Genomic DNA, 56,896 nt, shown 5'->3' on the forward strand with positions numbered 1-56,896 from the left:
CCAGCGCGTCCCGGGGCAAGCGCATGGCGACGATTACTGAACGGCTGCGCGCCACGCTGGCGCACCTCGGACGACGCGGGCACACGCGCGCCGTCGTCCGTCCTATCGCCGATCTGCGCGAGTCCGACATTCAGGCGTTCGGCTGGCGACAGGACCTCGGCATCACGCTCGCAGGCGCGGAGCATGGCGCGCTGGTGCTCGTTGCGATGAAACCCCGTCTGTACCTCGTGCTGCTGGAGAGCAATACGTTCGTGCGCATGCAGGGCTCCGATCTGCTCGAACGCTTCGATCGTGCCGTGCGCTCGAAACACCGGCTGGACCTCGAAGGCATCTACGTCGGCACGACAGAAGAAATCTTGCTGATGCAGTCGCGCCTTCAGCAGCAGGGAGACGACGGCAGCCAGATCGGCGAGCGGCGGACCGGTGCGTATCGCAATTTCGATCTGATCATCGAGCGCGCGGTGGAAGCCGGGGCGTCGGATATTCACTTCGAGTTTCGTGACGGACGTCATGTTCAGGTGCGCATGCGCATCCACGGCAAACTGCGCATGTCGGCGGAGAGCGATCGTCTCGCCCGCGACTATCACGCCATGCTCGACGCCGTCTCGGCCGCGTATAACTCGCGCGCCGATCCGAGTAGCCGCAGCCACAATCACTTCGACGACGCGCAGCACCAAAGCTGCTCGATTCCGCTGACGATCCGCCAGCGCAAGTACCAACTGCGTTTCCAGAGCGTGAAGGAGAATCGCGGTGTGGACGTGGTGCTGCGTCTGCTGATCAACGAAGCCACGGACGGCGACGTCCTCACGCTCACCCAACTCGGCTATGCAGACGATCAGGTCGAGATTCTGGAAGACGCCGTGCACCGCAGCCCGGGCCTCACGATCATCGCGGGCGAGACCGGCTCCGGCAAGTCCACGACGCTGCGTACGCTGATGACCTACGAGCGCGATTCGGGCAAGAAGTTCTTCTCCATCGAAGATCCCGTCGAGTACATCCAGCCGCATATGACGCAGATCCCGATTCAGCGCCGCGCGGAAGACGGCCCGGGAGAATCGCCCTTCGGCGCGGCGGCCAAGGTCTTGCTGCGTGGCGATCCCGATAAATTGATGCCGGGCGAGATTCGCGATGCAGAGACCGGCTCGTTCGCCAAGTCGATGACGGAGACGGGCCACCAGGTGTTGTCGACGGTGCACGCGTCGAGCGCGTTCGGCATTGTGTCGCGGTTGGTGAGCGACGAAATCGGCATGCCGCTCTCGGCCGTCGCCTCGCCCAACTTCCTCACGGCCATCGTCTATCAGAAGCTAATCCCGGTCCTATGTGCGCACTGCAAGCGTGCCGCGCTGGATGCGCCGGACGTCATCGACGCCGCCACGTTGTCGGTGATCGGCGCACTCGGCATCGACACGTCGAAGGTTTGCGTCGAGGGGCCGGGCTGCGAGCGTTGTTCCGGTCGCGGCACGAGCGGACAGACGGTCGTGGCCGAAGTGTGCGAACTGACCGACGAGTTGCTGGACCTGCTGCGCGAGGGGCACTACTGGGACGCCGAGCGTCACTGGCGCGTCTGCCACGATGGTGACCTGACCAGCCCGCACATGACCGGCAAGTCCGCGATGGAGCACGCCATGTACAAGATGTCGCAGGGACTGGTCGACCCGCACGATATCGAAGCCGCCTTCTGCAAACTCAAGAAATTCCATTTCCGTCAGTCGACGTCCTTGAGCGCCGCTTCGACACGCCGTCTCGCCAGTGTGTGACGACACGCTGCACGCGTCGATGTCGGCGTAATTCCCCCTCCGATGTTCAGCACCGAATGCCATGATCGAAGCCGCTAACCGTCTGCTCGCCAAACTCTCTCCCGCACGCGATCCGTATCCTGGCCTGACGAAGGCCAAGCGCCAGTTTCGCAAGTCCCGCGCCAAGTTCTACAGCGACTTCGCCGACGCCATCGAAGACGGTGCGAACCCGTTCGAACTGTTCTCGCGCCGCTATGCGCGGGCGAAGGAGCGTCGCAATCCGATGGCGCCGTTGTACGCCGTGTGGCGAGACCGGGCCAGTTCGAAGAACCTGCAAAAGTCGTGGGCGGGCACGATTCCCGAGGAAGACCTCGTCGTGATTGCGGCAGGCGAGAAGGGTGATTTGCCCGGCACGTTGCGCTTTCTCGCGCGCGTCGTTACGCTCCAGCAGCAAACGCGCGCGGTCATCGCGGGTGCGGTGGCGTTGCCGATCTTCATGTCGGTACTACTCGCGGCGATTCAGTTGGGCGTGGCCTACGGCATGATGCCGATCATGACGGAGATCATGCCGCCGGAGAAATTTCCGCTGGTCGGCGCGGGCCTCTATGCGATGTCCAGCTTTGTCGCGAACTGGTGGCCGCTCCTGTACGGCCTGCCGTTCGCGCTTGTCGTGCTGATGTCGTACTCGTTCAGCCGGTGGACGGGACCGCTTCGCCGTCGCCTGGACAACTTCGGCCCTTACGCCGTGTATCGCGACGTGCGCGCGGGCGAGTTTCTCGTGGCGCTCGCCGCGCTCACAGGTGCGAAGACCTCTGTGTTCGACGCCGTCTCGCTGCTGCTTACGCGGGCGTCGCCTTGGTTACGGTGGCATCTGCTGCGTATGCGGGCGTCGCTCAAGAGCGAGCGCAGCATGATCAAGGCGATGGACACGGGCATCTTCAACGAGGAGGTGTTCGATCGGCTTGTCGAGTACTCCGGGCGGACCAACTTCGACGCGGGCATTCGCAAGATCGGGTTGATGACCATCGAAGAGGTCGCGGAACGTATCCAGGCCCGCTCGGCCACGTTACGCTCCGTGCTTCTCGCGCTCGTCGGCCTGACGATCATCTTCACCGTGGGCGGCATGTTGCAGATTGGCCATGCGGCGGGCGAGTACGCGCAATCGATGTTCTGACGATGGTCTCTCTTTTCGAATTCCTGTGGTGCGAATTTCAGGCGCTGCCGCGTGAAGCGGTCGCTGCGGCGATGGCCGTGCTGGGACTGTTTGCGGGCAGCTTTCTGAACGTTGTCGTCTACCGGTTGCCGCGCATGCTGGAGACGCAGTGGGCGGGCGAAGTCGCCGCGTGGTCGGGACAGATTCCGCCGGTGACGCCGGTCTTTAATCTCGCATGGCCGCCGTCGCGCTGCCCGCATTGCGAATTGCGCATTGCGGCGCGTCACAACTTCCCGGTCTTCAGCTATCTCTGGCTGCGCGGGCGATGCGCCGCTTGTGGCGCACGGATTGCGCTGCGTTATCCCCTTGTCGAAATCGCCGTTGGCGTGCTGTTCGCTGCGATGGCGTGGACATTCGTGCCGTCGAAGCAATACGCTGCGATGCTCGTATGGTGCGGCTTCGGCGCGACATCGCTGGCGCTTGCCCTCATCGACATCGATACGCGATTGTTGCCGGACTTGCTCACGTTGCCGTTGCTTTGGGCGGGACTGTTATGCAGCGTGATGGGCGTGACGCTGCCCGTCGACGAAGCGGTGTTGGGGGCCGCGCTCGGGTACGTCGTGATGTGGACGATCGGATCGGCGTACCGCGCGCTGACGCACCACGAAGGTCTCGGCGGCGGCGACGCCAAGCTCGTCGCCGCCTGTGGTGCGTGGCTCGGATGGATCGGCGTGCCGCTTACGCTCGCCTTCGGCGCCGTGGCTGCGACGCTGGCGTTCGCCGCCTATGGGTTGGTGCGTGGCCGCGTGCTGCGCGAGCCGATGCCGTTCGGCCCATGGCTCGTGCTTGGTGCGTTGGCGAGCGCGCTGTGGGGCGAGCCGTTCCTAGACCTGTGGCTGCGCACGAGCGGCTAATGGGGTGGAAGCGGTCATCGTTTCGACGCCGGATGCGCCGTCGGGCGAAAAATCGGCAACGGCGCGTGCCTCGCCACGCGCGCTGAGGTTCTTCCCTGCGTCCTGATTCGATGCCCGCGCACTCGCGAGCATCATGTCCGCCGCCTTCTCTCCGATCATCATCGACGGGGCGTTGGTGTTGCCCCCGATGAGCGTCGGCATGATGGACGCATCGACTACGCGCAAACCTTCCACGCCGCGCACCCGCAGTTCCGTGTCGACGACCGACGCCGCATCGCTGCCCATCCGGCAAGTGCCGACCGGGTGATAGATGGTGTCGGCACGCGCACGGATCAAAGCCGTCAGCGCTTCGTCCGATTCCACGCCCCGGCTGTGTAGTTCTTCGCCACCGAACTTCGCGAGCGACGGCGCCGCGAGAATGCGCCGAATCACGCGCGCACCGCGCAGCAGCGTGTCGACATCTTCCTGTGCTTGCAGAAACGCCGGGTCGATGTGCGGCGCGTCGCGCATGTCGGCGGACGCCAGCGTGACGCGTCCGCGACTCTTCGGCCGAAGCACGCACGCGTGCAACGACAAACCGCGCCGCAAATGCAGACGCCGGTTGTGGTTGTCGCAAATGCCCACGAGAAAGTGCATCTGCAAGTCGGGCCGCGCGAGCGACGGTTCGCTTTTCAGAAAGCCACCGGCTTCCGCCACGTTGCTCGCGAACAGACCGCGCCGGTCGCGCAGGTATTCCATCCCTTGCGTGAGCAGATGCCACAGCCCTGCGGGCGTGTAGCCCACGAGATCACGATGCGCGATGTACTTGTTGACGATGAAATCGATGTGATCCTGCAAGTTTTCGCCCACGCCCGGTGCGTCCACCCGAACGTCCAGGCCGTGCGCGCGCAGCTGATCGGCCGGGCCGATGCCCGAGCACATCAGCAACTGCGGCGAGTTGAACGCGCCTGCGCTCAGCACGACTTCGGCGCGCGCATGAATCGTTTGCACGGTGCCTTGCCGTTGCAGCTTGATGCCCGTCGCGCGCTTGCCGTCGAACACGATGCGCTGCACCAGCGCGTCGGTGATCACATGCAGGTTGTTGCGCGTCTTGCCGTGCAGATAGGCGCGCGCCGCGTTCCATCGCTGACCGTCTTTCTGCGTCACCTGATAGATGCCCGCGCCTTCGTAATGCTCGCCGTTGAAGTCGTCGCTGACGGGGAATCCCGCTTCGCGCGCGGCGTCGACATAGTGTTGGGAGAACGGATTGACGGTGCGCAGATCGGCGACGTTGAGCGGGCCGCCTGCGCCATGCCATGCGTTCGCGCCGCGCTCGTTGTTCTCGTTGCGACGGAAGTACGGCAGCACGTCGTCCCATGCCCAGCCGGTGCAGCCCGCCTGTGCCCAGTCGTTGTAGTCGTCCGGATGCCCACGCGTGTAGATCATCGCGTTGATCGAGCTGGAACCGCCGAGACCGCGTCCGCGTGGCTGATAACCCTGACGTCCCGCCAGTCCCGCCTGCGGTGTCGTGCGATAGCCATAGTTGCGGCGCGATGCGAACGGCACGAGTGCTGCGAGGCCGAGCGGCAGACGCACGAGAAAGCTGTTATCCGGCGGACCGGCTTCGACGAGTGCGATGGTGCGATCGGGCAACCCGTCCGCCAGACGCGCCGCGAGTGCGCAACCGGCTGAGCCGCCGCCGACAATGACGTAGTCATAGTCCATGCTGTCATCCTCCCTTGGATGGCACTGCTTCAACTTTGTTGTTGAATGCGTTCGCTGCTTCGTGTGCTGCTCGTTTTTATGATGCTTGGCGATACCTGTGCGGCATGTGTGCGTCGATCTCTGAGGCGTCTCGTCGACGTCACTTTGCAGCGGCACTCATTGTAGGCAGACAATGCGTGTGCCCGGGGGGGAAGTGAAGCATTCCTCTAATTTGTGCGAGCACGAGGGCTTAGCCGCTATGATGAAATGATCGACTTGAAGTGACCGTCCCATGTATGGCATTCGGGATGACGCGCAAGGGAGACACGGATGACTGAAGCCTGGCAGACGCATGACGTCACCAATCAGGTGCCGCCGCTCACGGACTACAACCTCTACGCGACTGACGCCGCGCTGCAAGCCGCTGTGGCGGCGTTCGATGCGGACTGGCATGCGAAGGAGTTGCATCGTCAGGGCGCACGTGTGGGCGAGGCCGAAGTGCAGCAGTGGGCGCAGGACGCCAATCGTCACGAGCCGGAACTGGAATCCTTCGATTCGCAAGGTAATCGTATCGACCGCGTCGCGTTTCATCCCGCGTGGCATTCGCTCATGGGGCTTTTGCGCGGTGCACAACTGCAATCGCTGCCGTGGGCGCATCCGCGCGGCGGGGTGATGGCGGCGCGCACGGCGTCGTACTTTCTGCATGCGCAGAACGAAGCCGGTTCGCTGTGCCCTACGACGATGACGTTCGCGAGCATTCCGGTGCTGGCGAAGGAACCGGCGCTCTTCGCCACGATCAAGGACAAACTGCTCGCGCCGCAGCACGATTCGCGCGACGTGCCGCTCGCGCAGAAGCACACCATGCTCATCGGCATGGGGATGACGGAGAAGCAGGGCGGCTCCGACGTGCGCACGAACACCACCGTCGCGACTGAAGTGGGCAATGGCGAATTCTCGCTCGTCGGTCATAAGTGGTTCTTCTCCGCGCCGCAGTGCGACGCGCATCTGGTGCTCGCGCGCGATAGCGACAGCGACGCGTTGTCGTGCTTCTTCGTGCCGCGCTACCGGCCTGACGGCCACAAGAACGCAGTCCAGATTCAGCGTCTCAAGGACAAACTCGGCAATCGCTCGAACGCGAGCAGCGAAGTGGAATTTCAGGGCGCGTATGGCACGCGTGTGGGAGCGCCCGGCCGCGGTGTGCCCACGATTATCGAAATGGCGACTTACACGCGCCTCGACTGCGTGCTAGGTAGCGCGGCGATGATGCGCGCGGGCGTCGTGCAAGCGATTCATCATGCGCGGCATCGCACCGCGTTCGGCGCAAAACTCGTCGATCAGGACCTGATGACGGCGGTGCTTGCCGATCTCGCGTTGGAGTCGGAGGCGGCGACATGGCTGGCGATGCGACTCGCGCGTGCTTTCGACGCGAGCCTGTCGGACGACGACTCACCCGTCGAGCGGGCATGGCGACGCATCGTGCTGCCCGCCGCGAAGTTTTGGGTGTGCAAGCGCGCGCTCGAACTCGCGGGCGAATGCATGGAAGTGTGGGGTGGCAACGGGTATGTCGAGACGGGGCCGCTGGCGCGTCTGTATCGCGAAGCGCCCGTCAATTCGATCTGGGAAGGTTCGGGCAACGTGATGTGTCTGGACGTGCTGCGTGCCATGAGCCGCGAACCGGACGTCGCGCAAAGCTGGTTTCAGTGGCTCGGCGAACGCGTCGGATCGCACGCGACGCTGCGTGCCGCGCTCGCGCAATTGCACGGCTGGCTCGCTGCCGACCCCGCGTCGCACGCGGTGCGCGCGCGTGCCATCGCACAACAGATCGTGCTGCTGTCACAGGCCGCGCTGTTGTTGGAACATGCGCCGTCCGAACTGGCGCACGGGTTCATCGAGAGCCGTTTCGCGAACGCAGGCGGACGTGTCTACGGCGTGATGCCGGACACGATTCCAGTCGGTGTTCAACGCGCGTGGCTCGACAGAGCGTTTCTTGCGTAGGGCATGACGTAAGACACGACACATCGACTTCATATAACGACAACATATCGACACGACAGCGGCCGGAGCACTCACGCACCGGCAGTCGCAGGGAGGAATGGCATGGGACACATGGACGAGATGGGCGGGGGCGGGCTGCACGAAGCAGCGACCTTGCAGACGTCGCATGACGACGATCTGGCGCGCGCCTTGCTGTTGCCACGCTTTGACGCAATGCGTCACGCGCACGATGCCGCCCCGCAAGTCGACTGGCCGACCCGCAAACGTCATCTGACGGCGCTGATGGACATGTTGCACAAGTATCGTGCGCCCTTCGCGAAGGCCATCGATGAGGACTTCGGCGGGCGGTCGCAAGAAGAGACCGACATGCTCGAATTGTTTCCCTCGCTGGGCAATCTGAAGCATGCGCTGTCGCACACACGTCGCTGGATGCGTGGCTCGTCGGGTTGGGCAAACCTCTGGCTCCTGCCTGCGCGCCGCGCGATTGTTCCCCAGCCGCTGGGTGTCGTCGGTGTGATCGTGCCGTGGAACTACCCGCTGTTTCTCGCTGTGGGACCGCTCACCGACGCACTGGCCGCAGGCAACCGCGTGATGATCAAGGTTTCGGAAGTCACGCCGCGTTTTGCGGAAGTGTTTGCGTCGGCCATCGCCGAGACGTTCCCGCCGGAATGGGTGACCGTCGTGACCGGCGACGCGCAGGTTGCACGCGCCTTTTCGTCGCTGCCGTTCGACCATCTGCTGTTTACCGGGGCGACGTCGATCGGCCACCACGTGATGCGCGCAGCCAGCGAGCATCTCACGCCGGTGACGCTGGAACTCGGCGGCAAGTCGCCCGCGATCATCGGCCCGGGTGCGCGCTGGGAACACGCCGTGGAGCGCATCATGCTCGGCAAGCTGCTCAATGCGGGGCAGACGTGCGTCGCCCCCGACTACGTGCTGGTGCCGCGCGAAAAGCTCGATACGTTCGTGGCGACGGCGCGGCAGGTGGCGTCGCGCCTCTACCCGGATGCCGTGAACAACCCGCAATACACGAGCATCGTGTCGACGCGTCACTTCGAGCGGCTGTCCGGGCTGGCGGATGAGGCGGCCGCGCAGGGCGCTACGTCCCACCCCTTGTGCGACGCCCCGGCACAGGCGGCGCGCAGACGTCTGCCGCCGGTCGTGCTGACGGGTGTGCACGACGGCATGCGCGTGATGCGTGAGGAGATCTTCGGGCCGCTGCTGCCGGTGGTGCCCTATGACGATCTGGACGCCGCGATTGCGTACGTGAACGAGCGTCCGCGTCCGCTCGCGTTATACATGTTCGACACCGACAATGCGCGCATCGATCAGGTGGTGGACGGGACCATCTCTGGCGGCGTGACGATCAACGACACGTTGCTGCACGTGGCCGAGCATTCGTTGCCGTTCAGTGGCGTGGGGCCGTCGGGTATGGGCGGCTATCACGGCGAGGCGGGATTCCGCACCTTCTCGAAGGAGAAGCCGATCTTCCGTCAGGCACGCTGGAATGGCGGCGGTCTGCTCAACCCGCCGTACGGCAAGCGGTTCGCCGCGATGATGAAGCTACTGCTGCGCTGAGGGCCGGGCATGTCGTCGCAGTACGATCAAGCAGCCCAAAACAAAACCCCCGCCGGTTTGACCCGGACGGGGGTTTTGTCTGACTGACGCCGGTCGAAACCGGCGCCAGCCGTGAAGCGACTTCGCCGAATCAGGCGACAGCGCGCAGACCGGCGTCGGCCAGCAGGGCGTCGGCACGATCCGTGGCTTCCCACGAGAATTCCGGCTCTTCGCGGCCGAAGTGGCCGTAAGCGGCGGTCTTCTCGTAGATCGGACGCAGCAGGTCCAGCATCTGGATGATGCCCTTCGGACGCAGGTCGAAGTGCTTCTCGACCAGCTCGGCGATGCGCTGATCGCTGATCTTGCCCGTGCCGAAGGTGTTGACCATGACCGACGTCGGACGCGCCACGCCGATGGCGTACGAGACCTGAATCACGCACTTCGACGCCAGACCTGCGGCGACGATGTTCTTCGCGACGTAACGGCCAGCGTAGGCTGCCGAACGGTCGACCTTCGACGGATCCTTGCCCGAGAACGCGCCGCCACCGTGCGGTGCGGCACCGCCGTACGTGTCGACGATGATCTTGCGGCCCGTGAGGCCGGCGTCGCCTTGCGGGCCACCGATCACGAAACGGCCGGTCGGGTTCACCAGGAACTTGATGTCGCCCTTGATCAGGTCGGCCGGCAGCACCGGCTTGATGACTTCTTCGATGACGGCTTCGCGCAGCGCTTCGAGCGCGATGTCCGGCGCGTGTTGCGTCGAGAGCACCACCGTGTCGATGCTGTGCGGACGGCCGTTTTCGTACTTGATGGTGACCTGGGACTTGGCGTCCGGACGCAGCCACGGCAGACGACCGTCACGGCGCACTTGCGACTGGCGCTCGACCAGACGGTGCGACAGGTAGATCGGCAGCGGCATGAGTTCCGGCGTTTCGTCGCAGGCGTAGCCGAACATGAGGCCCTGGTCGCCTGCACCCTGATCGAGGTTGTCGTCGTGTGCGCGGTCCACGCCCTGAGCGATGTCCGGCGACTGGCGGTCGTAGGCGACCAGCACGGCGCAGCCCTTGTAGTCGATGCCGTAGTCGGTGTTGTCGTAACCGATGCGACGGATCGTTTCGCGTGCGACTTGCTGATAGTCGACCGTGGCAGTCGTGGTGATTTCACCTGCGAGCACGACGAGACCCGTGTTGCAGAGCGTTTCCGCAGCAACGCGCGCGTACTTGTCTTGCGTCAGGATGGCATCGAGAACGGCATCCGAGATCTGGTCGGCGACCTTGTCCGGGTGACCTTCGGAGACGGATTCGGAGGTAAAGAGATAGTCGTTCGCCACTTGTGGCTCCTCTAACGTATTTGGCGACTCACGTTGCCGTCATCGGAGGAGAAGCGGCGACGCTTTAGCGGAAAGTTGGTCGAATGGGCTGCCTATGTATGGTGGCTCACTCGAATCGCCCCGCAAGTTGTCAGTTAACTCGGCGATGTCGCTTATTATACGCCCCTGAAGAAATCCTGCTTGCGACATGGCTACCACTCCCAAGAAATCCCTCGGGTACTACCTCAGCGTGGGTTTGCTGCGCGGACTCAACCTGCTGCCCTATAGCTGGGTCGCGCGCTTTGGCGCAGGCGTCGGCCATGTGCTGTACTCGATTCCCAGCTCCCGGAAGCGGGTGGTGCACACCAATCTGCGGCTCTGTTTCCCCCATTGGGACGATGCCACCCGCGAGCGCGTGGCGCGGGCGTCCTTCGTCCATGCGATCCGGAGCTACGCCGAGCGCAGCTTTCAGTGGTTTGGCAGCGGCAAGAAGCTCGAACGGCTTATCGAACTCGATTCGGCCGTCGATCTCCGCGCCCCGGACATGCCCCCCACGATTCTGCTCGGCTTCCACTTCGTGGGCATCGAGGCGGCGTCCGTGTTCATCAACTACTCGCTGCACCGGCCCTGCGCCTCGCTCTATACGCCGATGTCGAACCCGGCGTTCGACGCCATGGCCCGCGAGCAACGCGGCCGTTTCGATGCCGAGATGATCCCGCGCGGCGACAGCGCGCGCGACGTGCTGCGCATGTTCCGCAAGAAGAAGCCGGTCATGCTGGCGGCCGATATGGACTACGGCGCGCGAAACTCCACGTTCGTGCCGTTCTTCGGGGTCGAGACCTGCACGCTGACGTCGGTGTCGCGACTGGCGGAAGTCGGCCGGGCGCAGATTCTGCCGTTCATCGGCGAAGTGCTGCCTAACTTCAAGGGCTACCGTCTGAAAGTGTTCCCGATCTGGGAAAACTACCCCAGCGGCGACCCGGACGCCGACGCACGCCGCATGAACGCCTTCCTCGAAGAGCAGATTCTCAAGATGCCGGAGCAGTATTACTGGGTCCACAAGCGTTTCAAGACGCGCCCCGAGGGACAGCCGGGCGTCTATTGACCGGCACCGGATGCGCGTCGACCTTCTCCACTACAATAGCGGCATGAAGCTCAAATTCACCAAGATGCAAGGCGCCGGGAACGACTTCGTCGTGATCGACGGCATCTCGCAGACCATCGATTTCACGCCCGAACAGTGGCGTGCGCTCGCCGACCGCCACTTTGGCGTTGGCGCGGATCAGTTGCTGCTCGTCGAACGCTCCGCCATGCCGGGCGTGGACTTCCGCTATCGCATCTTCAACGCCGACGGCGGCGAGGTCGAGCATTGCGGCAACGGCGCGCGCTGCTTCGTCAAGTTCGTGCGCGACACCGGCCTGACCGACAAGCAGACGGTGCGGGTCGAAGTGCAGCAGGGCGTGATTACGCTCACGATGCGTGAAGACGGCCAGGTCAGCGTGGATATGGGCGCACCGATTCTCACGCCGTCCGATGTGCCGTTCGACGCGTCCGGCCTGGAAGGCCGCCGCGAGGGCGACGACACGCTCTGGCCGCTCGACATCGCCGGCAAGACGACCTGGATTTCCGTGGTCTCGATGGGCAATCCGCACGCCGTGCAGGTGGTGGATAACGTCGACACCGCGCCGGTCGAGACGGACGGCCCGCTGGTCGAGCGTCACCCCCGCTTCCCGCGCCGGGTGAACGCCGGTTTCCTGCAAGTGGTGAGTCAGCACGAAGCGCGGCTGCGCGTGTACGAGCGCGGCGCGGGCGAAACGCTGGCCTGCGGTACGGGCGCGTGCGCGGCGGCAGTGGCGGGCATCCGTCGCGGTCTGCTCAAGGCACCTGTTGCCATCGAGACGCACGGCGGCACGCTCACCATCGACTGGGACGGCGCAAGCGGTCCGGTCATCATGACGGGACCGGCTGCCACGGTCTTCGAGGGTACGATCGAAGTCTGACGTCTTCGGCGTCAGGGCAGGCAGCATGGCATTGGTTTCAGACGGATTCTGATTTAGCGACCCAGGCGGCCGCACGTCACCCTTGTGTTCGGCGTATCGAATATGAGGTACGACAGGCGGCAGTTGACGAACAGCAGACGGACATTCATGAACGACCGAGATATTGCGGAATACCTGATTGCGCATCCCGACTTCTTCGAGCGCCATGCCGAATTGCTGGCTGGTGTGCGGCTCACCAGCCCGCACGGCCAGCGGGCGGTGTCGTTGCAGGAGCGTCAGATCGAGATGCAGCGCGAGAAGACCAAGCAGATCGAGCGACGCCTCGCCGAACTGATGCGCTACGGCCACGAAAACGACGATATCTCGGGCAAGCTGCACCGCTGGACCCTCGGTCTGCTGGGCGAGCGTGACCCGCACGCGCTGCCCGAGGCGATTGCCCGTGGTCTGCGCGACGTCTTCAATGTGCCGTTCGCGGCTGTGCGTCTGTGGAACGTGGCCGCGCCGTATCAACCGGCCGAGTTCGCCCGCAGCGTCAGCGAAGAAGTGAAGATTTTCGCGACGAGCCTGGTCACGCCGTACTGCGGCGCGAACACGGGCTTCGAAGCGGTGACATGGTTGGGCGCGCCGAGCGATCCCGCGTCCGTCGCACTGCTCGCGTTGCGCGACCCGCAAGTGACCGACGGCCCGGTCTTCGGCCTGCTCGTCATGGGCTCGGAAGACGCACGCCGCTTCCATGAAGGCATGGCAACCGACTTCCTCACGCAGATCGGCGAACTGGCCGGTGCTGCCCTCGGCAAGCTGCGCGCCAACGACTGAAATGCGCTCCGGAGCGGCGGCTGGCAAGGGAAAGGGGACGCGCGGGGCGACCGGGGTGACGCACGACACGTCGCCTGAATTGTCTCCTGACTCGCCGCCTGACTCGCCGCCTGAACCGCCGCTTGAGCCGGGCATCCGCACCTATCTGACGTCGCTGGCCAGCGAGCGCAAGCTCGCGGCGCTCACCCTGGAAAACTACACGCGCGACCTGCGTCAGTTGCAGCGTCTCGCGGGCGGTCGTGCGCTCGAATCGCTGCAACACGGCGACATCCGCCGCTTCGTGATGAAGCTGCATAGCGAGGGGCTGGTCGGCCGCTCGATTGCCCGCAAGCTCTCCGCCTGGCGCGGCTACTTCGCGTGGCTCGCTCAGCGCACCGCGCTCGCTGCGAATCCCGTCGAAGGCGTGCGCGCACCCAAACAACCCAAACCGTTGCCCAAGGCACTGTCGCCCGATCAGGCGTCGGCGCTTGTCGAGTTCGCGACGGGCACGTCGGCCGAGGCCGTGCGCAATCGCGCAATGTTCGAACTGCTTTACTCGTCGGGTCTGCGTCTGTCGGAACTGACGGGGCTTGACCATCGTTACGTCGAGGCCGACGGCTACCGTTCTGCGAGCTGGCTGGATCTGGCCGAGCGCGAGGTCGTCGTGACGGGCAAGGGCAACAAGCGGCGTCGCGTGCCGGTGGGCGAGAAGGCCGCGCAGGCGCTGGCGCAATGGCTGGAGATGCGCACGCCGCTGGCGACGGCCGAGCCGCACGCCCTGTTCCTGTCGGCGCGCGGCAAGCGCATCGGCGCGCGCGCGGTGCAGCAGGGGCTGGAGCGGCATGCGCTGGCCGCCGGACTGCCGACGCACGTGCATCCGCACATGCTGCGTCACTCGTTCGCGACGCATGTGTTGCAATCGTCCGGCGATCTCCGGGCCGTGCAGGAAATGCTCGGCCACAGCAATATTTCGACGACGCAGATCTACACGAAGCTCGATTTCCAGCACCTCGCCAAGGTCTACGATCAGGCGCATCCGCGCTCACGCAAGAAGCCGTGAGGCTGGCCCCGATGTCGCATCGCGCTGACGATGCGCTTTACGGCGTGCGCGCCGAGTCGGTGTAGAATCGCGTCCTTCCCCAGCAAGTCCCGCACGTTGTGCGTTGTGCCGTCCGTGCGCCGGAGGCCTCCCGCGTGTGGCCGAGCCGTAGCAGCTGCATCGGCCCGCCGTGCCGCGAGACTTGCCCGTCACCCGAATGCAACCGTTGGTCCGTCCCGCATGAATACCTTGACCCTCAAGCCCGGCAAAGAAAAGTCCTTGCTGCGCCGTCACCCCTGGATTTACGCCACCGCCGTGGCGCGTGTGGACGGCAATCCGGCCTCCGGTGCTACGGTCGTGGTGCGGGCCGCCGACGGCCGTTTCCTCGCGCGCGCCGCGTTCAGCCCGGTGTCGGCCATCCGCGCCCGCGTGTGGACGTTCAACGAAAACGAGCCGGTCGATCACGCGTTCTTCAAGCGTCGCGTGTCGGCGGCGCTGGCGTACCGCGAAGAGATGGTCCACGACACGGGCGCGACGCGTCTGCTCTTCGGTGAGGCCGACGGCCTGCCGGGCCTGATCGTCGACCGTTATCAGTCCGCGCCGGGCCAGCCGGAGACCGATCAGCTCGTCTGCCAGTTCATGGCGGCGGGCGTTGAAGCCTGGAAGGACGCCATTACCAAGGCGCTTGTGGGCGCGACCGGCTGCCCGAACGTCTATGAGCGTTCCGACGCGGCGGTGCGCGAGCGCGAAGGGCTGCCGAGCATTACCGGCGTGCTGGCCGGGGCCGAGCCGCCCGAAGCCCCCGAGTTGCTGACGACCCACGAAAACGGCGTGAAGTATTACGTCGACGTGCGTAATGGCCACAAGACCGGCTTCTACGTCGACCAGCGCGACAACCGTCGGCTCGTTCAGCAACAGGCCAAGGGCCGCGACGTGCTGAACTGCTTCTGCTACACCGGTGGCTTCTCGCTGGCGGCGCTGGCAGGTGGTGCGCAGAGCGTGCTGTCGATCGATTCGTCGGGAGAGGCGCTGGCGATTGGCGCGCGCAACGTCGAACTGAACGGTTTCGACGCCGCCCGTGCCGAGTGGCGCGATGCGGACGTCTTCAAGACGCTGCGTGCCCTGCGCGAAGAAGGCCGCACGTTCGACATGATCGTGCTCGACCCGCCGAAGTTCGCGCCGTCGGCGCATCACGTGGACCGCGCTGCGCGTGCGTACAAGGACATCAACATGGCGGGCTTCCGTCTGCTGCGTCCGGGCGGTCAGTTGCTCACCTACTCGTGCTCGGGCGCGATCGATGCCGATCTGTTCCAGAAGATCGTGGCCGGTGCAGCCGTCGATGCCGGTGTCGACGCGCGTATCCTGCGTCGCCTGTCGGCTGGCATGGATCACCCGATGCTCACGCAATTCCCCGAAGGCGAATACCTCAAGGGACTTTGGTTGCAGCGGATGTGAGTGCTTGCTTTCTTGGTGTGGCCCGTCCGCCGGGTATCAACCCAGCGTCAGACCGACCACGCCCAAGGCGATCAGTACGGCACCGCCCACGCGGCGGTGCATCTCTCCCTCTCCCAGCACCCGCACGCCGAGCAGCGCGGCGACCATCATCGACATCTCCCGCGCCGGGGCGACGTGCGAGACGGGCGCGTACTTGAGCGCCGTCAGGATCAGGAAGTAGGACATCGGCGAGATCGTGGAAATGATCAGGATCTTGCGCCAGTTGGCCTGCCACAGCACGGCGATGCGGGTCGGACGGGAGAGTGCCGTCGGCGCGGACAACACGACCCGCAGCACGTTTTCCAGGTAGTAGTAGACGAGCGGCGCGAGCATCAGGGTGCGGATGGCGTAGGCATCTGCCAGCGTATACGCCGCGATGAATCCGCCCGTCAGCACGCCCCAGCCTGCGCCCGCGTGCATGCTGCCGCGCCGGAACAGGCGTTCGCCACCGGCGATCACCAGCACGCCACACACGACCAGCGCAATGCCCACCAGCGCCAGCCAGCCCGGGCGTTCGCCCAGCAGCACGATGGCGCCGATGGACGACAGCAACGGGCCTGTGCCGCGTGCGAGCGGGTAGACGACCGAGAGATCGCCCACGCGGTAGCCGCGCTGCAAGACCAGGGTGTAGCCGTAATGCAACAGAGCGCTGACGGTGATGACACCCCAGCCGAGCGCTGACGGCCAACTGGCTTGTCCCGCGAGGAAATACAGCGCCAGCGGCGTGTAGATCACGACGGTCAGCAGGGCGTAGAGGAAGACCAGTTGCGGGCCACCGCCTTCGCGCGTATCGATGCGCTTGGCGACGAAATTCCAGGTGGCGTGCAGAAACGCGGCGGTGACGACGAGGGCGAGGGCGGTGAGCGACATGACGAAGGGGGTTTTTTGTGTCAATTGTATGACGCATTGCCGGTTCACTTCCCGTCACGTCGCCCCGATCTCATCCCATTCGTCGGCTAATATCCCGCCATTCCTGGTCCAAATGAGGCAACCTCGGGGCCGTCCGGACCAATTTGCAACTCGGTTGCAGCGCTGACGGCGCTGTGCTTAAATCGATTCATGAGCCTTACTCAATTACAACCGTATCTGGAAGCCGCCCGCACGAGCTTGCAGGAGCAATCGGGCCGCGTGACTTCGGGGCGTGTTCGTGTGCTGGCCTTGCTGCTCAAGGCAGGCCGCCCGCTCACACATCAGGAAGTGCTGGCCGATCTGGCCACCGACGCCGATCCGCTCGACCGCGTGACGGCCTACCGCGTGCTCGACTGGCTGGTCGCGCAGGGCTGGGCGATCAAGCAGGCGGGCGACGACCGTATCTTCCGCTTCGTCATGGCCGAGCACGTCGATCCCGAGCGTGCGAGCGCGCCGCGTCCGCATACGCAGCACGGTCATTTCCGCTGTGTACGCTGCCATCGAACTTTTTGTCTTGACGATTGGCCCCAGCATCCCCAATTGAGTGAGCGCGAACTCAAGCGTCTGCCCAAGGGTTTCGTGGGCGAACAGGTCGAGCTGCTGATTCATGGCACCTGCGCCCAATGTGCGGGCGCCACCAACTGACACGGCACACGCCGCCGCCGGCGCATTCCGATGCGCCGCATCATCACAGGACATTGCATTCATGACTCCCGTCACCATCCTGACCGGCTTTCTGGGCAGCGGTAAAACCACGCTGCTCAAGCGCATCCTGACCGAAGCGCACGGCATGAAGATCGCCGTCATCGAAAACGAATTCGGTGAAGAGAACATCGACAACGACATCCTCGTGCAGGACAACGCCGAGCAGATCGTGCAGATGAGCAACGGCTGCATCTGCTGCACGATCCGTGGCGACCTGGTGCAGGCGCTTTCGGATCTGAACAGCCAGCGCGACGCCGGTTCGATCCAGTTCGACCGTGTGGTCATCGAGACGACCGGCCTGGCGAACCCCGGCCCGGTGGCGCAGACCTTCTTCATCGACGACGAAGTGGCCGACACCTACCGCCTGGACGCCATCATCACGCTGGTCGACGCCAAGCACGGCCAGCAGCAGCTCGATCAGCACGAAGTGGTGCAGCGTCAGGTGGGCTTCGCCGACCGTCTGTTCATTACGAAGGCCGATCTGGTGACGCCGGATGCCCTCGACGACCTCAAGCACCGTCTCGCGCACATGAATCCGCGTGCGCCGCAGCAGGTAGTGGACTTCGGTCAGGCCGATCTTAAGCAGATCTTCGACATCCACGGCTTCAACCTGAACGACAAGCTCGACATCGATCCGGACTTCCTGGCCGCCGACGAGCACACGCACGACCACGACCACGGCCATGACCACGATCACGCGCACTGCGACCATGATCATGGGAAGTGCGACCACGAAGGTCACGACCACGGGCACGCTCACCACCACCATCACGCGCATCACGACGACGCCATCAAGTCGTTCGTCTTCCGCAGCGAAAAGCAATTCGATCCGGCCAAGCTGGAGGATTTCCTCGGGAGCATCCTACAGGTGTACGGCGAACGCTTATTGCGTTATAAAGGCGTATTAAACATGCGCGGTATCGACCGCCGGGTCGTGTTCCAGGGCGTTCACCAGATGATGGGTAGCGACGTGGGCACGAAGTGGCAACCCGGTGAGACGCCGAACACCAAGATGGTGTTCATTGGCGCGGAACTGCCGAAAGACATCATCCTGCAAGGGCTGGAGCGCTGTCTGGTCTGAGCGGAATCGCCGAATCCGGTGACGGGAAAGCCCTTAATCGGGACTGTCGAACGATTCGGTTACAATACCTGCCCACTGGGACCGCCGCCAGCGAATCGACGCGGCATTCCGGGGGGTAGGCAGGGGAGCACCGTCATGGCCACCGCCTCTCGCAAGACTGCCACCGCACGCCCCACGCGCCGGTCTGAACCGGCACTGGGCGCGGGCGCCAAGCGTGCTCCAGCAGGCAAATCGAAGACGGGCGACGAGGCCGCCGCCAAGAAGAAGGCGCCGCCCAAATCGCCCGGCAGGAAAGTAACCCAAGAAGCCGCCCGCGGCATTGCCGGTAAGCAAGACGTGCCACCCGCTACAGGGGCATCGCCGGATCATCCGAAAGAGACGCCACAGAAACCCATGAGCAAGCAACGACTTTTGACCGAGGCCGAAATTCTGAAGATGTCCGACAAGGACTACATGAATGCGGCTCAACTCGAATTCTTCAAGAATCGTCTGGAAGAGCTGCAAGCCGAAATTCTGCGTAACGCCGGGCAGACGACCGAGAACCTGCGGGAAACCGTGGTGGTTCCGGATCCGGCCGACCGCGCGACCATCGAAGAGGAACACGCGCTCGAGCTGCGCACGCGCGATCGCGAACGCAAGCTGCTGAAGAAGGTCCAGCAGTCGCTCGCCCGCATCGACTCGGGCGATTATGGCTGGTGCGAAGAAACCGGTGAGCCGATCGGCGTGCCGCGTCTGCTCGCCCGCCCGACGGCGACGCTGTCGCTCGAAGCACAAGAGCGTCGCGAACTGCGTCAAAAGCTGTTCGGCGACTGATCGTCGGCCAGCCGGCCCCGGCAACCGCGCGGTGGCGGTGCCCGGTGGCCTCAGTCGATCAAAGGCATGTCTTCGCGACATGCCTTTTTTCTTTCGCGGCTGTCACCGCTCAGCCGTTATCCCTGCGCTGTCATCCCTCATAGCGCTCGCGGGTGTTGTCACTTTATGGCAGAATTGCAACTCAGTTGCAATTCCTGTCACTCATGCCTTCCATCGACTCTGCTTCCATCCCGTGGTGTGTGCGTTCGCGCACGCGCATTGGACGTGGCCGCAGCGGATGGATCGTCTGGCTCATCACCGCACTGCTCTGCGTGCAGATTTGGGGCCTGCAACATGAGATCGCGCACGCACGCGAGCTGTCCGGCATCGGGCAACACACGTCGGGGCGCAGCGGCGCGCCAGCCGCAACGAACGCCGCCGAGGCTGCCGTTGCAAATATGGCGGACACCGCCGACACCGCCGACACCGCCGACACCGCCGACACCGCCGACACCGCCGACACCGCCGACGACGCCGACGACGCCGACGACGCCATCGCGGCCGACTGGTCCGCGCAATCGTCGCGCACGACGCCCGCCAGTTTCGGCACTCACCACCATCATTGCCATCTCTTCGAAGGGGCGACGCTCTCGGCTGCGATGGCCGTGGCGGTCCTCCAATGGGCAGGCGACGCCAGCGCGGCGCACGCACCGTTGCAGGTCAACGGACGAAGCCATGCGAGCGCTGTCGTCCTACCGTTCGACTCCCGCGCCCCGCCGGTCACGGTCTGAATCCCCGCGCATTGCCCTGTGAATCGTCGACTCGTCGACTCGCCGACTCGTCGACTCGCCGACTCGTCGTCTGAGACGTGCGGTCGACGCATTCGCATTGCCTTCGCGCGCACCTGACGAATTTCCACCTGCACGCACGCCGATCTGCGCCGCCAGACGGATGCCGCGCGTCCATTCGTCCCGTTGCTGCGCCGAAACACGGGGCCCCGGCCCCATCAGACCGAATACAAACATAAGACCGACATGGCCATCTCTACCCTTCGCGTCGCGCGTCAACGCGCGACGACCTCGCTCGCCCTGACTTCAGACGTGGCATCCGCAGCACACCGCCGCACGTCGCCCAGACTTGCACCGCTGCCGCTGGCGGCGGCGCTCACCTTCAGCGCTTTCGCCATCACCAGCCTGTCCGTTCAGGCGGCGGAAGCGTCGACGGACTCCCCGGCAGTCGCCGCTGCACCGGCCAGCCCCCCGGCCGCGCCCGAAGCTGCGCTGCCCGTGACGTTCGTCACGGGCAACCCGCTCGGACGCGCCGCCGCCGACCTCGCCGCCCCGCTCACGGAACTCGACGGTCGCGCGCTGGCGCTGCGCCGCGCCACCACGCTGGGCGAAACGCTGGACGGCCTGCCCGGCGTGTCGGCCACGTCGTACGGCCCGAACGTCAGCCGCCCGATCATCCGCGGCCTCGACGGCGACCGCATTCGCGTGTTGCAAAACGGCACGGCTTCGCTCGACGCTTCGTCGCTCTCCTACGATCACGCCGTGGCGCAGGACCCGCTCTCCATCGAGCGCGTGGAAATCGTGCGCGGTCCGGCGGCGCTGCTCTATGGCGGCAACGCCGTCGGCGGTGTGGTCAACACCATCGACAACCGCATCCCCCGCGAAGCGCTCAACGGCATTTCCGGCGCGACCGACTTCAGCTACGGCGGTGCGAACCGCGAGCGCGCCGGTGCGGCGCAACTCGAATTCGGCAACGGCCAGTTCGCGTTCCATGTCGATGGTTTTGCACGCAAGAGCGCCGACCTGCGCATTCCCGGCTTCGCCCGTTCGGCACAGCAACGCGCACGTGACGACGAAGATACGAAGCAACCGTCCGGCACCCTGCCCAATAGCGATGGCCAGACCAGCGGCGCGGCTGCGGGTGCTTCGTGGACGTGGGCCAATGGCTACGCCGGACTGTCGTACTCCGGATACGACTCCGACTACGGCACCGTTGCCGAGGAGAACACGCGCATTCGTCTGCGTCAGCAACGTCTCGCGCTCGCAAGTGAAGTGCGGAACCTGAGCGGCCCGTTCACGGCGTTCAAGTTCGACTTCGGCTACACCGACTACGAACACAAGGAAATCGAGAACGGCGTGACGGGCACGACGTTCAAGAACCACGGCTACGAGGGACGCATCGAGGCGCGTCACGCGAAGATTGGTCCGCTCGAAGGCGCGGTCGGTGTGCAGTTCTCGCAGAACACGTTCTCCGCACTCGGCGAAGAAGCGTTCGTGCCGAAGAGCGATACCACCAACGTGGCGTTGTTCGCGCTCGAAGAATGGGCCGTCAATCAGGCTGTGAAGCTCTCGTTCGGCGCACGCATCGAGCATTCGAGCGTGAAGCCGAGTTCCGGTGGCAACGAGCGCTTCGAGAACCTGCCGTCGCGTAACTTCACGCCGGGCAGCGTCTCCGCAGGCGCAGTGTTCGCGCTGGCACCGGCATGGTCGGTGGCGGTGAACACCTCATACACCGAGCGCGCGCCGACGTTCTACGAGTTGTACGCGAACGGCCCGCACCTCGCGACCGGCGTGTACGAGATCGGCAACGCGCAGGCGAAGATGGAAAAGGCCTTCTCCACCGACCTGGCGTTGCGCTACGAGAACGGTCCCAACAAGGGCAGCGTGGGCGTGTTCTACAGCCGCTTCTCGAACTTCATCGCGCTGAACAATACGGGGCAGACAGTGGAAGGCGAAGAGAAGCCGCTGCCGGTGTATCAGTACGCCGGGGTGCCCGCCGACCTTTACGGCTTTGAAGCGCAGGGCCGTGCACGCGTGTGGCAGGGCTACGGCGATGTCGACGTCGAACTGCGCGGCGACTACGCCATCGGCCGCAATCGCGACACGGGCGAGCCGCTGCCGCGTATCGCGCCGTTGCGTCTGACGGCGGCGGTCATTTACGGACTGGGCCACTGGGGCGCTCGTCTGGAAATGGTGCATGCGAGCAATCAGGGACGTGTCCCGTCCAACGATCTGACGACGAACGGCTACACCACGCTGGGCGCTGCGCTCACCTATCAGTTCAAGGCGGGCGGTGCGCAGTGGCTGGCCTATCTGAAGGGCGAGAACCTGACCAATCAGGAAGTGCGTCTCGCGAGTTCGGTGCTGCGCGACATTGCGCCGCAGGGCGGCCGCGCCGTTCGCGTGGGGTTGCGCACAACGTTCTAAGCGGCGTGGCGCGCTGAGCGTCCCGCAAAATCGAGGCAATTTCCGAGAAATTGCTTCGTGGCTTCCAATTCGCGCGGTGCAATGCCGCGTGAATGTCACGATCCATGCCGCTTCGCGCGGCATCGGTCCGTCGTCGACGGCACGTCTTGCGCGATGCCGTCGACGCCTCTTGATATTCTTTCGATTGCCCTAAACTACAGTCACGTCTCGCCCGGCAGGGCGCGTCGTCACCGATCTCACCGCTTTTCAACGGTGGTTCGGCGGTGATGGACGCGACGTCCGGGCCAATCGTTACGGGGCGCATGTCGCCCCCCGAAAAGGAACAGGCATGGAGCAATATCACGGCACCACCATCGTCTCCGTTCGGCGCGGCGATCAGGTCGCGCTTGGCGGTGACGGACAGGTCACGCTCGGCAACATCGTGATGAAGGGGACGGCGCGCAAGGTCCGCACGATCTATGACGGCAAGGTCATGGTCGGTTTTGCGGGCGCCACCGCAGACGCCTTCTCGCTGCTCGATCGTTTCGAGGCGAAGCTCCAGAAGCATCAGGGGCACCTCACGCGCTCGGCCGTCGAACTCGCCAAGGACTGGCGTACCGATCGTATGCTGCGCCGCCTCGAAGCGATGATGATCGTCGCCGACGCGGAAACCACGCTGGTCATCACCGGTAACGGCGATGTGCTCGATCCGGAAGGCGGCGTGGCGGCCATCGGTTCGGGCGGTTCGTACGCACAGGCGGCAGCACGCGCGCTGGTCGAGAATACCGATCTGACGCCGGCCGAGATCGTCAAGAAGGCGCTGACGATCGCGGGCGAAATGTGCATCTACACCAACGACAATCACATCATCGAATCGCTGCCGCCCAAGGCCGCGAAGTAACGACGGACGACGCACGTGCCGCAGCAGGTGGACTCCTGCGGCACGCTCTGCCGGCCGGTGGCTGATCGGGGTATCGACAGCCGTCCGGCCGGGCGTCGCCCTCCTTGCGAACCCCTAATCTGGCGAACGTCATGACCCATATGACCCCCTCCGAGATCGTTTCGGAACTCGACAAACACATCATCGGCCAGCACAAGGCCAAGAAGGCTGTTGCGGTGGCGTTGCGCAACCGCTGGCGTCGTCAGCAGGTGGCCGAGCCCCTGCGTCAGGAAATCACGCCGAAGAACATTCTGATGATCGGACCGACGGGCGTCGGCAAGACCGAAATCGCCCGCCGTCTGGCCAAACTCGCCGACGCGCCGTTCATCAAAGTCGAAGCCACCAAGTTCACCGAAGTCGGCTATGTGGGCCGCGACGTGGACAGCATCGTGCGCGACCTCGCGGAAATCGCGATCAAGCAAACGCGCGAAGCGGAAATGAAGAAGGTGCGCACCAAGGCCGAAGATCGCGCCGAGGACCGCATTCTCGATCTGCTGCTGCCGACGGGCCGCGAATCGTCGCGCGACATTCGTTTCGGTTCGGCGTCGGTGGAAGCCGAGCCGGGCGGCGAAGATAACGCCACGCGTCAGACCTTCCGCAAGCGTCTGCGCGAGGGTGCGCTCGACGACAAGGAAATCGAACTCGAAGTCGAGATCCCGGCGCAGGGCATGGAAATCATGGGCCCGCCGGGAATGGAAGAAATGACCGAGCAGATCAAGGGCATGTTCGCGAATCTGGGCAACCAGAAGAAGAAGCGTCAGAAGCTCAAGATCAAGGACGCGCTCAAGATCCTGACCGACGAAGAAGCGTCGAAGATGCTCAACGACGAAGAGGTCAAGCAACTGGCGCTGCGCAACGTCGAGCAGAACGGCATTGTGTTCCTCGACGAAATCGACAAGATCGCCACGCGAAGCGAAGTGGGCGGCGGTGACGTCTCGCGTCAGGGCGTGCAGCGCGATCTGCTGCCGCTGGTCGAAGGCACGACCGTGAGCACGAAGTTCGGCATGATCAAGACGGACCACATTCTGTTCATTGCGAGCGGTGCGTTCCATCTGGCCAAGCCGAGCGATCTGATTCCGGAACTGCAAGGTCGCTTCCCGATTCGCGTCGAACTCGAATCGCTGTCGGTCGAAGACTTCGAAGCGATTCTCACGCAAACGGACGCGAGCCTCGTGAAGCAGTATCAGGCGTTGCTGGCGACCGAAGACGTGAATCTCGAATTCGCACCGGACGGCATCAAGCGTCTCGCGGAGATTGCGTTCTCGGTCAACGAGAAGACGGAGAACATCGGCGCACGCCGTCTCTACACCGTCATCGAAAAGTTGCTCGAAGACATTTCGTACAGCGCAGGCAAGCAGTCCAACGAAGTGGTCACGATCAACACCGAGTACGTGAACCGCTTCCTGGAAGAAGTGGCGCAGAACGAAGATCTGTCGCGCTACGTGCTGTAAGCGTCGTCATCGCTGCACCATGAAAAAAGGCCCCTCGGGGCCTTTTTTCTTTTCTGCGTCCGGCTTACTGCTTGACAGGTCGCTTGAGCAGCTTGCGTTGCAGCGTGCGTCGATGCATGTTCAGCGCGCGGGCCGTGGCCGAGATGTTGCCGTTGTGCTCGGCGAGTACGCGCTGAATGTGTTCCCACTCCAGTCGCGCGACCGACAGCGGCGATGGGTTTTCGATGGCTTCGTCCGCCTGCGTTTCGCTCGCATCGCTGCGCAGCGATGCGAGGATCGTGTCGGCATTGGCTGGCTTGGCCAGATAGTTGTCTGCGCCGTCCTTCACGGCCTGCACGGCGGTGGCGATGCTCGCGTAACCGGTCAGCACCAGCATGCGGGCTTTCGGTTGCAGCGCGCGCAGCGGCGCGATGAGCGGCAGGCCGGAGTCGTGGCCGAGATGCAGGTCGACCGAGATGAGATCGAACTGACGCGTGCGGGCCGCGAGCAAGGCGGCGGCGCTGTCTCCGGCGATCTGCACGTCGTAGCCGCGGCGTGTCAGGGCGCGGGCGAGCGTTTCGGCGAACACGACGTCGTCGTCGATAAGAAGGAAGTGGGAGGCGTTCATGTCTGACTCCGCGAACCGAAGAAGAAAGTGGCCATCGGCAGGCGCAATTCGGCGCGCGTGCCTTGCGGCATGTTAGGGGTGAGGGTGATGTCGCCGCCGAGACGTTGTGCGCTGGCAAAGGCGAGATACAGCCCCATGCCGTGTCCGCCGTGCGTGCTCATGACGGGCGAGTTGCCCAGCCGGGTGCGCAGCTCGGCGCTCATGCCGGGGCCTTCGTCGCAAACGGTGAAGCGTACGTCGTCGGGCGTGGCGGCCACGTCGAGCGTGACCGACGACGGACTGAAGTACGCCGCGTTATCGAGCAGGATCGTCAGGATCTGTCCGACCTGCACGGTATCTTCGATGCGCGTGGTCAATTCCGGCGGCACGTGTAACTGAAATTGCACCTGCGGATGACGCAAGCGCCACTGCGTGGTGAACGCAGGCAACCATTCCGCCATCGCCTGACGCACGGGAGCTGCCGCGCGCATCTGCACATGACCGATCGCGCTCTTGCATAGCGCAATCTGTTGCTCCAGCGTTTGCAGATCGGGCTCGAAGGACTTCAGTGCGTCGTTGCCGAGACTTTCACTGCGAAGCTCGCCGACGACCACGGCCATCGTCGAGAGCGGCGTGCCGAGTTCGTGTGCGACGCTGGCGGCCTGCGCGCCGAGCGCGGCCATCCGTTCGTCGCGCAACAGACGCTGTTCGGCACGGGCGAGTTGCGCGTCGCGAGCGCGCAGGGCACGCGACATGCGCGAGACGAACCACGCGATCACCAGCACGCTGACCACGAAGTTCACCCACATCCCAGCGAGATGAAGACGCAGCAGGTTGCCCGGATCGGCGAGGTCGAGCGGCACATACTGGAAGTTCAGCGCGCCATAGGCGACGAGCGAGAGCAGCGCCAGTTGCGACGCATTGCGCCACGGCAGCACGGCGGCGGCAATGGCCAGGCCGGGCAGGAACAGCGAGACGAAGGGATTTGTCGCGCCGCCGGAGAAGAACAGCAGCGCCGTGAGCGCGGCCAGATCGACCAGCAACTGGCTCATCAGATCGAGATCGGTGCGACGCTTGGCTCGCTCGACACCGCGTCGGGCACGTATCCACGTGAGCACGTTGAACAGGACTTCCAGCGCGACGATGGTGAGCATCGGCTCCAGTGGAAGCCGCACGCCTAACCAGAGTTGCGCGACGCCGATGGTTGCCAACTGGCCGACGATAGCCAGACAGCGCAGCCAGAAAAGCTGGACGACGTTCGTTCGCTCGATAGGAAAATGAGTCATACGACAAGTGTACCAAGTCCGGGTCACGCGCCATCGGGCGTTGCGGGGCGCTGCGACACTCTGCCGCATCGGTCTGAGGCTGGGTATTACACGGGCGGCACACGCATTGACCGACGCACGACTACAATGGTCGTTCACGTTTTGCGCGACATCTCGCCGCGCAATGTCTTCATCCGAAAGACAGACATGGATTGGGATGGACCCGCGTCGGACAGGCTTAATCGACGCTGTCATTCATCCGCCCGTCGACAACAAAAAGGAGTTTGCATGAAGCACAAGCTTTTGGTGGCGGCCGCATTCAGTCTTGGCATGGCGTCGGCCTCGGTCTTCGCGCAGTCGCAGGTGGACGTGTCCGACGCGTGGGCGCGCGGTACGGTCCCGGGTCAGACGTCGTCGGCCGTCTACATGACGCTCCAGGCGCATCAGGCGACCACGTTGCTCAGCGTGAGCACCCCTGCCGCAGCGAACGCGGAAGTGCATGAGATGAAGCTCGAAGGCACGGTGATGAAGATGCGCGCCCTGCCCAAGGGACTGCCGCTGGACGCCAACAAGCCGGTGGCGCTCAAGCCGGGCAGCTATCACATCATGCTCACGGATCTGAAGGGCCCGCTCAAGAAGGGCGACACTGTGCCGGTGACGTTGAAGTTCGAGACGGCCGATCACAAGACGTCCGAGCAACTGGTGAAGGCCACCGTGCGTGATCTGACGGCGGCGGCTCCGGCCGGTGGCGGCATGGCTGGCATGGCGCACGGCGCGCACAGTCAGTAAGCCTCGCGTCTCTAGATAGACGTGTCCGGATCGGCGGCGGTGCCGTCGACCGGCACGCCAGCGGCGACGAGCGCTGCGCGCAGGCAGGCCGGGCAGAGGCAAGCCCCCACGCCTAGCCGGGCCGACGCAGGCAGGCGCGGCCAGTCGAGGCACCAGCATTGCACCTCGTCCGCTGCGCCGTCGCTTCCCATCTTTCCGCTTCCCAACGCGACAGCCCCACACGTCACGACCGTGCCGCACTGAGGGCAGCGCGACGGATCGACCGGCTCAGTCGCTATGTTGACGGTCATGGGCGCCCCCGGTCGGCGTCACCCCAATCCCCTGCATCACCCAGCGATTTCCGTCCTGTGAGAGACGCGTCGCCGCTCATGGCCGCCTGCCAGTTGTACAACTGCAACAGCCCGGCCGCTTTCATCGACCGGCCACACGCGCCCGGGTACGGCGCGCAAACCGGGTGGCTAGCGGGGCAGAGAAGGAACACGGTAAAAATCGGCCACTGACGGGCGTCCATTAATAAGTGAAAGGGGTGATACGCACGAACGGCGCTGTGCCGCTGACGGGGCGAAAATCGCCGCTTTTGCGTTTGCGGACCGACCTGTGGGGAAGGGTAGCCACGGGCTTTTGGCGACGCAAGGGGCAGACCCTTCCGAAACCCGTCAAACCCCCGCACGCCAAGGCTTCTTGGCTGTACAATTCGCCGTGTTTCCTGGTCCACCTGCTCCATTTGTGAGAAGAACCTTCCTGCCATGTCCGATCTGCAACTGAATTCCATCGACGACATCGCACCCGCTCTCAAGGCCGAAATTCTGGCTGAGGCGATGCCGTATATCCGCAAGTATCACGGGAAGACCGTGGTCATCAAATACGGCGGCAACGCCATGACCGAAGAGCGATTGAAGCGCGGTTTCGCGCGCGACGTCATTTTGCTCAAGCTCGTCGGTATCAATCCGGTGGTGGTGCACGGTGGTGGCCCGCAGATCGATCAGGCGCTCAAGAAGATCGGTAAGCAGGGCACGTTCATCCAGGGCATGCGCGTGACCGACGAAGAGACGATGGAAGTCGTCGAGTGGGTGCTTGGCGGCGAAGTCCAGCAGGACATCGTCATGCTGATCAACGAGTACGGCGGTCAGGCGGTGGGTCTCACCGGCAAGGACGGCGGTCTGATCAACGCCCGCAAGATGATGCTGCCGGATCGTGAGAACGCCGGTCAGTTCCTGGACATCGGCTACGTCGGTGAAGTGGACTCGATCAATCCGGCGGTCGTGCGCGCCCTTCAGGACGACGCTTTCATCCCGGTGATCTCGCCGATCGGCGTGGGCGAAGACGGTCAGGCGTACAACATCAACGCCGACCTCGTCGCGGGCAAGCTCGCCACGGTGCTGGGCGCCGAGAAGCTGGTGATGATGACCAACATCCCGGGCGTGATGGACAAGGACGGCAATCTGCTAACCGACCTGTCGGCCCGCGAGATCGACGACCTGTTCGCAGACGGCACGATCTCGGGCGGCATGCTGCCGAAGATCTCGTCGGCGCTCGACGCGGCGAAGAGCGGCGTGAAGTCGGTGCACATCGTCGACGGCCGCATCGAACACTCGGTGCTGCTGGAGATTCTGACGGAGCAGCCGTTCGGCACGATGATCCGCTCGCACTGAGCCGGACGTCATGACGACAGACTGATTCAAGCGGCGGACCCTTCGGGGTCCGCTTTGCATTTGTGCGCCATGCCCCATGCGGTGAGCGTGCAACCTCACTCTCAACCTCACAAGACACCATGTCGACGCCTGCCTTCTTTTCCTGGAGTGGCGGCAAGGATTCCTGCCTTGCCCTGCATCACGCGATGTCGTGCGATACCGGCGGCGAACCGCATTACGACGTGCGGCGTCTGCTAGCGATGTTCGACGAGACGGGCGACAGCTCGCGCTCGCACGGTTTGCCGCGCGAGTTGATGCAGGCGCAGGCCGATGCACTCGGCATCGCGCTCGACATCGGTCTGGCAGGCTGGCGCGAGTACGAAGCGACGTTCGTCGCGCGGTTGCAGGCGATGCGCGCGGAGGGCATCACGCACGGACTGTTCGGCGACATCGATCTTCAGCCGCATCGCGACTGGGAGGAAAAGGTGTGTGCGGCGGCGGGCATGACGGCGGTATTGCCGCTCTGGCAGCGCGAGCGTCTCACGCTCGCGCACGAGTTCATCTCGCTGGGGTATCGCGCGGTGATCGTGTGTGTTGACGGGCGGCACCTCGGGCCGGAATTCGTCGGCCGCGAGTACGACGCGTCACTGCTGGCCGATCTGCCTGAGGGTGTCGACGCCTGCGGCGAGAGCGGCGAGTTCCACACCTTCGCCTACGACGGCCCGCGCTTTGCGCAGCCGGTGCCGTGGCGCATCGAACGCGTCGAGACGATTCATGGCCCCAAGGAGTACGGCGGCACGCCGTACCACCGCGCCCATATCGTCGGCGCTGGCGCTTGAGGACGTCCCCTCAATCCGGCGCAGTCAGCTTCCGTAACTCGTCGAGCAGCTTGGCGGCGGGGCTCGGCAGAATGCCCTGACGACGTCGGAAGGCGGTGAGCGTGCGCGTGGCGCGCACGGTCGCAATCGGCAGCGTGTCCATCACGCGTGCCTGCGCTTCGACGTCGTACATCGGCTCGGGCATCCACGTGAGGAAACCGCATCGCGCGACCATGCTCTTTAGCACCGGCACGGAGCGCGTCTCCACCACGATGTTCGGCAATCCCAGTCCGTGCGCGGCGAACACGCTTTGCATATGGGCGTAGGGCGCGGTGCCGCGTGGCGGAATCGCCCAGCGCTCCTCAAGCGTGTCGGCTAGCGTGATCGTCTTTCGCTCGCGCAGCGGATGGTCGCACCGTGCGACGACATAACTGTCGTCTTCCCAATGGCAGTCGGTGATGGCGACGATGTCGTCGGTATCCGGCGCGACGGTCGACAACGCCAGATCGATCTCATGCCGCATGAGTCCCTGCGCCAGTCGATCCCAGACTCCTTCGATAATTTCCACGCGCAGATTCGGCCAGCGCGTGAGCACCCGGTCGACGGCGAGCGGCAGCACGTGACTCGCGATGGCACCGACCGCGCCGACCTTGATCGTGCCTTTGGCGAGGCCGCGCAATGCGTCGATCTCCTCGCGCGCATGTTCGGCTTCGCGCGCGAGCAGCATCGCGTGCGGCAGCAGCGCTTGCCCGAACGCCGTCAGTTCCATCCCTTTGCTATGACGCTCGAACAACGGTGCGCCCAGATCCGCTTCGAGACGCTTGATCGTCCGGCTGAGCGCGGGCTGCGTGAGATGCAGTATCAAAGCGGCGCGCCCCAGACTGCCGGTCGCAACGATGGTCGTGAAGGCGCGCAGTTGCTGAAGATTGAGGCTCATGGCGGACGACGGAACTCCCGGAGTTGAGACGAAACCGACCGAAGGATGACGCGATAGACGGCTGACGCAAAGTCATGCAAAAGCGTAATGACTTCGGCACGCAAAAGCAATTCCGGTGCATATATCGTCTGCCTATACTCGCAAAATCGCTCGCCCAATCACGTACGTGAGCGCGCCGCGAGCCACCACCAGAACCATGCCGTCACGCCCACACGTCGACGGCAGCACGAGACAACCGAATCCATGAAAGACAGCCGAGAACTTCGCGCCGGTCAGCCCGCTGGCACCTCCGACACACTCACCGTGCGCGAGGTCGTCATCGATCTGATGCGCCGCCACGGCATGACCAAGGTCTTCGCCAATCCGGGGTCGACGGAACTGCCGCTGTTCCGCGATTTCCCGGAAGACTTCGAGTACGTGCTTGGATTGCAGGAAGCGGTTGTCGTCGGCATGGCGGACGGTTACGCACAGGCCACCGGCAACGCGGCGTTCATCAATCTGCATTCGGCCGCCGGTGTCGGCAACGCGATGGGCAACATCTTCACCGCGTACAAGAATCAGACGCCGCTCATCGTGACGGCGGGTCAGCAAGCCCGCTCGATTCTGCCGTTCGATCCGTTCCTCGCGTCCGTGCGGGCGACCGAACTGCCGCAGCCGTATGTCAAATTCAGTCTCGAACCGGCGCGCGCCGAAGACGTGCCGCTCGCGCTCGCCCGCGCCTATCACATCGCCATGCAGGAGCCGAAGGGGCCGGTGTTCGTGTCGATTCCGGTGGACGACTGGGATCGTCCGGCCGAGACGTTGCCGCCGCGTCAGGTGAGCACGCGGGTGCAGGCCGACCCGGTCGCGCTTGCACAACTCGCGGCGGCGCTCGATGCATGCGAGCGTCCGGCGTTCGTCGTCGGCTCGTCGATCGATCGTGCGGGGGCTTTCGACGCCGTGGTCGCGCTTGCCGAGCGTCACAGTGCGCGCGTCTTCACTGCACCGATGTGCGCGCGCTGCGCGTTCCCGGAAGACCACCGTCTGTTCGCGGGTTTCCTGCCGCCGATGCGCGAGAAGATCGTCGGCCTGCTTGGCGGGCACGATCTGATTCTGGTGATCGGGGCACCCGCGTTCACCTATCACGTTGAAGGCGCTGGCCCGCACGTGCCGGAAGGCGCGTCGCTGTTCCAACTGATCGAAGACCCGGGCGTTGCCGCGTGGACGCCGGTCGGCGCGTCGGTTGTGGGCAACGTGCGTCTGGGCGTGGAAGCGCTGCTCGCGCGTGATGTGCCGAACGAGCGTACAGAGCCGCCTGCGCGCGCGGTGCCGCCCGTGGCTACGGCGAATGCCTTGGGTGAGCCGATGACGACGGCCTTCGCGCTGCAAACGCTCGCCGAAGTGCGCGACGCACAGGACATCGTCGTAGAGGAAGCCCCGAGCGCGCGCTCGGTGATGCAGCAATACCTGCCGTTCACGCTGCCGGGCACGTTCTACACGATGAACAGCGGCGGTCTGGGGTACTCGATGCCTGCGGCGGTTGGCGTGGCGATGGCGAATCCGGGACGTCGCATCATCGGCCTGATCGGCGACGGCTCGGCGATGTACTCGATCCAGGCGCTGTGGAGCGCCGCGCAAGCACGCCTGCCGATTACCTTCGTCATCCTGAATAATCGACGCTACGCCGCATTGCAGGACTTCGCGCCGTCGTTCGGCTTCGGTCCGAAAGACTCGGTGCAGGGCACCGACTTGCCCGATCTCGACTTCGTTCGCATGGCCGAAGGCATGGGACTGCGCGCGCAACGCGTGGAGCAAGGCAGCGAGTTGCGCGACGTCTTGTCGCACGCCATCGCCAGCGGCGAGACGCGTCTCGTCGAACTCGTGGTGGCATGATGCACGGCGACAGCGGGCTGTCTTGCGACGGCGTCGCGCGACCCACAACGAATTAAGGAGACGTCAAACCATGTCCATCCAACAAGATCCGCAAGCCCTCACGATGCTGATCGCTGGCAAGCGCGTCGGCGCCACCCATGGCGCAACGTTCGAACGACGCAATCCGCTCGACGGTGGCGTCGCATCGCGAGCCCCCGCTGCCAATGTCGAAGACGCCCGCGCCGCGGTGCGTGCTGCGTGGGACGCATTCCCCGCGTGGTCGAACACAGGCCCCGGCGAGCGTCGCGCGCTGTTGATGAAAGCTGCCGACCAACTCGAAGCGAAGGTCGAACAGTTTCAGGTCGCGATGGCGGCGGAGACGGGGGCGTCCGGTCTGTGGGCCGGTTTCAACGTCCATCTCGCCGCGCAGGGCCTGCGTGAAGCCGCTGCGATGACGACCCAGATCGCGGGCGAGATCATTCCGTCGGACGTACCGGGCAGTCTCGCGATGGGCGTGCGTCAGGCAGCAGGCGTAGTGCTGGGCATCGCACCGTGGAACGCGCCGGTCATTCTCGGCGTGCGCGCACTGGCGCTGCCGCTCGCCTGCGGCAACACCGTCGTGTTCAAGGGTTCCGAATTGTGCCCCGCCACGCACGGTCTGATTGCCGATGCGCTGGATGAAGCCGGATTGCCGCCGGGCGTCGTGAACTTCATCACCAACGCACCGAAAGATGCGGGCGCTATCGTCGAAGCGCTGATCGCAGAACCGGCCGTGCGCCGTGTGAACTTCACCGGCTCCACGCGCGTGGGACGCATCATTGCGGGCCTTTGCGCAGAGCATCTCAAACCGGCCGTGCTGGAACTGGGCGGCAAAGCGCCGTGCCTCGTGCTGGACGACGCCGATCTCGATGACGCGGTGAACGGCGTAGCGTTCGGTGCGTTCGCCAACTCGGGCCAGATCTGCATGTCGACGGAACGCATCGTCGTGGCCGAGTCGATTGCCGACGCTTTCGTAGACAAACTCGCCGCCAAGGCGCGTTCGCTGCCGCTCGGCGATCCGCGTAACGGCCCGGTCGTGCTCGGTTCGGTGATCGACATGGCTACGGTCGAGCGGTGCAACGCATTGATCGAGGACGCCCTTGCCAAGGGCGCGAAGCTGCTGTGCGGCGGCCGCGCCGAAACCACGCTGATGCCCGCGACGCTGCTCGACCACGTCACGTCGGACATGGCGATCTACGCGGAAGAATCGTTCGGTCCGGTCAAAGGCATCGTGCGCGTAAAGGACGACGAAGCGGCCATCGCTTGCGCCAACGACAACGCGTACGGCTTGTCGTCCGCCGTGTTCAGCCGCGACATTGCGCGCGCGATGGGCGTGGCCAAGCGCATCGAGTCGGGCATCTGCCATATCAACGGCCCCACCGTGCACGACGAAGCGCAGATGCCGTTCGGCGGCGTGAAGTCGAGCGGCTGGGGGCGCTTCGGCGGCAAAGCAGGCGTTCACGAATTCACCGATCTGCGCTGGATGACGGTGCAGACCACCCCGCGTCATTACCCGTTCTGACGTTACGTAAGACCACCATACCGCCGCAGCCGGGACACCGGAATAGACGGCCGGAGGAGACAACCGTGTCACAACCGTTTGAAACCGCCCCTGCGGGGGTGAGTGCTGCATCCGCTACATCCGGTCAGCCGCATGCCACAGATGCCCCGGCCGCTGCCGCCCCGAACTTCGGTCGCGTGGTCGCAGCGAGTTGTTTCGGCACCGCTATCGAGTGGTACGATTTTTTCGTCTACGGCTTTCTTGCGCCTATCGTGTTCGACCGGCTGTTCTTCCCGCAGCTCGATTCGATGACGGGCATGATCGCGGTGTTCGCCACCTTCGCCGTCGGCTTCCTCGCGCGGCCTATCGGCGGCATCGTCTTCGGTCACTTCGGCGACCGCATCGGACGCAAGTCGATTCTGTTGTTCACGCTGATTCTGATGGGCGTAGCGACCACGCTTATCGGCCTGCTGCCCACCTATGCGATGGTCGGCATGTGGGCACCCATCATGCTCGTGACGCTGCGCTTCATTCAGGGCTTCGCGCTCGGCGGCGAGTCCGTCGGCGGGCTGTTGATGACGGTGGAAGGCGCACCTGCGCACTTGCGTGGGCTTTTCGGCGGGCTGATTCAGGCGGCAGGGCCGACGTCGATTGTCGGCGCGTCGCTCGCCATCGTGCTCATCACCCGTTTGCCGGAAGAGGACTTGCTGTCATGGGGCTGGCGTCTGCCGTTCCTCGTGAGTCTGCTGCTGGTGGCGCTCGGCACCTACGTGCGTCTGAAGGTCGAGGAGTCACCGACGTTCAAGGCAGCGGAGCAGCATCGCGATATCGCAAAGGTGCCGGTGGCTGAGGTGCTCACGCACTACTGGCGTCCGACGCTCGTCACGTTCTTCATCTGTCTGGCAGAGACGAGCTTCTTCTATCTGGTTGCAATCTTCTCGCTCTCATACGGCACGAAAACGCTAGGCCTGCCGCGCAACGTGATGGCCGATGGTGTGCTGTACGCCAACATCCTCGCCATGCTCACGATTCCCGCGTTCGGCATGCTGTCCGACAAACTCGGACGCCGTCCGATGTTCCTGATGGGACTCGCTGCCACGGCGCTCTTCATCTACCCATTCTTCCTGATGATGGGCAGCAAGGAGACGGCGCTTGTCGTGTGCGCCATCGTGATCGGCGCGGGAATCATCCACCCGATGATGTTCGGCCCGGAAGGCAGCTTCTTCTCGGAGTTGTTCGATACGCGCGTGCGCTTCTCGGGCGTGTCGCTCGGTAAGCAGATCGGGACAGTGCTCGGTGGCGGTCTCGCGCCGATGATCGCGGCAAGTCTGTTGGCATGGAGTCACGGTCAGATCTGGCCCGTGATCGTCTACTTCCTCGTGCTCGCGGCGATGGCCCTGATCTCGACGGTGCTCGTGCGCGAGACGCGGCATCGGGTGATGTAACGCACTTAGCCATCGATGAAAACGAACAGCCCCGCTCGGACGACGATGCGGGGCTGTTCGCTTTTTACGGGAAGCTTTCGATCAGAGATCGAGGACCAGCACAGGCGATTTGCTGCGCGAGCAGCACGGCAGGATCTGATCGTTGGCGGCGCGTTCGTCGTCCGTGAGATAGACGTCGCGATGGTCCGGCGTGCCGTCGACGACGCGCGTGAGACACGTACCGCACACGCCTTGCTCGCAGGACATCTGCACTTCGACACCCTGTGCCGCGAGCGCGGCGACGATGGTCTCGCCGACCTTCACGTCGATCACGCGGCCGCTCGAATGCAGCTTGACCTGAAACGGCTTGTCGCCTTCGCCGTCGGTATTGGCCGACACCGGTGCGGCGAAGTACTCGCGATGCACGTTGCCTTCCGGCCATTGCGCTGCTTCGGCACGGGTGAGCACGGCGTCGATGAAACCCGCCGGGCCGCACACATACAGATGCTTGCCGCCGGACGGCTGCGCGAGAATCGCATCGAGATCCGCACGCGCGCCTTCACTGTCGAAGTAGAACTGCGTCTTATCTGCGATGCCAGCGCTAGCGAAGCGATCGCGAAACGCCGTCCGTGCAGGTTCGCGCGTGCAGTAATGCACTTCGAACGACGCACCACTCGCCGCCAGCGCTTCGGCCATGCAGAGGATCGGCGTCACGCCGATGCCGCCCGCGAGCAGAATGCTGTGCTTCGCGCCATCCTTGAGCGGGAAGTGGTTGCGCGGTGCGCTGATCTCGATCTCGGTGCCGACCGCAAGCGCATGCATGCCCACGGAGCCGCCCCGCGATTGCGGATCGCGCAGCACGCCCACGCAGTAGCGATGGGTCTCGCCGGGCGCGTTGCACAGCGAGTACTGGCGGATGAGGCCGTCGGCCACGTGCACGTCGATGTGCGCCCCGGCGGTGAAGGCGGGCAGCGCGCTGCCGTCGACACTTACCAGTTCGAATTCGCAGATGTCGGTCGCGACATCGCGCTTGTTCGCCAGCCGGACTTTCATGCTGCGTTCTCCACACCGCCGGTCGCCGCACCTGCGCGCTCGGCGTCGATCAGACGGTCGAGTACCTTGCGCGACTGCACGCCACCCGCGTCGATATTCAGCTTGAGAATCTTCTTCTCGGGATACGCCGAAAGATTGCGCTGCTGCGCTTCGAGCACTTCCTGGTCTTCGGCAAAGATGCCGCCCTGTCCGCGCTTGATGGCGGCCGTCAGCTCGGCGTCTTCCGGCTTGAAGTTGCGCGCCATGCCCCAGAAGTACCAGATCGATTCGTCGGTCTCCGGCGTGATGAAGTCGACGACGATGCTGCCCGCCTTCTTGTCGGCAGGCGCGTCGTAGCCGCCATGACCCGCATGCGCAACACCGACCTCGATCATCACGTGACTCGGCGGCGTGAAACGGCAGACCTGCCAGCGGTCGCACGGCACCTGATCGTCCAGACCGTTGGCACGCAGTGCGCTCGCCCAGAACGGCGGGGCCTTGATGCTTTCCATGTGGCGTGCCGTGATGACCATGTCGCCTTCGACGGTCGTCTTCGGCGGCGCTTCTTCAATCTCTTCCTGACCGATGCTCGTCGCGTGCACGTAGGTCTCGTGCGTCAGATCCATCAGGTTGTCGATCATCAGACGATAGTCGCACTTGATGTGATACAAGCCGCCGCCGTAGGCCCACTTCTCGCTCACGGCCCATTCCAGATGCGGGATCTCATCGGGGTTCGCCAGGGCTTCGTCGCCCGGCCAGACCCACACGAAGCCGTAGCGCTCGACGCAAGGGAACGAGCGCGTCTTCGGGAAGCCACCGACGCGCTGGCCGACCATTTTCGTGCACTTGCCGCCGCCGTCCACCGTCAGGCCGTGATATCCGCACACGAGGTGGCCGTCCTTGACGAAGCCCAGCGACAGCGCGGCGCCGCGATGCGGGCAGAAGTCTTCGAGCGCGGCGACTTTACCGTTGCCGTCGCGGAAGAACACCATCGCTTCGTTGCAGACCTTGCGGCCCAGCGGCTTCTCGGCGAACTCGTCGGCCGTGCATGCGACGTACCAGGTGTTTTTGAGGAACATGATCGTTTGTCTCCTTGGTGCGCCTTCGTATGGAGGGTTTGGCGCACTCTCGTTTCAAATCGGATGGATGGGATAGGGTGGCTTAGGGGAGGGCGTGCGGGGCCTGTGCTAAAGCAACTGCGCGCCCATGCTGTGTTCCTGTGTGACGATGTGTTCGCGGCACATGAATTCGGCGCGATCGGGCTGACGTGCGGCAATCGCCTCGACAATCGCGTGATGCTGACGATGCGCGTACGCGATGATGTCGGCGTACTGGCGTCGGTCCTCATGACCGAACGCGACCGTGCGCGGGGCCACGAACGGCACCAGATTGCAGCGCGCGATAAACCCTTCGAGGAGCGGATTGCGCGCGCCGGTGACGAGCAGATCGTGAAAGCGCGCATTGAGCGACGCGTAGCCGATCTGCACTTCGGGCGTCATCTGATGGTCGGCGAGCAGCGCATCGCCTTCGGCCAGCAGTTCGCGCAGTTGCGTCAGCAATTCCGCACTCGCGCCTTTCTCGGCGAGCAAACGTGCGGCATAACCTTCGAGCGCGCCGCGCAGGTGCAACGCTTCGACGCTCTCGTCGCGGGTGTGCGCCCGCACTGCGTAGCCGCGTTGTCCGGCACGCACCACCAGCCCTTCTTCCGCGAGCACCGGCAACGCCTGACGCACCGGCATGCGCGAGACACCCAGTTGCTCGGCCAGCTTGGCTTCGGCCAGACGCTCGCCCGGCGCGAGTTCGCCCTTGAGGATCATTTCGCGCAGTTGGACCGTGGTCGGTGTGGGATGCAGCATGCGTCTCCTTTCGTTCGCTTACACGCGTGCCGGACAGACTGGGTGTGCCAGTACCGGCTTTTTTTCATTATGGGATCCCGTAATTCATAAACGCATCAGTAAATACCCTTGTTTATGCCAATACGGGATCCCGGATAGACTCGGGCCTGCATAAATTCGGGCGGTTTCATTCTGCGGCCCGGGCATGACAAGACAAGAAACGGAGACTTTCAGCGTGGCAAAGATCATTGGAGGGATCGGGACGTCGCACGTGCCGACCATCGGTGTGGCGTACGACAAGGGCAAGCAGCAGGACCCCGCGTGGGCGCCGCTGTTCCAGGGCTACGAGCCGGTAGCGAAATGGCTCGCGCAGAAGCAGGCGGACGTGCTCGTGTTCTTCTACAACGATCACGCCACGACGTTCTTCTTCGACATGTACCCGACGTTCGCGCTCGGCGTGGGTGAGTCGTTCCCGATTGCCGACGAAGGCGCGGGACTGCGTCCGCTGCCGCCGATTCGCGGCGATGTGGCCTTGCAGGCGCATATCGCCGAGTCGCTCGTGAACGACGAGTTCGACATCACGGTGTTCCAGGACAAACCGATCGATCACGGCTGCGCGTCGCCGTTGCCGCTGCTCTGGCCGCACAAGCCGGACTGGCCGGGCACGGTCGTGCCCATTGCCATCAATGTGCTGCAATACCCGCTGCCGACGGGCCGCCGTTGCTATCGCCTCGGGCAGGCGGTGCGTCGCGCCATCGAGTCGTACCCGGAAGACCTGCGTGTGGTCGTGGTGGGGACGGGCGGTCTCTCGCATCAGATTCACGGCGAGCGCGCGGGCTACAACGACGAATCGTGGGATCGCGAATTCCTCGACCTGCTGGAGAACGCACCGGAGAAGCTGACCGAGCTCAAGCACGTGGACTACGTCGAGCGTGGCGGCGCGGAGAGCGTCGAACAAATCATGTGGTTGTCGATGCGTGGCGCGATGGGTCCGCGCATCAAGCGTCTGCACCTGAACTACTACCTCGCGACGACGACCGCCATGACCGTCGCGCTCTACGAGGATGACGCCGCATGAATCCGCAACTCGAAGGTATCGAAGCGATCACCGGCACTTACGCGTTCGATCTGCGCGTGAGCAACCGCACGCTCAAGCTCAACCGCTTCTTCTGGCACATGATTCGCGCCGAGCATCGCGAGACGTTCCTGAACGATCCCGTCGCGGCCATGACCGCAGCCGGTCTCACGGTCGACGAGCAGGCGATGGTGCAGGCGCAGGACTGGCTCGGCCTCGTGCGTCACGGCGTGAACTTCTTTGTGCTGGAGAAGTTTGCGCGCGTGGTGCGCAAGACGAACCTCGAAGTCTATGCGCTCATGCGCGGCGAATCGCTCGAAGCGTTCATGGCCACGCGTCGCGTGCCGACCATGCGCTGACATGGCGATCGATACCGCCATCAGTCTGACCAACGCGCCGCCCGCGCCCCGGCTCGCGTGTCACGAACGCGGCACGTGGAGCCGTGCGCCGCAGAGCAACGACGCTACGCTGCTGGTTCGCAAGCTGCGCGGGTTGCGCGCGATGGTCGCGGTGCTGGAGTGCGATTCCGTCGCGCGCGCGGCCCGCATGCTGCATCTCTCGCAATCGGCCGTCGCCCGTTCCATCTCGGATATCGAGGCGGAATTGGGCTTTCCGCTGTTTCATCGCAGCGGGCGCGGGCTGATTCCGAACGCGGCCGGGCAACGGCTCGGCGTGCGCGCGACGCGTGCACTTGCGGAGCTGGCGAACGGCTATCGCGAAGCCTTCGCGGCGACGGCATCGCAAGCGGACGGCGGCGCGCGTGCCGCGAGCCGGTTCGCGGCGGTGGTCGCGCCGCAGCAACTCACGAGTTTCATCGCCGTCGCGGAACTGGGCAGCGGTCCGTTGGCGGCGACGCGTCTGCAATGCTCGCAGCCGACCATCCAGCGCAATCTCGATCAGCTCGAAGACCTCATCGGCATCAAGCTTTTCCGGCGTACGCCGCGCGGCACGCGTCTGACCGACGAGGCCGTTGCGCTGCTCGGTCCCGTCAAACGCGCGCTTGCCGAACTGGCGATTGCCGAAGACGAACTCGCGCCGTTCGGCGGACGCCAGCAAGGCACGGTCATCGTGGCGGCCTTGCCGCTATCGAGCGGCTTTCTGCTGCCGAAGGCCATCGACAGTCTGCTGCACAAGTCGCCGTATCTCACGGTGACAGTGGTCGACGGCACCTACGAAGCGCTGGTGCGTCAGTTGCGTCAGGCGGACGTCGACATGATCGTCGGCGCGCTGCGTGCGAACGACGTGCCGCCCGATATCCGTCAGGAAGCGCTTTTCGAAGATCACCTGTCGGTCGTCGCACGCGCGGACCATCCGTGCCTGACGTCCGGCAAGACGCCCACGCTCGCCGAACTCGCCGAGTACGGCTGGGTCAGCCCGCTGCCGTGCACGCCGGCGCGCGGGGTGTTCGAGCGCGTGTTTCACGCAGAAGGTCTCGCGTTGCCGAACACGCAGGTGCACGCGAGCAGTTCGCCGGTGGTGCGCGGATTGCTCTCGTCGAGCGATCGTCTCGCGTTGCTCTCGCCGGTGCAGATCACGTCGGAGTTGCGCACAGGGGAGCTGGCCGTAGTGCCGGTGACGTTGCAACATGCACGCCGTTCCATCGGTGTCGCCACGCGCCGCGATGGTTTGCTCTCGCCAGCGGCGGAACAGTTGCTCGACGAATTGCGCGCGCTTGCGCCGACGATGCAGCATCCGACGTAAATCCTTTGCAGGTCGCTTGCCGATGCCTCGGCGAGCGCGGCGAAAATCGCCGGATTCGCCATGACTTGCATGTCTCGCTTCACTCGCTCGCGCACGATTTTTCGACGGCGCGACGCCTCCTGACGACTGCCCGCCGTGCCTTGTGCGGCGGGCGTTCCACTCGCGGAACGTCTCTCGTCCCGCAGCGCGAAATTCCCCTCGCAAAAAACGTCTCGCAACGTAGGGGAAATCTCGGGGATATACGAAAAACGCAACGCTCGACGCGAGAAGGTCGTTCGACGCGCTCATTTCGTCTGCCTAAGCTGTCCCGGATACATAGAAAAGGCGCGCCAACCCCCGGCGCGGCTTCATGAAAAACGGATCGGTGCTACGACGCCGACGAGGAGACGACACCATGATGAAGCGCCATCTCTGGCTCGCTGTGGCACTTGCGAGCGTTTGCCAATTCACCGCTGTTTCGGTCGCGCGTGCCGAGGAAATCAAGGTCGGCGTGCTGGGTCTGTTCTCCGGCTCCGCATCGTGGTGGGGCACCGAGTACCGTCGCGGCCTCAACCTGTGGATGGAGCAGAACAAAAGCAAAGTCGGTGACGACACGATCGTGCTGCTGGAGCGCGACGAGGGCGGCGTGAACCCGCAACGCACGCGTCAGCTCGCTCAGGAACTCGTGGTGCGCGATCAGGTGCAGTACCTGTTCGGCGGCTCGTTCACGCCGAACGTGCTGGCCATGGCCGATGTCGTGAACCAGACCAAGACGCCGCTCGTCATCGGCAACTCGGGCACGTCGAGCGTCACGCTCAAGTCGCCGTACTTCGTGCGCACCGGCTTCACGCAGTGGACCGTGAGCGTGCCGCTCGTCGAGTACGCCGCGAAGAAGGGCGTGAAGAACGCGGCCATCGTGGTCGCCGACTTCGCCACCGGTTACGACGCCATCGATGCCTACAGCGAGACGTTCAAGAAGGCGGGCGGCAAGGTCGCCGTCGAAGTGAAGGTGCCGCTGGGCACGACGGACTTCTCCAGCTACCTGCAACGCGTGCGTGACGCCAAGCCGGACGCCGTCTTCATGTTCATGCCGGTCGGCCCGATGTCGGCAGGCTTCGTGAAGGCGTTCAAGGAGCGCGAACTCGACAAGGCAGGCATCCAACTGTTCGCCACGACCGAGACGATGGAGTCGGACCTGCCCGCGATTGGCGACAGCGCCCTGGGCACGATCACCGCACTGCACTACTCGCCGTTCCTCACGACGCCGGAAAACACCGCATTCGTGAAGGCCTACAAGGCGAAGTACGGCCCGGGTGCACTGCCGTCGATTGCTTCGGTGTCGGCTTACGACTCGATGACACTGATCGCACAGATGATCAAGGCGACCAAGGGCAAAAAGGACGCCGATAAGGCAATCGCCGCCGTGAAGGGTTACTCGTGGGTGAGCGCACGCGGTCCGGTGTCGATCGATCCGAAGACGCGTGAAATCGTGCAGAACGTGTACATCCGTCGCGTAGAAACCATCGACGGCAAGCTCGGCAACAAGCCGATCGACACGTACAAGTCGGTGGTCGAGCCGTGGCATATCAGCCACCCGGAAGTGGCCGCGAAGTAACGCAGGCGACGCCCCCCAAAGTTCGCTCTGTTCGTTAGGTTTCGGTAATTCCTCATGACGCAATCGCTTGCCACTTTCCTGTCGTTGTCGATTGACGGTGTGGCCTACGGGATGCTGCTGTTTCTCATCTCCGTGGGCCTCACGGTCACGCTCGGCGTGATGCGCGTGGTCAACCTCGCGCACTCCGCCTTTGCCATGATCGGCGGTTATTTCACCTTGTGGGCCATGCAGCGCGCCGGCCTCGATTTCTTCGTCGCCCTGCTCGTCGGCGTGCTCGGCACGATGGTGCTGGGCGCGATCCTTGAGCGCACGCTGTATCGCTGGGTCTACACGGCCAACGGTCTGGGGCAGTTGCTCATGACGATCGGCCTCGCGTTCATCATCTGCGCGCTTGCCAAGCACATTGCAGGCACGGAGTTGCAGACGATTCCGGTGCCGCAGGGTCTGCGCGGCACGTGGGACTTCGGGGCGTTCTCGGTGTCCGTGTATCGCATCTTCGCGCTGGTGTGCAGCGCGGTTGTGGCCTTCGGCATCTGGCTGGGGCTTGAGCGCACGTCGTTCGGTGCGAAGCTGCGCGCCGCCGTCGACAACCCGCGCATGGCGCGCTGCGTCGGCATCGACGTGCCGCTGGTCTTCTCGATCACGTTCGCCATCGGCTGTGGTCTGTCGGGGCTTGGCGGTGCGCTGTCGAGCCAGATCCTGCCGCTGGAGCCGTACTACGGCCTGAAGTATCTGGTGCTGGTGCTGATCGTGGTCGCCGCAGGCGGTCTGGGCAGCCTGCGCGGTTCGCTCTACGCCGGTCTGCTGCTCGGTCTGATCGACACGCTCGGCCGCTACTACGTGCCAGCACTCGGCGCCTTCATGATCTATCTGGCCGTGCTGGCCATTCTGCTGATCCGCCCGCAGGGGCTGGTCGGTCGTGCCTAAGCGGAGGGTGACGATGTCTCATACGAAACCCTCGCAAGCGCTGAACGGCGTGGTGCAAGTGGCACCGGCGCTGCGTCGCAAGCGCCTTGGCATGCTCGACGCGCTGCTGTTGCTCGCCGCCGTCGCCACGTACTTCTTCGCCGATCTGTATCTGGCGCTCGCCACGAGCGTGCTGATCATGATCATCTTCGCGCTCTCGCTCGATCTCGTGCAGGGCTACTGCGGCATTGAGACGCTGGGACACGCGGCGTTCTTCGGTAGCGGCGCGTATGCGGCCGGTCTGTTCGCACTGCACGTGTCGCCGAACCCGTTGCTGGGTCTGGTGGCCGGTGCCGTGGTGGCGGCCGTCGTCGGCCTGATCACCGGCATCGTGGTGCTGCGTGTGAGCGGGCTGACGCAGATCATGCTCACGCTTGCATGCGCCACACTGCTGTTTGAGGCGGGCAACATCGCCAAGTCCATCACGATGGGCGACGACGGTCTCACGGGCTACAGCATCGCACCGGTGCTCGGCATGTTCGAGTTCGACATCTACGGTCACACGGCGTATCTGTACGCGCTCGCGGTGCTGCTCGTCATCTATCTGTTCACGCAGTTTCTCGTGAACTCGCCGTTCGGTCTGACGGTGCAGGGCATTCGCGAGAACGCCATGCGCATGTCGCTGTTGGGTGTGCGCGTCGGTCTGCGTCGTCTGATGCTTTACACGATTGCCGCCGCTGTGGCCGGTGTCGCAGGCGCGTTGTCGGCGCAGGTCAACAACATCGTCGCGCTCGACACGTTGTCGTTCACGCTTTCGGCCAACGTCCTCGTGATGCTCGCCCTCGGCGGCACCGGACGCCTCTACGGCGCAGTGCTCGGCGCGGTCGTCTTCATGGTGCTGTCCGACCGTATCGCCGCCTTTGATCCGACGAACTGGCTCGCTGCCCTCGGCGTGTTGCTGATCGTCGTCGTGCGCTTCGCGCCGGACGGTCTCATCGGTTTGGTGGATCGGTTCGCGGCGCGTCTGCGTCGTTCGGCATCCGTGCCTGCCGCCGCACCTGCTCCGGCTGAGAACACCAAAGCAACGACCACGGACAAGGAGGTGACGCCGTGAGCGCTGCACTCGAAATTCAGGGACTGTCGAAGCGCTTCGGCCAACTCGACGTCACCCGCAACGTCACGCTGTCGCTGCCGGTCGGCGCACGTCACGCGCTGATCGGACCGAACGGCGCGGGCAAGAGCACGTTGATGAACCTGCTCACAGGCGTGCTCAAGCCGAACGCGGGCGTGGTGCGCGTGGGCGGCACCGACGTCACGTCGATGCCGTCGCACAAGCGCGTAAAGCTCGGTCTTGCACGCACGTTCCAGCTCAATACGCTGTTCGACACGCTCACGGTCGCCGAGAACGTAGGCCTCGCGCTCACGTCGCGACGCGGACTCGACGGTCGCATCGGCCGTCCGCTGGCGAATCGTCCGGCGGTGGTCGAGGAAGCGGCGGAGCGTCTGCGCGAGCTCGGAATGATCGATCTGGCAGGCAAGCGCATCAACGAACTCGCTTACGGCCAGCGTCGTCAGGTCGAGATTGCGCTGGGTCTCGCGCTCGATCCGAAGGTGCTGCTGCTCGACGAGCCGGTCGCGGGCGTGCCGTCGGGGCAGGGCCGCAAGTTGTTCGAACTGCTGGAACGTTTGCCCGCAGACGTCGCGGTGATGGTCATCGAACACGACATGGATCTGGTCTTCCGCTTCGCGCGCCGCATTACGGTGTTGGTCGAAGGCGCGGTGCTGATGGAAGGCGAGAAGGACGAAGTGCGCAGCGATCCGCGCGTGCGCGATATCTATCTGGGGCGTCGCCATCATGACTGACATTCTGCTCGAAGCCGGTGGGCTCAGTGCCGGGTATGGCGAAACCATCGTGCTCGAAGACCTGAGCCTGCGTGTGGCTGCTGGCGAAGCCGTCGCGATTCTCGGACGTAACGGCGTCGGCAAAAGCACGTTGCTGCTGAGCCTGCTCGGCCTCACCACGCGGCACGGCGGCGTGCTGCGTTATCGCGACGACGACATTACGTCGTGGCCTGCCTACAAGCGTGCCCGCGCCGGACTGGCGCTGGTGCCGCAGGAGCGCGAAATCTTCAAGTCGCTCTCCGTCGAAGAGAACCTGCAAGTCTCGGCGATGGGCGATGTCGCGAATGCTGCTGACGACAAAGGGGCCTGGACGCTGGAGCGCGTCTACGACCTGTTTCCGCGTCTGAAGGAGCGCCGTCGCAATCTGGGCAATCAGCTCTCGGGCGGCGAGCAGCAGATGCTCGCCATCGGCCGCGCACTGATCGGCAACCCCCGCGTGATTCTGTTCGACGAGCCGTTCGAAGGGCTCGCGCCCGTCATCGTCGATCAACTGGTCGACGCGTTCTGGAAGCTGCGTGCAGACGGCGGCATGGGCGTGGTGCTCGTAGAGCAGCACGCAGAACTGGGATTGGAACTCACCGACCGCGCGCTGGTGCTCGACCGGGGCCGTCAGGTCTGGGCGGGCCGCAGCAGCGATCTGGCCGCGTCGCCGGAATTGCTCGGCACGCTGGTCGGACTGGAAAGCGCCTGAGCGAGCGTCGCCGGGCCGCGCAACACGTATCAGAGTCAAACACATGAGCACAACACAGCACAGCAGCAACTCGGGATTGGCGGGCCTCGTCGTCAGCGCCCACTCGGCGGACTTCGTCTGGCGCGCGGCGGGCACGATCGCCACGCACGTCGCGCAGGGCTATCGCATGAAGATCGTCTGCCTGTCGTTCGGCGAGCGCGGCGAGTCGGCCAAGCTCTGGCGCAAGGGCGCCGAGATGACGGAAGCGAAGGTGAAGACCGCACGCCGTGAAGAGGCGCAACGCGCGGCCGACATTCTCGGCGCTGAGATCGAGTTCCTCGACATCGGCGACTACCCGATGCGCGTGTCCGACGAAACGCTGTTCCGACTCGTCGACATCTATCGCGACGTGCAACCCGCCTTCGTGCTGAGCCATTCGGAGAAAGATCCGTACAACTTCGATCACCCGCTGGCGATGCACGTCACGCAGGAAGCGCGGGTGATTGCGCAGGCCGAAGGCCACAAGCCCGGCGAGAAGATCATCGGCGCACCGGCGGTGCTGGCGTTCGAGCCGCATCAGACTGAGCAATGCGAGTGGATTCCGAACACCTTCGTCGACATCACGCCGGTGTGGGACAAGAAGCGCGCCGCCATCGAATGCATGGCCGGTCAGGAACACCTCTGGGATTACTACACGCGCGTGGCGCTGCAACGCGGTGTGCAGGCCAAACGCAACATCGGCATCACCGCGTCGCGCGACATCAAGTACGCGGAAGGGCTGATGCGTCTCACGCCGGTCGTTACGGAGCAACTGTCATGATTCGCGGCGTCGTCGTTCGTCAGATTCCCCGTGTCGATGCCGCCACGCTCGACATTCTGCGCAGCGCAGGCAGCGCCACCGTGCACGAGGCGCAAAGCCGTCTCGGCCTGATGGCCACCTATCTGCGTCCGATCTACGCCGGTGCGGCGGTGGCCGGTAGCGCCGTCACCGTGCTCGCGCCGCCGTCCGATAACTGGATGCTGCACGTTGCGGTCGAGCAGGCACAGCCGGGCGACATCGTCGTGGTCGGCGTGACGTCGCCGTGCGACGACGGGTACTTCGGCGATCTGCTCGCCACGTCGATGAAAGCGCGCGGCGTTGCCGGGCTGATCATCGACGCCGGTTGCCGCGACATCGGCACGCTCACGCAGATGCAATTCCCGGTGTGGTCGAAGGCCATCTCGTCGCAAGGTACGGTCAAGGAAACGCTCGGCTCGGTGAACGTGCCGGTCGTGTGCGCGAACCAGATCGTCAACCCGGGCGACGTGATCGTGGCGGATGACGACGGTGTCGTCGTGGTGCCGTTCGCCACGGCGCAGGCCGTCGCGAAAGCGGCCGCGGCACGCGGTGCGGACGAAGCCTACAAGCGCGGCGTACTCGCGGGCGGCACGCTCGGCCTCGATTACTACAAGATGCGCGAACGTCTTGCCGCGAAGGGCCTGCGCTACGTCGACTCGCTCGACGAGTTGCAAGGCGAGTGAGGGGCGCGACTTGGGCGAGCTAAAGCATTCTCAGACGCGCATTTGCGCCGCCGTCATGCGGGGAGGCACCTCGAAGGGGTTGTACTTCCTCGCGGACGACCTGCCCACGGACGCCGCCACGCGCGACGCCGTGCTGCTCGCTGCGATGGGTTCGCCCGATGCGCGTCAGATCGACGGCATGGGTGGCGCGAACCCGCTCACGAGTAAGGTCGCCATCGTCTCGCGCGCTACGCGTGCGGACGCCGACGTCGACTATCTCTTTGCACAGGTCGTGGTCGACGAAGCGCGTGTCGACTACGGACAGAACTGCGGCAATCTCCTCGCGGGCGTGGGACCGTTTGCGATTGAGCGCGGACTCGTCGCGGCAACGGGCGATGTGACCGACGTTGGTATTCACATGGTTAACACGGGACAAGTGGCGGTCGCTACCGTGCAGACTCCGGGCGGCGTGGCGAAGTACGACGGTGACGTGGCCATCGACGGGGTGCCCGGTACGGCCGCCCCCATTCCGCTAATGTTCCGCGACACCGCCGGGTCGTCGTGCGGCGCGTTGTTTCCGACGGGCCAGCGTCAGGACGTCGTCGAAGGCGTCACCGTCACGTGTATCGATAACGGCATGCCGCTGGTGCTGATGCGCGCTACGGATCTGGGTTGCACGGGCGCCGAGTCCTGGCAGCAACTCGAAGCGGATGCGCAGTTCCAGCCGATGCGTGAACGCATCGAAGCGATTCGTCTCGCCGTCGGCTCGCGTATGAATCTGGGCGACGTGCGCTCGCGCACGGTGCCGAAGATGTGTCTCGTTGCGGCACCCCAAGCTGGCGGTGCACTTGCGACGCGTTGCTTCATTCCGCATCGCTGCCACTCGTCCATCGGTGTGCTGGCGGCTGTGAGCGTAGCGACGGCGGCCGCACTGCCAGGCACCGTCTGTCACGAGATGGCCGTGGTGCCGGATGGCGATGCGCCGCTCGTGTCCATCGAACATCCGACGGGCGAATTCACCGTACGTCTGACGCTTGGTCTCGATGCCGAAGGGCAGACCGACGTCACGGGCGCGGGCTTGCTGCGAACCGCGCGTTGGCTATTTGACGGCGACGTGTGCATTCCGACTCGCGTGTGGGCGCAAGGAGAGGCGTCATGAGTCAGGAACGTTTGCCGTTGCTGCTGTTGCCCGGCCTGCTCTGCGATCAGGTGGCGTGGGCTGCCACTGCCGCGTTGCTACCGGCATTCGATTGCCGCGTGCCCGCATGGGGTGCGCTCGACACCATCGGCGCAATGGCCGACCACGTGCTGGCCACCACGCCGGAGCCGCGTTTCGCGCTGGCCGGACATTCGATGGGCGGGCGCGTCGCGCTTGAAGTCGTGCGCCGTGCGCCGCAGCGCGTGAGCCATCTCGCATTGCTCGACACCGGCTATCAGGCGTTGCCCGACGGTGAGGCTGCTGAGAAGGAGCGCAGCGGTCGCGCTGCGTTGCTCGCTCGTTCGCGTGAGGAAGGCATGCGCGCGATGGGGCAGGTCTGGGCGACGGGCATGGTGCATCCGGACCAGATCGGCACGCCGCTGTTCGACGCCATTCTCGACATGATCGAGCGCAGCAACCCCGATCAGTTCGCTGCGCAGATCCATGCGCTGTTGGGCCGTCCGGATGCGACCGCCCAGCTGAGCGACGTGCGTTGCCCGACGCTCGTGCTGTGCGGACGACAGGACACGTGGAGCCCGCTCGCGCGTCACGAAATCATGGCCGGGTTGATTCCGGGCGCGGTGCTGAGTGTGGTGGAGCACAGCGGTCACATGAGTCCGATGGAACGCCCTGAAGCCGTGGCTGCCGCCATGCGCGCGTGGTTGTCGTTGCCGTCGACCGACGGGGTGACGTCGTGACGCAGTACACGCAAGCCACACCAACACCCGAGGCCGTCGACCAGCAAACGCTCGACGCGTTGCTCGCCAAGCAAGCGTGTCACGACCTCGTGATGCGCTTCGTCATGTGCAACGACCGTCGCGATCCGCAGGGACTGGCGGCGTTGTTCTCGGAGAAGGGGGTGCTGGTGCGCCCTAACGGCGAAACGCTCGTCGGCCCAGCGGCGATTGCGGCGGCGTACGCCGAGCGTCCGGCTGACCGGTTGACGCGGCATCTCGTCGGCAACGTGCTGATCGAGGTGACGTCGGCTACGGGTGCAATTGGCAGCAGCACCGTGCTGCTTTGGAGTGGCTCGGCGCAGGACGTGCCGGGACCGTTCGGACGTCCGGCGCAGGGCCGTCAGGTGATGGGTGAATTCGAGGACACGTTCGTGCGCACGGCGCAGGGATGGCGCATCGCGCGGCGCGAAGCGCGTTTCACTTTCGTACGCGAAGCATGAAGCAAGGCGTGAGGCAAAAACAGCACCTCACGTCGCGCCATAAAACAACGGGGACCGAGGCCGGTGTGCAGCACAGGAGGCGGCAGCGGTGACCCGAAAGAGCAAGCAATGCAGTACCGGAGGCGGCCGCAGTGCCGTCCCAACAAGGCCGGACCGGTGACGCTGTCGATGGTCCGGAGGTTGAGGTTTGGAGTAGCTGTGTATTCAAAAACAAGGGGACAGAAGTGAAAGTGAAACACGCATTGGCCGCTGGCCTGCTGCTGGGTGCAGGCCTGGCGCACGCGCAAAGCAACGTGACGCTGTACGGGATCGTCGATACCGGCATCGCCTATTACAACAATGCTGCCAATGGCGGCAGCTTCGTCGGCGAACCGACCCTCACGGGCAAGGTGCCGTCGCGCTTCGGTTTCAAGGGTGTCGAAGACCTGGGTGGCGGTCTCAAGGCCGTCTTCACGTTGGAAAACGGCTTTCAGCCGGGCATCGGCAGTCTGAACTACGGCGGACGTCTGTTCGGTCGTCAGGCCAACGTCGGTCTGTCCAGCTCGTGGGGCACCGTGCTCATCGGCCGTCAGAACAACATGACGTTCTACGTGACGGGCAATGCGGACGTGATCGGACCGTCGATTTTCTCGCTCGCCAGCATCGACCCGTACATCGCCAATGCGCGTAGCGACAGCGCCATCGGGTACATGGGCAAGTTCTCCGGCGTGACGGTCGGTGCGACGTACAGCTTCGGGCGCGATGCATCGTCCGCAGGTGGTCCGTCGGCCACGAACTGCGCGGGCAACGTCGCTGGCAACTATCAGGCCTGTAAGCAATTCACGGGCTTGCTCGGTTACGACTACGAGAACTTCGGCATTTCGGCGTCGTACGACCAGATGCGCGGCAACACCGGCGCGGCTGCACCGCTGACCAGCTCGCAGTACACCGATTCGCACTCGGTCATCAACGCGTATTACAAGTGGTCGACGGGGCGCGTGGGCGGCGGCTGGATTCACCGCAACGTGAGCGCCGATGCCGCATCGCTGCGCTCGGACATCTACTTCATCGGCTTCACCTATCTGCCGACGATCACCTGGGCGTTCGACGCACAGGCCATCCGTTATCAGTTGAAGAGCCGCGCTAACGCCACGATGCTCATCGGCCGCGCCACGTACTCGCTCTCGAAGCGTACGTCGCTGTATGGCATGGCGGGCTGGGTGGCGAACAGCCAGAACGGTGCAGTGGCGATTGCCGCTGGCGGTTCGGTGGTCACCGGTGGCAACCAGTTCGGTACGATGCTGGGCATTCAGCACACGTTCTGACGCTTGAGTCTTAGCAAGCGCGGCACCGCGCAGCGAGCACGTGTGGGGCGTCCGGGGGGGCGAATCGCACGTGGCGCGGTGCTGCGTCACTCCCTGTTGCGCGGCGGCGTCGTGGTGGCGTGCCGCGCATAACGAGCGAGTGATCCGGCAGACGTCGTGCGGCGTGACCGTGTGCAGCCGAACATTCCCCGAGCGGCACCATTGCGCATGATTTTCCTGCCCGGCCCGGGCTATGATGCCAAGCAGGCACTGGCGAGCGAGAAGCGAATCCCGGGCCGAGGTTTTTTCCTCATGAACCCCTCCGTATGACGCAACCGATGGCCCCCTCCGCGACGCTGGCCGAAGGCCTTTCCGTGAGCGCACGCCGTATTGCCGTGCCATCCATTCTGCTGGGCACCTTCCTCGGTAATCTCGATGCATCGATTGCCAATGTGGCATTGCCGACCATTGCGCGCGATCTTGTCGCCGATCCCGCCTCGACGGTGTGGGTCGTCAACGCTTACCAACTGATTTTTGCGATGGCCGTGCTGCCGCTGGCGGCGCTGGGCGAAAAGCTCGGCTATCGGCGCGTGTTCCTGCTCGGCGTGGCTGGCTTCACGCTGGCATCGCTCGGCTGTGCGCTCGCCCCGTCGCTCTCCTGGCTTGTCGCGGCGCGCGTGGTGCAGGGGCTCTGCGGTGCGTGCATGTCGACCATCGTCCCCGCGTTGCTGCGCATGGTGTTTCCGCCGCACATGGGTGGACGCGCGATCTCGCTGCTGGCGCTGACCGTTGCGCTGTCGACGGCGGCCGGGCCGAGCGTGGCGGCGGTCATTCTCACCCTGGGCGACTGGCGCTGGCTGTTCGCCATCAATCTGCCCATCGGGCTGGTTGCGCTGGGCGCGTCGTACCGGTTCCTGCCACGCACGCCGGCGGCCGAGCGGCGCATCGACGTGCCCGGAGCGTTGCTCAATGCCGCAACGCTCGCGCTCATCATCATCGGACTCGGTCATATCGGCGAAGCCGGGCATCACGGTGTCGCCGCGTTGCAGATCGCGCTTGGACTCATCGTGGCGGTGGTGCTCGTGCGGCATCAGCGCAGTCGTCAGACGCCGCTGCTGCCGCTCGATCTGATGCGGGTGCCGGTGCTGGCGCTGTCGTCGCTGACGTCCGTCGCCTGTTATATGGCGCAGACGCTGGCCTACGTCGGCATGCCGTTTCTGTTGCAGCACACGTTCGCGCGCAGTGAAGCCGCGACCGGCCTGTTGATTACGCCGTGGCCGCTGGTGATCGTGTTCATCGCGCCGCTCGCCGGACGGTTGTCGGATCGCTTCGACAGCGCGCGCATGAGTGCGCTGGGACTGGGTATGTTCGCGGTGGGGCTGGCATCGCTGGCGTGGTTGCCAGCGGACGCGAGCGACTGGGGCATCGCCTGGCGGATGGTGATCTGCGGGGTGGGCTTCGGCTTCTTCCAGACGCCGAACAACCGCATCATCATGATGGGCGCGCCGCGCGAGCGTAGCGGCGCGGCAAGCGGTCTGATGACGATGGCCCGGACCGTTGGCATGACGCTCGGGGCGGCTGTGGTGGCGCTGCTGTTCGATCTCTATGGCGATCACGGGGCGCACGCGGCGATGGTGAGCGCGACGATACTCGCGGCGCTGGGCGGTGGCGTCAGCCTGCTGCGAGTGCGGGCGAAGGCGCGCGCGGGCTGAGCCAAGGGGGCGCCTCGATGGCGCACCCGACGTTCGGCACCTCGGGACGTAATGCCCGCGCCGAGCGGAGTTTCTGATACTGCGATGCTTACTTCAACGCCTCAATCTTGGCCAGCCAGGCCGCGAAGTGCGGGCAATCGCGTCGAATGGCGTCCATTCCGATGTCACAAGCAATCAGCGGTCCATGGAACGTTTTCTGATATTCGGACATGGCGGCAAGAATGCGCTTTGACGGTGCCGTTTGAGGGCTATCGTTAATATCTTCCGGTGACGTCGTTTTGCGAATGGCGCGCAACGGATCGAGAGCGCGATCTTCGTCTGTCCATTGCTCGAACGCCGCGATATCTACGAACAAGAGGGCCTCGAACTCGTGGACTAGCAGGTTAGGTATGAAGTTGGGTCGGCCAATGTCTTTGGCGAGTTCTGCTTCAAGGAAAGAGGCCTTGTCCCTTCCACTCCTGTTAGCCGGATAGGCGGGAGATGCCTTTCCCGGAAAGTCTTCGGGAAGCCCGTAGAGATCGAAAAATGTCGTGACATGAGCTTCTCGATGCTGCTTGCACAGTTGCTCGATCTGCCATCGGACCTTTCCATAGCTCACAACCCCGCCTCGGTGGCCGGGGCTAGTGCGTACGATAATCGGTGTCAGGTAATGGCCCAACGGCGAGTAATGTGGGACCAGCAATTCATTGACGAACGCTTCCTCGGTTTGCCCCTCCACTAGTAAGTAGACGCGGCTCATCGACCGGGCCTCCCGCCGAGGACATTCTTCTTCCAGAGTTCGCCGAGCGTGTAGTCCTCCAGCCACTCTGCCAATGCTCCGGTGTCGGGGCGTTTGAATGTTGATGCGCCACCACGTTTGTCGACGACGATCAGGTCTTCTGCGTCGAATTCGTTAACCAACTCTACCGACTGGGTAGAGGCGATCAACTGATGTTCTTGCGATGCTGACTTCATCAAACCGGCCAGTACGGAGATCGCGAATGGGTGAAGACCGAGTTCGGGCTCGTCGATCAGAATGGCGGCAGGCATAAATTCCTTCGGCTGAAGCAGAACGGTCGCAAGACAAATGAATCGCAGCGTGCCGTCTGAGAGAGCACTTGCTGTGAATGGCTCGTCTTGCCCGCTTTCCGTCCACTCCAGTTGGATCGTGTCCTTGTTGGCGACGGTGGGTCTCAAATGGAAGTCCCCGAAGAATGGCGCCACAAGGCGTGTCGTTTTCACGATTCGCGAGTAGTGTTCCGCGTGATGATCTTTCAGTCTTAATAAGAAGGCCGCCAGATTCCTTGCGTCGTCCCGGAGATACTCGTTGTCATTGATGTTGTGAATCTGTTTGACGAGGGCGCTGCTGCTAGTGTCATGAAAGTGATACAGACGCCAGCTGCGCATGGCGGGGACCACGTACGAGTAGATGCGCGTAAGACCTTTTTGAGATTCGGCATAAGATTCGAAGTGACCGGACGTGGGGTTCCAGTCTCCGTGCATGTTCCACCAAAACGCCTCTCGATAGAACATCATCCGATTGTCTTGCGTTGGACGCAGCCTGAAGCGATAACCGTTATTTCCGAAATACAGTTCGGCTTCCAGTTGCTCGGTCTTCTTGCGCCCAAAGTGCAGCAACGCATCCGGGCCGCCAGCCAGACCAACGGCGACCTGCAATTGTCGGTCGAGAATTTTATTGATCAGGCGGAAGAAGCCAATGAAGTTGGACTTTCCTGCCCCGTTGGCACCGATTAGGATGTTGAGACGCCCAAGATCCAGAGAGCACTCCGCGATCGACTTGTAGCCACGAAGAACCAGTCGTGAGATTTGGTCCGAGTCATTGACTTGTTTCATGTTGTTCACCCATAGCGTTCTAGCGGGTATGCGCTCAACGCGGTGCAATACGCGGTGAACGACGACTATTTGTGAGGATTGTATCAGTCGGTTTCCATTGATTTCGCGGTGTACGCGCGCTAGCATCTTGCCTTGCTGAGACCCCCGTCGCGTTCGCGACGATGGTCATGTTCACGTATCTCCTCGCAAAAATCCGCTATCTCCGTGTCTTCTTCTCACGTTCTGAGCCGGCGACGCCGGGCGCACCTCGCCCGTAGCGAGCACGGCACGCGCGGTCCGGTCTGGCTGTTCGATCTGGACAACACGCTGCATCGCGCGTCTCACGCGATCTTTCCGCGCATCAACCGCGCGATGACCGCCTATATCGTCGAGAAGCTGGGGCTGCCGCACGACGAAGCGAACCTCCTGCGCTCGACGTACACCGAGCGCTACGGCGCGGTACTGCTCGGGCTGATCCGACATCACGCCATCGACCCGCACGAGTTTCTCGCGCAAGTCCATGAACTACCGCCGCTGGCCGAGGTGCTGCGCGCCGAGCGCGGCATCGCTCGTCTGATGGCCGGTCTGCCGGGGCGCAAGATTCTGCTGACCAATGCACCGGCGCACTACGCCATGCCGATCGTCGAGGCGTTGGGAATCGGCCGTCATTTCGAGCGGTTCGTGAGCATCGAGGACATGGCGGACCGACGTGGCTGGCGCGCCAAACCCGACCCGACGATGTTGCGCCGTCTGCTTGTGCGCGAGGGACTGACACCCTCGAACACCTGGCTTGTCGAGGACACGCGCTCGCACCTGAAGCACCTGCGGCATTTCGGCATCAAGACGGTTTGGATCACGGGACATCTGCCGGTGAGAAACAGTCTTGGCAAGGTTATGGCGCGAAGTGGCCGCCCACACTTCGTAGATATCAAAGTACAATCTCTGCGCGAGTTAAGGGCGTACCTGGCGACCGGGGCAGGTGCCAGGCATGTGAGGGGCAAGTGACGGGCCGGTAAGGGCTCCGTCAGGTTCCCGCGCCCAGTCCCTGACCGCGCGACGATTACATAATCCCAACTGATAACGACCAGACGATGCAGCAGGAAAACTCTTCGAACGGCGCCGGTTTCGGCACCGCCGACGCGCTGGAGGCCATGCCCGCGCCCGCGCCGGTGAAGACCACCCGTCCCAAACCGGGCGAGCGCCGTGTGCAGGTGTTGCAGACCCTCGCGGCCATGCTTGAGACGCCCAAGGGCGAGAAGATCACCACGGCCGCCCTCGCGGCGCGTCTCGATGTCTCCGAAGCGGCGCTCTATCGCCACTTCGCGAGCAAGGCCCAGATGTTCGAAGGCCTGATCGAATTCATCGAGCAGACCATCTTCGGCCTGATCAACCAGATTTCCGCACAGGATCAGGACGGCGTGACGCAAGCGCGCGCCATCGTGCTGATGCTGCTCGGTTTCGCCGAGAAGAACCCCGGCATGACGCGCGTGCTGACCGGCGAAGCGCTGGTCGGCGAACACGAGCGTCTGCAAGAGCGCATGAACCAGTTGCTCGACCGCATCGAAGCGTCGCTGCGTCAGGTGCTGCGTCTGGCCGCGGCGCAAGGCACGCTGCCCGAGACGTTCGACGCGAACTCGCGCGCCAACCTGCTCGTCTCGTACGTGCTGGGTCGCTGGCACCGTTTCGCCAAGAGCGGCTTCAAGCGCTCACCGACCGAAGGCGCCGAGCCGCAAGTGGCTGCATTGCTGCGCTAATACCGGCAGCAGCAGCTCGTCTGCGCCGAGTGCGCAGATTACGTTATACTTTTGCAACGCGTGGCAGGGCTGACGACACATCGTCCGGCCTTGTTGCGATGACTGGCGCGCCGATTTGGTGACTCGCTTGCGGGCGCGCGAATGACTCGGACGGAGG

General features: G+C 64.3%; 53 protein-coding genes (1 of these 53 cut by a window edge). 41 read left to right on the forward strand and 12 right to left on the reverse strand.

Annotated elements, in window-relative coordinates; translation table 11 throughout:
- The 4 genes from PCO31010_RS08745 to PCO31010_RS08760 all read left to right on the forward strand — a co-directional run.
- Positions 1–40, forward strand: partial view of a hypothetical protein gene (locus PCO31010_RS08745; protein ID WP_150663906.1) — the 3' portion only. Its footprint begins 440 nt before the window's first position; 40 of the gene's 480 nt are visible here — the last part of the coding sequence; its start codon lies off the left edge, out of view; the stop codon is at positions 38–40.
- Positions 24–1,757 carry a GspE/PulE family protein gene (locus PCO31010_RS08750; protein WP_174984528.1) on the forward strand — a complete coding sequence of 578 codons (1,734 nt, stop codon included), beginning with the start codon at positions 24–26 and terminating at the stop codon, positions 1,755–1,757. Before PCO31010_RS08745 ends, PCO31010_RS08750 begins: the two co-directional genes overlap by 17 nt.
- Before the next feature lie 61 nt (positions 1,758–1,818).
- Positions 1,819–2,910 carry a type II secretion system F family protein gene (locus tag PCO31010_RS08755; protein WP_150663908.1) on the forward strand — a complete coding sequence of 364 codons (1,092 nt, stop codon included), beginning with the start codon at positions 1,819–1,821 and terminating at the stop codon, positions 2,908–2,910.
- A 2-nt stretch (positions 2,911–2,912) separates the two neighbouring features.
- Positions 2,913–3,803 (forward strand): prepilin peptidase, encoded by an 891-nt coding sequence (locus PCO31010_RS08760; protein ID WP_246184512.1) that lies wholly within the window; start codon positions 2,913–2,915, stop codon positions 3,801–3,803.
- Here the strand turns inward: PCO31010_RS08760 and PCO31010_RS08765 are convergent.
- On the reverse strand, positions 3,774–5,507 hold the full coding sequence (locus tag PCO31010_RS08765; protein WP_246184513.1) for a GMC family oxidoreductase: 1,734 nt from the start codon (positions 5,505–5,507) through the stop codon (positions 3,774–3,776). The two genes, PCO31010_RS08760 and PCO31010_RS08765, sit on opposite strands and share 30 nt — an antisense overlap.
- Before the next feature lie 309 nt (positions 5,508–5,816).
- Here PCO31010_RS08765 and PCO31010_RS08770 point away from each other — a divergent pair, with 309 nt between their 5' ends.
- Both PCO31010_RS08770 and PCO31010_RS08775 read left to right on the forward strand, forming a co-directional pair.
- Positions 5,817–7,481 carry an isovaleryl-CoA dehydrogenase gene (locus PCO31010_RS08770; protein ID WP_150663909.1) on the forward strand — a complete coding sequence of 555 codons (1,665 nt, stop codon included), beginning with the start codon at positions 5,817–5,819 and terminating at the stop codon, positions 7,479–7,481.
- 213 nt (positions 7,482–7,694) lie between these two features.
- Positions 7,695–9,059 carry a coniferyl aldehyde dehydrogenase gene (locus PCO31010_RS08775; protein ID WP_150664200.1) on the forward strand — a complete coding sequence of 455 codons (1,365 nt, stop codon included), beginning with the start codon at positions 7,695–7,697 and terminating at the stop codon, positions 9,057–9,059.
- Positions 9,060–9,189: 130 nt separating this feature from the next.
- Here PCO31010_RS08775 and metK read toward each other — a convergent pair whose 3' ends face one another.
- Positions 9,190–10,368, reverse strand: a complete 1,179-nt coding sequence (metK, locus tag PCO31010_RS08780; RefSeq protein ID WP_150575112.1) for a methionine adenosyltransferase — start codon at positions 10,366–10,368, stop codon at positions 9,190–9,192.
- A gap of 187 nt (positions 10,369–10,555) precedes the next feature.
- Here metK and PCO31010_RS08785 point away from each other — a divergent pair, with 187 nt between their 5' ends.
- The 5 genes from PCO31010_RS08785 to PCO31010_RS08805 all read left to right on the forward strand — a co-directional run bounded on the left by PCO31010_RS08785 (position 10,556) and on the right by PCO31010_RS08805 (position 15,636).
- Positions 10,556–11,452 carry a lipid A biosynthesis lauroyl acyltransferase gene (locus PCO31010_RS08785; RefSeq protein ID WP_150663910.1) on the forward strand — a complete coding sequence of 299 codons (897 nt, stop codon included), beginning with the start codon at positions 10,556–10,558 and terminating at the stop codon, positions 11,450–11,452.
- A 43-nt stretch (positions 11,453–11,495) separates the two neighbouring features.
- On the forward strand, positions 11,496–12,347 hold the full coding sequence (gene dapF / locus PCO31010_RS08790; protein ID WP_150663911.1) for a diaminopimelate epimerase: 852 nt from the start codon (positions 11,496–11,498) through the stop codon (positions 12,345–12,347).
- Positions 12,348–12,494: 147 nt separating this feature from the next.
- Entirely contained in the window at positions 12,495–13,163 is a 669-nt protein-coding gene (locus tag PCO31010_RS08795; RefSeq protein WP_150663912.1) for a DUF484 family protein, read from the forward strand.
- A 55-nt stretch (positions 13,164–13,218) separates the two neighbouring features.
- Positions 13,219–14,202 carry a tyrosine recombinase XerC gene (xerC, locus tag PCO31010_RS08800; protein ID WP_425495007.1) on the forward strand — a complete coding sequence of 328 codons (984 nt, stop codon included), beginning with the start codon at positions 13,219–13,221 and terminating at the stop codon, positions 14,200–14,202.
- Between the two features lie 219 nt (positions 14,203–14,421).
- Positions 14,422–15,636 (forward strand): class I SAM-dependent rRNA methyltransferase, encoded by a 1,215-nt coding sequence (locus PCO31010_RS08805; protein WP_150663914.1) that lies wholly within the window; start codon positions 14,422–14,424, stop codon positions 15,634–15,636.
- A gap of 36 nt (positions 15,637–15,672) precedes the next feature.
- On the opposite strand, the gene PCO31010_RS08810 is transcribed toward PCO31010_RS08805, so the two are convergent.
- On the reverse strand, positions 15,673–16,545 hold the full coding sequence (locus PCO31010_RS08810) for a DMT family transporter (RefSeq protein ID WP_150663915.1): 873 nt from the start codon (positions 16,543–16,545) through the stop codon (positions 15,673–15,675).
- A gap of 189 nt (positions 16,546–16,734) precedes the next feature.
- Here PCO31010_RS08810 and PCO31010_RS08815 point away from each other — a divergent pair, with 189 nt between their 5' ends.
- The 7 genes from PCO31010_RS08815 to hslU all read left to right on the forward strand — a co-directional run bounded on the left by PCO31010_RS08815 (position 16,735) and on the right by hslU (position 24,747).
- Complete coding sequence (locus tag PCO31010_RS08815; RefSeq protein ID WP_039394764.1) at positions 16,735–17,229, forward strand: Fur family transcriptional regulator; 495 nt, start codon at positions 16,735–16,737, stop codon at positions 17,227–17,229.
- 61 nt (positions 17,230–17,290) lie between these two features.
- A complete protein-coding gene (locus tag PCO31010_RS08820) occupies positions 17,291–18,370 on the forward strand; it encodes a CobW family GTP-binding protein (RefSeq protein WP_150663916.1) in 1,080 nt (359 codons plus the stop codon).
- A 393-nt stretch (positions 18,371–18,763) separates the two neighbouring features.
- On the forward strand, positions 18,764–19,183 hold the full coding sequence (dksA, locus tag PCO31010_RS08825; RefSeq protein WP_039401961.1) for an RNA polymerase-binding protein DksA: 420 nt from the start codon (positions 18,764–18,766) through the stop codon (positions 19,181–19,183).
- A 203-nt stretch (positions 19,184–19,386) separates the two neighbouring features.
- Positions 19,387–19,953 carry a hypothetical protein gene (locus tag PCO31010_RS26610; RefSeq protein WP_174984531.1) on the forward strand — a complete coding sequence of 189 codons (567 nt, stop codon included), beginning with the start codon at positions 19,387–19,389 and terminating at the stop codon, positions 19,951–19,953.
- Between the two features lie 243 nt (positions 19,954–20,196).
- Positions 20,197–22,377: a TonB-dependent receptor gene (locus PCO31010_RS08835; protein ID WP_246184515.1), complete on the forward strand. Its 2,181-nt coding sequence runs from the start codon at positions 20,197–20,199 to the stop codon at positions 22,375–22,377.
- 328 nt (positions 22,378–22,705) lie between these two features.
- A complete protein-coding gene (hslV, locus tag PCO31010_RS08840; RefSeq protein WP_039394773.1) occupies positions 22,706–23,257 on the forward strand; it encodes an ATP-dependent protease subunit HslV in 552 nt (183 codons plus the stop codon).
- Positions 23,258–23,388: 131 nt separating this feature from the next.
- The gene (gene hslU / locus PCO31010_RS08845; protein WP_150663918.1) at positions 23,389–24,747 is read left to right on the forward strand and encodes an ATP-dependent protease ATPase subunit HslU; all 1,359 of its coding nucleotides are present in this window, start codon (positions 23,389–23,391) and stop codon (positions 24,745–24,747) included.
- 64 nt (positions 24,748–24,811) lie between these two features.
- On the opposite strand, the gene PCO31010_RS08850 is transcribed toward hslU, so the two are convergent.
- Together PCO31010_RS08850 and PCO31010_RS08855 are read right to left on the reverse strand one after the other, a co-directional pair.
- Complete coding sequence (locus PCO31010_RS08850) at positions 24,812–25,354, reverse strand: response regulator transcription factor (protein WP_039407290.1); 543 nt, start codon at positions 25,352–25,354, stop codon at positions 24,812–24,814.
- Positions 25,351–26,619, reverse strand: a complete 1,269-nt coding sequence (locus tag PCO31010_RS08855) for an ATP-binding protein (RefSeq protein WP_150663919.1) — start codon at positions 26,617–26,619, stop codon at positions 25,351–25,353. Before PCO31010_RS08855 ends, PCO31010_RS08850 begins: the two co-directional genes overlap by 4 nt.
- A 267-nt stretch (positions 26,620–26,886) precedes the next feature.
- Here PCO31010_RS08855 and PCO31010_RS08860 point away from each other — a divergent pair, with 267 nt between their 5' ends.
- A complete protein-coding gene (locus PCO31010_RS08860; RefSeq protein ID WP_150663920.1) occupies positions 26,887–27,387 on the forward strand; it encodes a copper chaperone PCu(A)C in 501 nt (166 codons plus the stop codon).
- Positions 27,388–27,398: 11 nt separating this feature from the next.
- On the opposite strand, the gene PCO31010_RS08865 is transcribed toward PCO31010_RS08860, so the two are convergent.
- A complete protein-coding gene (locus PCO31010_RS08865; protein ID WP_150663921.1) occupies positions 27,399–27,677 on the reverse strand; it encodes a hypothetical protein in 279 nt (92 codons plus the stop codon).
- A gap of 456 nt (positions 27,678–28,133) precedes the next feature.
- Between PCO31010_RS08865 and argB the strand changes: the two genes are divergently transcribed.
- Together argB and PCO31010_RS08875 are read left to right on the forward strand one after the other, a co-directional pair.
- Positions 28,134–29,039 (forward strand): acetylglutamate kinase, encoded by a 906-nt coding sequence (argB, locus tag PCO31010_RS08870; protein WP_150663922.1) that lies wholly within the window; start codon positions 28,134–28,136, stop codon positions 29,037–29,039.
- A gap of 119 nt (positions 29,040–29,158) precedes the next feature.
- Positions 29,159–29,857, forward strand: a complete 699-nt coding sequence (locus tag PCO31010_RS08875; protein WP_150663923.1) for a Dph6-related ATP pyrophosphatase — start codon at positions 29,159–29,161, stop codon at positions 29,855–29,857.
- Positions 29,858–29,867: 10 nt separating this feature from the next.
- Here PCO31010_RS08875 and PCO31010_RS08880 read toward each other — a convergent pair whose 3' ends face one another.
- On the reverse strand, positions 29,868–30,773 hold the full coding sequence (locus tag PCO31010_RS08880) for a LysR family transcriptional regulator (protein ID WP_150663924.1): 906 nt from the start codon (positions 30,771–30,773) through the stop codon (positions 29,868–29,870).
- Between the two features lie 243 nt (positions 30,774–31,016).
- Here PCO31010_RS08880 and mdlC point away from each other — a divergent pair, with 243 nt between their 5' ends.
- The 3 genes from mdlC (at position 31,017) to PCO31010_RS08895 (ending at position 35,609) form a co-directional block, all read left to right on the forward strand.
- Positions 31,017–32,645 carry a benzoylformate decarboxylase gene (mdlC, locus tag PCO31010_RS08885; RefSeq protein WP_150663925.1) on the forward strand — a complete coding sequence of 543 codons (1,629 nt, stop codon included), beginning with the start codon at positions 31,017–31,019 and terminating at the stop codon, positions 32,643–32,645.
- A 70-nt stretch (positions 32,646–32,715) separates the two neighbouring features.
- Positions 32,716–34,185, forward strand: coding sequence for an aldehyde dehydrogenase (locus PCO31010_RS08890; protein ID WP_150663926.1), 1,470 nt, complete (start codon positions 32,716–32,718; stop codon positions 34,183–34,185).
- 65 nt (positions 34,186–34,250) lie between these two features.
- Complete coding sequence (locus tag PCO31010_RS08895; protein ID WP_150663927.1) at positions 34,251–35,609, forward strand: MFS transporter; 1,359 nt, start codon at positions 34,251–34,253, stop codon at positions 35,607–35,609.
- An 81-nt stretch (positions 35,610–35,690) separates the two neighbouring features.
- Here the strand turns inward: PCO31010_RS08895 and PCO31010_RS08900 are convergent, their stop codons facing one another.
- From PCO31010_RS08900 to PCO31010_RS08910, 3 genes are all read right to left on the reverse strand, one after another.
- Positions 35,691–36,641, reverse strand: coding sequence for a PDR/VanB family oxidoreductase (locus PCO31010_RS08900; RefSeq protein WP_150663928.1), 951 nt, complete (start codon positions 36,639–36,641; stop codon positions 35,691–35,693).
- Positions 36,638–37,699 carry an aromatic ring-hydroxylating dioxygenase subunit alpha gene (locus PCO31010_RS08905; protein ID WP_150663929.1) on the reverse strand — a complete coding sequence of 354 codons (1,062 nt, stop codon included), beginning with the start codon at positions 37,697–37,699 and terminating at the stop codon, positions 36,638–36,640. Before PCO31010_RS08905 ends, PCO31010_RS08900 begins: the two co-directional genes overlap by 4 nt.
- Before the next feature lie 108 nt (positions 37,700–37,807).
- Complete coding sequence (locus PCO31010_RS08910; protein ID WP_039394814.1) at positions 37,808–38,476, reverse strand: GntR family transcriptional regulator; 669 nt, start codon at positions 38,474–38,476, stop codon at positions 37,808–37,810.
- 214 nt (positions 38,477–38,690) lie between these two features.
- Between PCO31010_RS08910 and PCO31010_RS08915 the strand changes: the two genes are divergently transcribed.
- From PCO31010_RS08915 to PCO31010_RS08985, 15 genes are all read left to right on the forward strand, one after another.
- Entirely contained in the window at positions 38,691–39,533 is an 843-nt protein-coding gene (locus PCO31010_RS08915; protein WP_150663930.1) for a gallate dioxygenase, read from the forward strand.
- A complete protein-coding gene (locus PCO31010_RS08920) occupies positions 39,530–39,889 on the forward strand; it encodes a protocatechuate 3,4-dioxygenase (protein WP_150663931.1) in 360 nt (119 codons plus the stop codon). Before PCO31010_RS08915 ends, PCO31010_RS08920 begins: the two co-directional genes overlap by 4 nt.
- 1 nt (position 39,890) lies before the next feature.
- On the forward strand, positions 39,891–41,231 hold the full coding sequence (locus PCO31010_RS08925) for a LysR family transcriptional regulator (protein ID WP_150663932.1): 1,341 nt from the start codon (positions 39,891–39,893) through the stop codon (positions 41,229–41,231).
- 394 nt (positions 41,232–41,625) lie between these two features.
- Positions 41,626–42,825, forward strand: coding sequence for an ABC transporter substrate-binding protein (locus tag PCO31010_RS08930; RefSeq protein WP_150663933.1), 1,200 nt, complete (start codon positions 41,626–41,628; stop codon positions 42,823–42,825).
- Between the two features lie 54 nt (positions 42,826–42,879).
- On the forward strand, positions 42,880–43,752 hold the full coding sequence (locus PCO31010_RS08935; RefSeq protein WP_150663934.1) for a branched-chain amino acid ABC transporter permease: 873 nt from the start codon (positions 42,880–42,882) through the stop codon (positions 43,750–43,752).
- A 13-nt stretch (positions 43,753–43,765) separates the two neighbouring features.
- Positions 43,766–44,845: a branched-chain amino acid ABC transporter permease gene (locus PCO31010_RS08940; protein WP_150663935.1), complete on the forward strand. Its 1,080-nt coding sequence runs from the start codon at positions 43,766–43,768 to the stop codon at positions 44,843–44,845.
- Complete coding sequence (locus PCO31010_RS08945) at positions 44,842–45,594, forward strand: ABC transporter ATP-binding protein (protein WP_150663936.1); 753 nt, start codon at positions 44,842–44,844, stop codon at positions 45,592–45,594. The genes PCO31010_RS08940 and PCO31010_RS08945 overlap by 4 nt, the downstream gene beginning before the upstream one ends.
- A complete protein-coding gene (locus PCO31010_RS08950; RefSeq protein ID WP_150663937.1) occupies positions 45,587–46,324 on the forward strand; it encodes an ABC transporter ATP-binding protein in 738 nt (245 codons plus the stop codon). The genes PCO31010_RS08945 and PCO31010_RS08950 overlap by 8 nt, the downstream gene beginning before the upstream one ends.
- A gap of 43 nt (positions 46,325–46,367) precedes the next feature.
- Entirely contained in the window at positions 46,368–47,123 is a 756-nt protein-coding gene (locus tag PCO31010_RS08955) for a PIG-L deacetylase family protein (protein ID WP_150663938.1), read from the forward strand.
- The gene (locus tag PCO31010_RS08960) at positions 47,120–47,824 is read left to right on the forward strand and encodes a 4-carboxy-4-hydroxy-2-oxoadipate aldolase/oxaloacetate decarboxylase (RefSeq protein WP_174984535.1); all 705 of its coding nucleotides are present in this window, start codon (positions 47,120–47,122) and stop codon (positions 47,822–47,824) included. The genes PCO31010_RS08955 and PCO31010_RS08960 overlap by 4 nt, the downstream gene beginning before the upstream one ends.
- Before the next feature lie 10 nt (positions 47,825–47,834).
- Positions 47,835–48,962 (forward strand): 4-oxalomesaconate tautomerase, encoded by a 1,128-nt coding sequence (locus PCO31010_RS08965; RefSeq protein WP_281357721.1) that lies wholly within the window; start codon positions 47,835–47,837, stop codon positions 48,960–48,962.
- Complete coding sequence (locus PCO31010_RS08970) at positions 48,959–49,699, forward strand: alpha/beta fold hydrolase (protein WP_150663939.1); 741 nt, start codon at positions 48,959–48,961, stop codon at positions 49,697–49,699. Before PCO31010_RS08965 ends, PCO31010_RS08970 begins: the two co-directional genes overlap by 4 nt.
- A complete protein-coding gene (locus PCO31010_RS08975) occupies positions 49,696–50,178 on the forward strand; it encodes a nuclear transport factor 2 family protein (RefSeq protein ID WP_246184516.1) in 483 nt (160 codons plus the stop codon). The genes PCO31010_RS08970 and PCO31010_RS08975 overlap by 4 nt, the downstream gene beginning before the upstream one ends.
- A gap of 224 nt (positions 50,179–50,402) precedes the next feature.
- On the forward strand, positions 50,403–51,482 hold the full coding sequence (locus tag PCO31010_RS08980; protein WP_425495008.1) for a porin: 1,080 nt from the start codon (positions 50,403–50,405) through the stop codon (positions 51,480–51,482).
- A 305-nt stretch (positions 51,483–51,787) separates the two neighbouring features.
- Entirely contained in the window at positions 51,788–53,173 is a 1,386-nt protein-coding gene (locus PCO31010_RS08985) for an MFS transporter (protein ID WP_246184517.1), read from the forward strand.
- A gap of 88 nt (positions 53,174–53,261) precedes the next feature.
- On the opposite strand, the gene PCO31010_RS08990 is transcribed toward PCO31010_RS08985, so the two are convergent.
- Together PCO31010_RS08990 and PCO31010_RS08995 are read right to left on the reverse strand one after the other, a co-directional pair.
- Positions 53,262–53,912: a DUF4276 family protein gene (locus PCO31010_RS08990; RefSeq protein ID WP_150663940.1), complete on the reverse strand. Its 651-nt coding sequence runs from the start codon at positions 53,910–53,912 to the stop codon at positions 53,262–53,264.
- Positions 53,909–55,006: an AAA family ATPase gene (locus tag PCO31010_RS08995; protein WP_150663941.1), complete on the reverse strand. Its 1,098-nt coding sequence runs from the start codon at positions 55,004–55,006 to the stop codon at positions 53,909–53,911. The genes PCO31010_RS08990 and PCO31010_RS08995 overlap by 4 nt, the downstream gene beginning before the upstream one ends.
- Before the next feature lie 204 nt (positions 55,007–55,210).
- On the opposite strand from PCO31010_RS08995, the gene PCO31010_RS09000 reads away from it, so the two are divergent.
- Positions 55,211–55,990, forward strand: a complete 780-nt coding sequence (locus PCO31010_RS09000; protein ID WP_039394853.1) for an HAD-IA family hydrolase — start codon at positions 55,211–55,213, stop codon at positions 55,988–55,990.
- 86 nt (positions 55,991–56,076) lie between these two features.
- The gene (gene slmA / locus PCO31010_RS09005; protein ID WP_150663942.1) at positions 56,077–56,739 is read left to right on the forward strand and encodes a nucleoid occlusion factor SlmA; all 663 of its coding nucleotides are present in this window, start codon (positions 56,077–56,079) and stop codon (positions 56,737–56,739) included.
- Positions 56,740–56,896 lie beyond the last annotated feature (157 nt).

Origin of the sequence: Pandoraea commovens (assembly GCF_902459615.1) — a bacterium.
Lineage (GTDB): Bacteria > Pseudomonadota > Gammaproteobacteria > Burkholderiales > Burkholderiaceae > Pandoraea > Pandoraea commovens.

What these genes read in the sequence shown, in the direction of transcription:
- PCO31010_RS08890 (WP_150663926.1), top strand. Translation starts at nt 32,716, where the DNA reads ATGTCCATCCAACAAGATCCGCAAGCCCTCACGATGCTGATCGCTGGC.
- PCO31010_RS08910 (WP_039394814.1), bottom strand. Translation starts at nt 38,476, where the DNA reads ATGCTGCATCCCACACCGACCACGGTCCAACTGCGCGAAATGATCCTC.
- PCO31010_RS08855 (WP_150663919.1), bottom strand. Translation starts at nt 26,619, where the DNA reads ATGACTCATTTTCCTATCGAGCGAACGAACGTCGTCCAGCTTTTCTGG.
- argB (WP_150663922.1), top strand. Translation starts at nt 28,134, where the DNA reads ATGTCCGATCTGCAACTGAATTCCATCGACGACATCGCACCCGCTCTC.
- PCO31010_RS08935 (WP_150663934.1), top strand. Translation starts at nt 42,880, where the DNA reads ATGACGCAATCGCTTGCCACTTTCCTGTCGTTGTCGATTGACGGTGTG.
- dksA (WP_039401961.1), top strand. Translation starts at nt 18,764, where the DNA reads ATGAGCAAGCAACGACTTTTGACCGAGGCCGAAATTCTGAAGATGTCC.
- PCO31010_RS08795 (WP_150663912.1), top strand. Translation starts at nt 12,495, where the DNA reads ATGAACGACCGAGATATTGCGGAATACCTGATTGCGCATCCCGACTTC.
- PCO31010_RS08810 (WP_150663915.1), bottom strand. Translation starts at nt 16,545, where the DNA reads ATGTCGCTCACCGCCCTCGCCCTCGTCGTCACCGCCGCGTTTCTGCAC.
- PCO31010_RS08805 (WP_150663914.1), top strand. Translation starts at nt 14,422, where the DNA reads ATGAATACCTTGACCCTCAAGCCCGGCAAAGAAAAGTCCTTGCTGCGC.
- hslU (WP_150663918.1), top strand. Translation starts at nt 23,389, where the DNA reads ATGACCCATATGACCCCCTCCGAGATCGTTTCGGAACTCGACAAACAC.
- PCO31010_RS08820 (WP_150663916.1), top strand. Translation starts at nt 17,291, where the DNA reads ATGACTCCCGTCACCATCCTGACCGGCTTTCTGGGCAGCGGTAAAACC.
- PCO31010_RS26610 (WP_174984531.1), top strand. Translation starts at nt 19,387, where the DNA reads ATGCCTTCCATCGACTCTGCTTCCATCCCGTGGTGTGTGCGTTCGCGC.
- hslV (WP_039394773.1), top strand. Translation starts at nt 22,706, where the DNA reads ATGGAGCAATATCACGGCACCACCATCGTCTCCGTTCGGCGCGGCGAT.
- PCO31010_RS08960 (WP_174984535.1), top strand. Translation starts at nt 47,120, where the DNA reads ATGATTCGCGGCGTCGTCGTTCGTCAGATTCCCCGTGTCGATGCCGCC.
- PCO31010_RS08880 (WP_150663924.1), bottom strand. Translation starts at nt 30,773, where the DNA reads ATGAGCCTCAATCTTCAGCAACTGCGCGCCTTCACGACCATCGTTGCG.
- PCO31010_RS08860 (WP_150663920.1), top strand. Translation starts at nt 26,887, where the DNA reads ATGAAGCACAAGCTTTTGGTGGCGGCCGCATTCAGTCTTGGCATGGCG.
- PCO31010_RS08990 (WP_150663940.1), bottom strand. Translation starts at nt 53,912, where the DNA reads ATGAGCCGCGTCTACTTACTAGTGGAGGGGCAAACCGAGGAAGCGTTC.
- PCO31010_RS08950 (WP_150663937.1), top strand. Translation starts at nt 45,587, where the DNA reads ATGACTGACATTCTGCTCGAAGCCGGTGGGCTCAGTGCCGGGTATGGC.
- PCO31010_RS08865 (WP_150663921.1), bottom strand. Translation starts at nt 27,677, where the DNA reads ATGACCGTCAACATAGCGACTGAGCCGGTCGATCCGTCGCGCTGCCCT.
- dapF (WP_150663911.1), top strand. Translation starts at nt 11,496, where the DNA reads ATGAAGCTCAAATTCACCAAGATGCAAGGCGCCGGGAACGACTTCGTC.
- PCO31010_RS08750 (WP_174984528.1), top strand. Translation starts at nt 24, where the DNA reads ATGGCGACGATTACTGAACGGCTGCGCGCCACGCTGGCGCACCTCGGA.
- PCO31010_RS08760 (WP_246184512.1), top strand. Translation starts at nt 2,913, where the DNA reads ATGGTCTCTCTTTTCGAATTCCTGTGGTGCGAATTTCAGGCGCTGCCG.
- PCO31010_RS08765 (WP_246184513.1), bottom strand. Translation starts at nt 5,507, where the DNA reads ATGGACTATGACTACGTCATTGTCGGCGGCGGCTCAGCCGGTTGCGCA.
- PCO31010_RS08775 (WP_150664200.1), top strand. Translation starts at nt 7,695, where the DNA reads ATGCGTCACGCGCACGATGCCGCCCCGCAAGTCGACTGGCCGACCCGC.
- PCO31010_RS08815 (WP_039394764.1), top strand. Translation starts at nt 16,735, where the DNA reads ATGAGCCTTACTCAATTACAACCGTATCTGGAAGCCGCCCGCACGAGC.
- PCO31010_RS08955 (WP_150663938.1), top strand. Translation starts at nt 46,368, where the DNA reads ATGAGCACAACACAGCACAGCAGCAACTCGGGATTGGCGGGCCTCGTC.
- PCO31010_RS08875 (WP_150663923.1), top strand. Translation starts at nt 29,159, where the DNA reads ATGTCGACGCCTGCCTTCTTTTCCTGGAGTGGCGGCAAGGATTCCTGC.
- PCO31010_RS08930 (WP_150663933.1), top strand. Translation starts at nt 41,626, where the DNA reads ATGATGAAGCGCCATCTCTGGCTCGCTGTGGCACTTGCGAGCGTTTGC.
- slmA (WP_150663942.1), top strand. Translation starts at nt 56,077, where the DNA reads ATGCAGCAGGAAAACTCTTCGAACGGCGCCGGTTTCGGCACCGCCGAC.
- PCO31010_RS08940 (WP_150663935.1), top strand. Translation starts at nt 43,766, where the DNA reads ATGTCTCATACGAAACCCTCGCAAGCGCTGAACGGCGTGGTGCAAGTG.
- PCO31010_RS08770 (WP_150663909.1), top strand. Translation starts at nt 5,817, where the DNA reads ATGACTGAAGCCTGGCAGACGCATGACGTCACCAATCAGGTGCCGCCG.
- PCO31010_RS08850 (WP_039407290.1), bottom strand. Translation starts at nt 25,354, where the DNA reads ATGAACGCCTCCCACTTCCTTCTTATCGACGACGACGTCGTGTTCGCC.
- PCO31010_RS08925 (WP_150663932.1), top strand. Translation starts at nt 39,891, where the DNA reads ATGGCGATCGATACCGCCATCAGTCTGACCAACGCGCCGCCCGCGCCC.
- PCO31010_RS08985 (WP_246184517.1), top strand. Translation starts at nt 51,788, where the DNA reads ATGACGCAACCGATGGCCCCCTCCGCGACGCTGGCCGAAGGCCTTTCC.
- PCO31010_RS08755 (WP_150663908.1), top strand. Translation starts at nt 1,819, where the DNA reads ATGATCGAAGCCGCTAACCGTCTGCTCGCCAAACTCTCTCCCGCACGC.
- PCO31010_RS08995 (WP_150663941.1), bottom strand. Translation starts at nt 55,006, where the DNA reads ATGAAACAAGTCAATGACTCGGACCAAATCTCACGACTGGTTCTTCGT.
- PCO31010_RS08970 (WP_150663939.1), top strand. Translation starts at nt 48,959, where the DNA reads ATGAGTCAGGAACGTTTGCCGTTGCTGCTGTTGCCCGGCCTGCTCTGC.
- PCO31010_RS08900 (WP_150663928.1), bottom strand. Translation starts at nt 36,641, where the DNA reads ATGAAAGTCCGGCTGGCGAACAAGCGCGATGTCGCGACCGACATCTGC.
- PCO31010_RS08835 (WP_246184515.1), top strand. Translation starts at nt 20,197, where the DNA reads ATGGCCATCTCTACCCTTCGCGTCGCGCGTCAACGCGCGACGACCTCG.
- PCO31010_RS08920 (WP_150663931.1), top strand. Translation starts at nt 39,530, where the DNA reads ATGAATCCGCAACTCGAAGGTATCGAAGCGATCACCGGCACTTACGCG.
- PCO31010_RS08785 (WP_150663910.1), top strand. Translation starts at nt 10,556, where the DNA reads ATGGCTACCACTCCCAAGAAATCCCTCGGGTACTACCTCAGCGTGGGT.
- mdlC (WP_150663925.1), top strand. Translation starts at nt 31,017, where the DNA reads ATGAAAGACAGCCGAGAACTTCGCGCCGGTCAGCCCGCTGGCACCTCC.
- PCO31010_RS08905 (WP_150663929.1), bottom strand. Translation starts at nt 37,699, where the DNA reads ATGTTCCTCAAAAACACCTGGTACGTCGCATGCACGGCCGACGAGTTC.